Raw genomic sequence first — 56,983 nt, 5'->3', positions numbered from 1 at the left:
TCTCCGCGAGGCCATCGAGCTGAGCGAGCGGACCAGGCAGCGTGACTCCGTCAGCCCCGCGGCGGACGGACAGCACCGGGACACTCCTCACGACAACCAGGGATGACAGACCGCCATGCGCGCACCAGCACCCTCCAGGCAGCTCTCCCGCACGGCCGGCGGTGATCAGTGATCGCACTGTCCCTCACCGAGATCGCCGGCCTCGTCGGCGGGCAGCCGCACGACATACCGGACCCTGATCTGAAGGTCACCGGCCCGGTCGTGATCGACTCCCGCGAGGTGCGGTCCGGCAGCCTGTTCGCCGCACTCGCCGGAGAGCGCGTGGACGGCCATGACTTCGCGCCCGGCGCGATCGAGGCGGGCGCGGTGGCGGTCCTGGCCACCCGCCCGGTCTCCACGCCGGACACCCCGGTCCCCACGATCGTCGTACCCGATGTCATCGCCGCCCTGGGGGCGCTGGCGCGTGCCGTCGTAGGGCGGCTGGGCACCTCCGTGGTGGCGCTCACCGGCTCCGCGGGCAAGACCAGCACCAAGGACCTCATCGCGCAGATCCTCCAGCGCCACGGTCCGACCGTGTGGACGCCGGGCTCGCTCAACAACGAGATCGGGCTGCCGCTGACCGCGCTGACCGCCGATGAGACCACCCAGCACCTGGTGCTGGAGATGGGCGCCCGCGGCAAGGGCCACATCCGGTACCTGACGGACCTCACCCCGCCCCGGATCGGCCTCGTCCTCAACGTCGGCAGCGCCCACATCGGGGAGTTCGGCGGCCGGGAGGCCATCGCCGAGGCCAAGGGCGAGCTGGTGGAGGCGCTGCCGTCCGCCGAGGACGGCGGGATCGCGGTGCTCAACGCCGACGATCCCCTGGTGCGCGCCATGGCGTCACGCACCTCGGCCCGCACCGTGCTGTTCGGGGAGAGCGAGGGCGCCGACGTACGCGCGGCAAATGTCCGGCTCGCCGACGGCGGGCGGCCCGCCTTCACGCTTCTCACCCCTACCGGGTGCAGCGAAGTGACCATGCGCCTGTACGGTGAGCACCACGTGTCGAACGCGCTCGCCGCGGCCGCCGTCGCCCATGAGTTGGGCATGTCCGTGGACGAGATCGCCGTGGCGCTCTCCGAGGCGGATCAGCTCTCCCGCTGGCGGATGGAGGTCACCGAGCGCTCGGACGGCGTGACGGTCGTCAACGACGCCTACAACGCGAACCCCGAGTCCATGAGAGCCGCGCTGCGGGCGCTGGTCGCCATGGGCGCCGCTACACCGGGGCGTCGTACGTGGGCGGTGCTGGGCCGGATGGCCGAGCTGGGCGAGGAGTCGCTCGCCGAGCACGACGCGGTCGGGCGGCTGGCCGTCCGGCTCAACGTCAGCAAGCTCGTGGCGGTCGGCGGCCAGGAGGCCGCCTGGCTGGACATGGGCGCCAAGAACGAGGGTTCGTGGGGTGAGGAGTCGGTGCACGTGTCCGACGTGCGGGCAGCGGTCGATCTGCTGCGCAGCGAGCTGCGACCGGGGGACGTCGTGTTGGTGAAGGCGTCCAGGTCGGTCGGCCTGGAGAAGCTCGCGCAGGCGCTGCTCGAGGGTGAGGTCACCGGCCGATGAGCATGGGGCAGACGCTCTTGGCCGGAGCCGTCGCTGTAGGCCAGGGAGAAGAGCACGTACCCGCCATGAGGCAGATCCTCTACGCCGGAGCCATCGGGCTCTTCCTGACGCTGATCGGCACACCGCTGCTGATCAAGCTGCTGGCCCGCAAGGGCTACGGCCAGTACATCCGGGACGACGGCCCGCGGACGCACGGCTCCAAGCGCGGCACCCCCACCATGGGTGGTATCGCCTTCATCCTGGCCACGCTGATCGCTTACGCCGTGACCAAGGTGATCACCGGCAGCCAGCCCACCTTCTCGGGTGTGCTGGTGCTCTTCCTGTTCGCGGGCATGGGCCTGGTCGGCTTCCTGGACGACTACATCAAGATCGTCAAGCAGCGGAGCCTGGGTCTGCGGGCCAAGGCGAAGATGGCCGGACAGCTGATCGTCGGCATCGCCTTCGCGATCCTCTCGCTGAACTTCGCGGACGCGCGCGGCCAGACCCCGGCCTCCGACCGGCTCTCCTTCGTCCAGGACTTCGGCTGGTCCTTCGGCCCGGTGATCTTCGCGATCTGGGCGCTGTTCATGATCCTCGCGATGTCGAACGGTGTGAACCTCACCGACGGTCTGGACGGTCTGGCCACCGGTGCCTCGGTGATGGTCTTCGGCGCCTACACCTTCATCGGCGTCTGGCAGTACCAGGAGTCCTGCGCCAACTCCGAGACGCTGATCAACGCCTCGTCCTGTTTCGAGGTCCGTGATCCGCTCGACCTCGCGGTCGTGGCCTCGGCCCTGATGGGTGCCTGTTTCGGCTTCCTGTGGTGGAACACCTCACCCGCGAAGATCTTCATGGGGGACACCGGTTCGCTCGCCCTCGGCGGCGCGCTGGCGGGTCTGGCCATCTGCTCCCGCACGGAGCTGCTGATGGCCATCCTGGGCGGTCTGTTCGTCCTGATCACCCTGTCCGTGGTCATCCAGGTGGGCTCCTTCCGGCTCACCGGGCGCCGGGTCTTCCGGATGGCACCGCTCCAGCACCACTTCGAACTCAAGGGGTGGAGCGAAGTCCTCGTGGTGGTCCGGTTCTGGATCATCCAGGGCATGTGCGTGATCGTCGGACTCGGCCTCTTCTACGCGGGCTGGCGGGCCCAGTGACATCCCCCGCCACCGGACCCGATGTGACCGACCTCGCCGGGCGGCGGGTCACCGTCGCCGGGCTCGGCGTCTCCGGGGTCCCCGCGGCGCGTGCGCTGCGGGGCCTCGGGGCCACCGTCACCGTCGTCAACGGCAGCGACGGCGAACCCCAGCGCGCCCAGGCGGCCGAGCTGGAGCCGCTGGGCATCACCGTCCGGCTCGGCGACGGGGACACGCTGCCCGAGGGCACCGAGCTGATCGTCACCACCCCCGGCTGGAAGCCCACCAGCCCGCTCTTCCTGGCCGCCGAGAAGGCGGGCGTCCCGGTGTGGGGCGATGTGGAGCTGGCCTGGCGGCTGCGTGGCCCGGACTCCGCGCCCTGGCTGGCGGTCACCGGCACCAACGGCAAGACGACCACCGTGCGGATGCTCGCGTGCATCCTGGAGGCCGCCGGACTGCGCACCGCGGCCGTCGGCAACATCGGCGTCTCGCTGCTGGACATCGTGCTGGGCGACGAGCCGTACGACGTCCTGGCCGTCGAGCTGTCCAGCTACCAGCTGCACTGGGCGCCCTCGCTGCGCGCCCACTCCGGCGCGGTGCTCAACCTCGCCCCCGACCACCTCGACTGGCACGGCTCCATGGCGGCCTACGCGGCCGACAAGGGCCGGATCTACGAGGGCAACCAGGTGGCGTGCGTCTACAACACCGCCGATCCGGCCACCGAGGACCTGGTGCGCGCGGCCGATGTCGAGGAGGGCTGCCGGGCGATCGGCTTCACCCTCGGCACCCCCGGCCCCTCCCAGCTCGGCGTCGTCGAGAACATCCTGGTGGACCGCGCTTTCGTGGCCAACCGCCAGAAGCAGGCGCAGGAGCTGGCCGAGGTCTCCGATGTGAACCCCCCGGCGCCCCACAACATCGCCAACGCGCTCGCCGCGGCGGCCCTGGCCCGCGCCTACGGGGTGCCGCCCACGGCCGTACGGGACGGCTTGCGCGCCTTCCGCCCGGATCCGCACCGGGTGGAGCACGTGGCGGACGTCGGCGGGGTCGCCTACGTCGACGACTCCAAGGCCACCAACACCCACGCCGCCGAGGCGTCGTTGGGCGCCTACGAGCACATCGTGTGGATCGCGGGCGGCCTGGCCAAGGGCGCCACCTTCGACGAGCTCGTGACGACGGCGGCCGGGCGGCTGCGCGGGGTGGTGCTGATCGGCGCCGACCGCGCGCTGATCCGCGAAGCGCTCGCGCGACACGCAGCGGATGTCCCGGTCGTGGACCTCGAGCGGACCGACACTGGGGCGATGGCGGCGGCCGTGCGCGAAGCGGCCCGGCTCGCCCGGCCGGGCGATACCGTCCTGATGGCACCCGCCTGCGCCTCGATGGACATGTTCGTCAACTACAACAAGCGGGGCGAAGCCTTCGCCGCGGCGGTCCGCGACCTGGCCTCCGGCCCGGCCCCGGACGACCGGTAGCCCGCCGGTCCCCGCGCACGGGCCGCTCGCGCGGGGAATCCGGAGGGGATACGAGATGACGCCTGACCAGCCCGCTGCCCCGCGGTCCCGGCCGAGTGCCCCCGGCACGGGCCGCCCCGTGCCCCGCGCGGGCGCGGCGCCGCGCGTGCGGGCGGCCGTGCGCGCCGGAGGGCGGGCGGCGGTTCTCGCGCGCCCGCGCGGCGGCGGTGCGAAGCCGCCCCGCCGCCCCGGCCGCTCCTCGGTACTGGAGTCGCTGGGCCGTGCGCAGGCGCGCGCCCGGCGGGCCTGGGACCGGCCGCTCACCGCGTACTACCTGGTCCTCGGCGGTGCGCTGCTGATCACGGTGCTGGGTCTGGTGATGGTCTACTCGGCCTCGCAGATCAAGGCGCTGCAGTCCGGTCTGGCCCCGTCGTACTTCTTCCGCAAACAGCTCTTCGCGGCGGCGCTGGGCGGTTCGCTGATGCTGCTCGCGGTGCGGATGCCCATCAAGCTGCACCGCGCCTTCGCCTATCCGCTGCTGGCGGTCTCGGTCTTCCTGATGTGCCTGGTCCAGGTGCCCGGGATGGGCATCTCGGTCAACGGCAACCGCAACTGGATCTCCTTCGGCGGCCCGTTCCTCCTCCAGCCCAGCGAGTTCGGCAAACTGGCGCTGGTGCTGTGGGGGGCGGACCTGCTGGCCCGGAAACAGGACAAGCGGTTGCTGGCCCAGTGGAAGCATCTGCTGGTGCCGCTGGTGCCCGCCACGGCGATGCTGCTCGGCCTGATCATGCTGGGCGGTGACATGGGCACCGCGATCATCCTCACCGCGATCCTGTTCGGTCTGCTCTGGCTGGCCGGCGCCCCCACCCGGATGTTCGTGGGGGTGCTGGCGTTCGCCGGGGCGATCGGCGTGCTGCTCATCAAGACCAGCGCCAACCGGATGTCCCGGCTCGCCTGCATCGGTGCCACCGAGCCCGGAGACCATGATCAGTGCTGGCAGGCGGTGCACGGGATCTACGCTCTCGCCAACGGCGGCTGGTTCGGCTCCGGACTCGGTGCATCCATGGAGAAATGGGGCGAACTACCTGAACCGCATACCGACTTCATCTTCGCGATTACCGGGGAGGAACTCGGCCTGGCGGGGACGCTGTCGGTCCTCGTCCTCTTCGCGGCTCTAGGCTATGCGGGTATCCGCGTGGCCGGACGCACGGAGGACCCCTTCGTGAGGTACGCCGCGGGAGGTGTGACCACCTGGATCACGGCCCAGGCCGTGATCAACATCGGTGCGGTGCTCGGTCTGCTGCCGATCGCCGGTGTTCCGCTCCCGCTGTTCTCCTACGGAGGGTCCGCCCTGCTGCCGACCATGTTCGCCGTCGGCCTGTTGATCGCCTTCGCACGGGCAGAGCCCGCCGCGCGGGCGGCACTGGCCATGCGGCAGCCTGCTTTGCGGAAGAAGCTGGCTCGGGTGAGACGGAAGACGATGAGACGGCCCGTCAAGAAGCGGCCGTCCGGAGAGCGGTGAATTTCGGTGCATGTCGTACTCGCCGGTGGGGGGACCGCCGGCCACATCGAGCCCGCGCTCGCCCTCGCGGACGCCCTGCGCAGGCAGGACCCGACCGTGGGGATCACGGCGCTCGGCACGGAGCGGGGTCTCGAGACCCGGCTCGTGCCCGAGCGCGGCTATGAACTCGGGCTGATCCCGGCCGTGCCGCTGCCGCGCAAGCCCACCCCCGAGCTGATCACCGTCCCCGGACGGCTGCGCGGCACCATCAAGGCCGCCGAGCAGATCCTGGAGCGCACCAAGGCCGACTGCGTGGTCGGCTTCGGCGGCTATGTGGCGCTGCCCGGCTATCTGGCCGCCAAGCGCCTCGGGGTGCCGATCGTGGTCCACGAGGCCAACGCCCGGCCCGGCCTCGCCAACAAGATCGGCTCCCGCTACGCCAAGTACGTCGCGGTCTCCACCCCGGACAGCAAGCTCCGCAACGCCCACTACGTGGGCATCCCGCTGCGCCGCTCGATCGCCACCCTGGACCGGGCCGCCGTCCGGCCCGAGGCGCGCGCGGCCTTCGGTCTCGACCCCAACCTGCCGACCCTGCTGGTCTCCGGCGGTTCGCAGGGTGCCCGCCGGCTCAACGAGGTGGTCCAGGCGGTCGCCCCGTTCCTCCAGCGCGCCGGGATCCAGGTGCTGCACGCGGTCGGCCCGAAGAATGAAATGCCGCATGTGGACAACATGCCGGGAATGCCGCCTTACATCCCGGTACCGTACGTGGACCGGATGGACCTCGCGTACGCCGCGGCCGACATGATGCTCTGCCGCGCGGGCGCGATGACCGTCGCCGAGCTGTCCGCCGTCGGGCTCCCGGCCGCCTATGTGCCCCTGCCCATCGGCAACGGCGAACAGCGGCTCAACGCCCAGCCGGTGGTCAAGGCGGGCGGCGGACTGCTGGTCGACGACGCCGAGCTGACGCCCGAGTGGGTGCAGAGCCATGTGCTCCCGGTGCTCGGCGACCCGCACCGGCTGTACGACATGTCACGGCGCGCCGCCGAATTCGGCCGCCGGGACGCCGACGAGCTGCTGGTCGGCATGGTGTACGAGGCAATCGCGGCACGCCGCCAGGCGTGAGAAGGCAGGGAGCGTGGCCGGACCGACGACCGCCGAGAGCGGTTCCCGACGGACGTCGCCGTCCGGCCCGCCCCCGCGCCCGGACTCCGCGCGCCGCAGGCTGCGGATGCCCCGCCGCCGCACCCTGCTGGTGCTGGCGGCGGCCCTGACCGTCCTGGGCGCCGCGGCCGTCTGGCTGCTCTACGGTTCGAGCTGGCTGCGTGCCGAGCGGGTGACGGTCACCGGCACCCGGGCGCTGTCCGGCGCCGAGGTCCGCACGGCCGCGGACGTACCCGTGGACACCCCGCTGGTGACCGTGGACACGGCCGCGATCGCACGGCGCCTGCGGGACCGGCTGCCGCGGATAGCAGAAGTGAACGTATCCCGGTCATGGCCGCACACCATCCGTCTGGAGGTGACGGAACGGAAGGCCGAGGCCATTGTCGAAGAGGGCGGGAAGTTCCGCGAAGTGGACGCCCGCGGCGTACGGTTCGCCAGCTCGGCCAAGCGTCCGAAGGGTGTTCCGCTGCTGGAAATGGAGCCGGACCGGTCGCCGAGTTCGCGCCATTTCGGGGCCACCAGGCTGCGCCGGGAGGCGGTCGGGGTGGTCACCCAACTCCCCGCCGCGGTCCGCCGGGACACCCGTTCCCTCCGGGTCCGCTCGTACGATTCGATCACGGTGGTCCTCACCCGCGGGCGTACGGTCGCCTGGGGCAGCGGGGAGCGCGGGACGGCCAAGGCACGGGCCCTCGCCGCGCTCATGAAAGCCCGGCCGGACGCCGGACACTTCGACGTCAGCGCGCCGAGCGCTCCCGCGGTGTCTCGCAGTTGACCTGATCGACCCTGGCCAGCACCCTGGTTGGCTAGCCCACTGGGTGATCACATAGGGTGAAAAGAAAAGCGGGAGGTTCGGCGTGTTCATTGAACGCGCGCCACTTGTCGACTTAGTGTCCTGTTCCGAAGAGTCCGGGAAACAGAGGTACTGGTAACCCTAAACTTCAGCGTTAGGGTTGGGGTCGGCAATCGGAACCGTCCCATTCGGCATCAGTCGGCGCACCGCGGCAACGGCGGGGTGACGACACGTAACTCGAGGCGAGAGGCCTTCGACGTGGCAGCACCGCAGAACTACCTCGCAGTCATCAAGGTCGTCGGCATCGGCGGCGGTGGCGTGAATGCCATCAACCGGATGATCGAGGTCGGGCTCAAGGGCGTCGAGTTCATCGCGATCAACACCGATGCGCAGGCCCTCCTGATGAGTGACGCGGACGTCAAGCTGGACGTCGGCCGCGAGCTCACCCGTGGCCTCGGCGCGGGCGCCAACCCCGAAGTCGGCCGGAAGGCCGCCGAGGACCACCGCGAGGAGATCGAGGAGGTCCTCAAGGGGGCCGACATGGTCTTCGTGACGGCGGGCGAGGGCGGTGGCACCGGTACCGGTGGCGCCCCGGTCGTCGCCAACATCGCCCGTTCGCTGGGCGCCCTGACGATCGGTGTGGTGACCCGTCCGTTCACCTTCGAGGGCCGCCGCCGCGCCAACCAGGCCGAGGACGGTATCGCCGGGCTGCGCGACGAGGTCGACACCCTGATCGTGATCCCGAACGACCGCCTGCTGTCCATTTCGGACCGTCAGGTGAGCGTGCTCGACGCGTTCAAGTCGGCGGACCAGGTGCTGCTGTCGGGCGTCCAGGGCATCACCGACCTGATCACCACCCCGGGCCTGATCAACCTCGACTTCGCCGATGTGAAGTCCGTGATGTCCGAGGCGGGCTCGGCGCTCATGGGCATCGGCTCGGCCCGCGGCGACGACCGCGCGGTGGCCGCCGCCGAGATGGCGATCTCCTCGCCGCTGCTGGAGGCGTCCATCGACGGCGCCCGGGGGGTGCTGCTCTCCATCTCCGGCGGCTCCGACCTGGGTCTGTTCGAGATCAACGAGGCCGCCCAGCTGGTGAGCGAGGCCGCCCACCCCGAGGCGAACATCATCTTCGGTGCCGTGATCGACGACGCCCTGGGCGACGAGGTCCGGGTCACCGTGATCGCGGCCGGTTTCGACGGAGGTCAGCCGCCCGCGAAGAACCGCGACAAGGTGCTCGGCTCGTACAACGGCAGTGGCAACCGCGAGGAGGGCGTCGGCGGCAACTCCTCCTCCAGTCGCCCGCCCGCCCAGGAGCCCGGCCGCCCGTCCTTCGGTGGACTCGGCAGTGTCACCCCGCGCGAGGAGGAGCCCGCCCCGGCGGACCCCGCCCCTGTGGCCGAGGTCCCGGCACCGCCGGTCGCCACCCCCCAGGTCCCGCCGGCCCGGCCCTACCCGGAAAGCCAGGCCGAGGAGCTGGACGTCCCGGACTTCCTCAAGTGAGCCCGGCCAGATGTCTCCACGGTGACCCTGAAACGACCCGGCAGTGATAGCGCAACAGCACGACGCGAGCGGCGCGCACTTCGCCTTCACCGATCGGTGGGGCGGGGTGAGCGCCGCTCCGTATGACGAGCTCAACCTCGGCGGTGCGGTCGGCGACGCCTCCCAGGCGGTACGGACCAATCGTGAGCTGGCCGCCAAGGCGCTGGGCCTGGACCCCGCCGCGGTGGTCTGGATGAACCAGGTGCACGGCCGGGACGTGGCGGTGGTCGACGGCCCGTGGACCGGTGACGAGGAGATCCCCGCGGTGGACGCCGTGGTGACGACGCGTCGGGGGCTCGCCCTCGCGGTCCTCACCGCCGACTGCACCCCGGTCCTGCTCGCCGACCCGGTGGCGGGGGTGGCCGGAGCCGCCCACGCCGGGCGGCCGGGGCTGGTCGCCGGAGTGGTCCCGGCGGTGGTCGGGGCGATGGTGGAGCGGGGCGCCGACCCCGCCCGGATCACCGCCCGCACCGGCCCCGCGGTCTGCGGACGCTGCTACGAGGTGCCCGCGGCGATGCGCGCCGAGGTGGCGGAGACGGTCCCCGAGGCATGGGCCGAGACCAGCTGGGGAACCCCGGCGGTCGACGTGGCCGCGGGGGTACGGGCCCAACTCGCCCGCGAAGGTGTCCAGATGGATGGACAATCTCACATCTGCACGCTGGAATCGGCGGACCACTTCTCCTACCGGCGCGAGCACACCACCGGGCGGCTCGCGAGCTACGTGTGGTTGGACGGCTGAGCTGTGACGGATCGCAAGACGGAACTGGCCTCGAACCTGGCCCAGGTGGAGGAACGTATCGCCGCCGCCTGCGCCGCCGCCGGTCGCAAGCGCGAAGAGGTGACCCTGATCGTGGTCACCAAGACGTACCCGGCGAGCGATGTCCGTTTGCTGGCGGAACTGGGCGTACGGCACGTCGCCGAGAACCGCGACCAGGAGGCGGGCCCCAAAGCTGCCGAATGCGCAGATCTCCCCTTGATCTGGCACTTTGTCGGGCAATTGCAGACCAATAAGGTACGTTCCGTCTCCAGTTATGCCGATGTGGTGCAATCTGTCGATCGCAAGCGATTGGTCGACGCCCTCTCCGGTGCGGCGGTACGCACCGCCCGGGAGATGGGTGTCCTGATCCAGGTCGCCCTCGACGCGGACTCCGGTGAGCGGGGATCGCGCGGAGGGATCGGCCCGGACGGAGTGGAGGCGCTGGCCGAGTCCGTGATCGCGGCCGAGGGTCTGCGGCTGGACGGTCTGATGACCGTCGCGCCGCTGGCCGGTCCCTACGAAGGGCGGCCGCGGGCGGCCTTCGACCGGCTGGCGGAAATCTCATCCCGCCTGCGCGCGGCCCATCCGGCTGCGAACATGGTCTCCGCGGGAATGAGCTCGGACCTGGAGGAAGCAGTGGCGGCGGGGGCGACACATGTGCGCGTCGGCACTGCGGTACTCGGAGTCCGTCCCCCGCTCCGGTAACGTCGCGAAGAAGTCGGACCACAGCAGAAAATATGGTCATTCCCGTCAAAAGGCGGGCAGGCCGCGTGGATCCATGGCATCCGGTGGCGGAGCCGATCCACCACAGAGCGGAGGACGCAGAGAATGGCCGGCGCTATGCGCAAGATGGCGGTCTACCTCGGCCTCGTGGAGGACGATGGGTACGACGGCCGGGGGTTCGACCCCGATGACGATTTCGAGCCCGAGCCGGAGCCCGAGCGGGACCGTCGGCGGCACCAGGTGGTGGAGACCGAACCTCGCCCGGAAAGGGGCGAATCTGTGCGAGTCGTCCATCCCCCCGCACAGCGTGAACCTGCCCCCCTCGCGGTGGAAACCGGACGACCCGCGCGAATCGCCCCCGTGGCGTCCATCACACCTGAACGTCAGAACTTGGAGAAGAACGCACCGGTGATCATGCCCAAGGTTGTGTCCGAGCGGGAGCCCTACCGCATCACCACACTGCACCCGCGGACCTACAACGAGGCCCGTACTATCGGGGAACACTTCCGTGAGGGCACGCCGGTGATCATGAATCTGACGGAGATGGACGACACGGACGCAAAGCGACTTGTCGACTTTGCCGCCGGACTCGTGTTCGGTCTCCATGGGAGCATTGAGCGGGTGACGCAGAAGGTGTTCCTGTTGTCTCCTGCTAACGTCGATGTCACGGCGGAGGACAAGGCCCGTATCGCAGAGGGCGGGTTCTTCAACCAGAGCTGAGACGCAACACGGCAACATCGAGTCATCTGCGGCCGCGAGGCCGAGTACGTAACAGGGGAGAGGGACGCGCGGGATGGGCATCGCACTACAGGTGGTCTACATCGCGCTGTACTGCTTCCTGATCGTGCTGATCTTCCGGCTGGTGATGGACTACGTCTTCCAGTTCGCACGCTCGTGGCAACCCGGTCGGGCGATGGTGGTCATCCTCGAGGCCACCTACACTGTCACCGATCCGCCACTCAAGCTCTTGCGGCGGTTCATTCCACCGCTGCGTCTCGGGGGTGTGGCGCTCGACCTGTCCTTCTTCGTGCTGATGATCATCGTCTGGATCCTGATCACCGTCGTGCGCAATTTTGCGAGCAGCGTGTGAACGATACGGTCTTGCCGATTGCCGACGACTACGTTGAGGTGAAGTAGAGATGCCGTTGACCCCCGAGGACGTGCGGAACAAGCAGTTCACGACCGTCCGCCTCCGAGAAGGCTATGACGAGGACGAGGTCGATGCCTTCCTCGACGAGGTCGAAGCCGAACTGACCCGGCTGTTGCGGGAGAACGAGGACCTGCGCGCCAAGCTGGCGGCAGCGACCCGCGCCGCGGCGCAGAGCCAGCAGCAACAAGGCATGCGCAAGCCCCCAGAACAGCAGGAGAGGCCCGGGGCTCCCGTCCCCGCCGCCATATCCGGACCGCAGCCGGTGCCGCCCGGCCAGCAGCAGATGGGTGGCCCGCCCCAACTTCCGGGTGGTGCCCCGCAGCTGCCGGCCGGTCCGATGGGCCAGAACGGCCCCGGACCGATGCAGCAGGGCGGACCCGGCCCGATGGGCCAGAACGGTCCGATGGGCCAGAACGGCCCCATGGGTCAGAACGGTCCGATGGGCCAGAACGGTCCCATGGGCCCCGGCGGCCCGATGGGTGGCCCGATGGGCGGTCCCGGTGGTCCCGGCGGCCCGCAGCTTCCGCAGCCGGGCCAGGGTCCGGGCGGCGACAGCGCCGCGCGGGTGCTCTCGCTCGCGCAGCAGACCGCCGACCAGGCGATCGCGGAGGCCCGTTCCGAGGCCAACAAGATCGTCGGCGAGGCCCGTAGCCGCGCCGAGGGCCTGGAGCGGGACGCCCGCGCCAAGGCCGACGCCCTGGAGCGGGACGCGCAGGAGAAGCACCGCGTCGCGATGGGCTCCCTGGAGTCCGCTCGCGCCACGCTGGAGCGCAAGGTCGAGGACCTGCGCGGCTTCGAGCGCGAGTACCGCACCCGGCTGAAGTCGTACCTGGAGAGCCAGCTGCGCCAGCTGGAGAACCAGGCCGACGACTCGCTGGCCCCGCCGCGCACCCCGGCGACCGCTTCGCTGCCGCCGTCCCCCTCGATGAGCGGTTCCATGGCCTCGGCCGGTGCCGGCACGATGGGCGGCCACACCATGGGCGGCAACCAGCCCATGGGCGGTGGCCACGGGCAGAACGGCGGCGCTCCGTCCTACGGCGGCCAGCAGCAGATGTCGCCCGCGATGACCCAGCCGATGGCACCGGTGCGGCCGCAGAGTCCGCAGCCGATGCAGCAGGCGCCCAGCCCGATGCGGGGCTTCCTGATCGACGAGGACGACAACTGACGCGTTCCACCTGACGCGGTTTCGCCACCGCGCGGAGCGTTCGGCAATCACAGGGCCGGGCCCCGGGAGAGATCTCCCGGGGCCCGGCCCCGTTCTGTGCCCGGGTCCGGCCCTGAGCCCCATCCGTACGCCGTGCCGGGCCCCGGACGGGTTTCCGATACGCCGATGGCCCGGCCGGAAACGGCCGGGCCATCGGGGTGGGACCGGGGGTCCCTACGCCTTGCGGAGGCGGAACGTCAGCCCGAGCGGCTCGTCGGTGAAGGGCTCGCCGTAGCCGGAGTCGCCCTCACCCGGGGCGAAGTCGGTGGCGAGGACCTCGTCCGCGATCAGACCGGCGTGATCGGTGAGCGCCTGCCGGAGCTCCTCGTCCGCCGAGTCCCAGCGCAGCGCGATCCGGTCGGCCACGTCCAGACCGCTGTTCTTGCGGGCCTCCTGGATCAGCCGGATGGCATCACGGGCGAGTCCGGCGCGGCGCAGCTCCGGAGTGATCTCCAGGTCCAGAGCCACCGTGGCACCCGCGTCGGAGGCCACCGACCAGCCCTCGCGGGGCGTTTCGGTGATGATCACCTCGTCGGGGGAGAGGGCGACCGTCTCACCGTCCACCACCACTGAGGCCGTGCCCCCGCGCAGGGCCACCGAGAGCGCCGCGGCGTCGGTCTCGGCGATGGCCTTGGCGACCGGCTGGGTGCCCTTGCCGAAGCGCTTGCCCAGGGCGCGGAAATTGGCCTTCGCCGTGGTGTCCACCAGCGAACCGCCCACCTCGCTGAGCGAGGCGAGGGAGGAGACGTTCAGCTCCTCCTCGATCTGCGCTCGCAGTTCGGTGGAGAGCAGCTCGAATCCGGACGCCGCGACCAGGGCGCGGGACAGTGGCTGCCGGGTCTTCACCCCGGACTCGGCCCGGGTCGCCCGGCCCAGTTCGACCAGCCGCCGGACCAGTGTCATCCGGGCCGACAGCTCGGGGTCGATCATGGCCTGGTCGGCCTCCGGCCAGCTCGCCAGGTGCACCGACTCGGGGGCCTCCGGGTCCACCGGGACCACCAGGTCCTGCCAGACCCGCTCGGTGATGAAGGGCACCAGCGGGGCCATCAGCCGGGTGACCGTCTCGATGACCTCGTGGAGGGTGCGCAGCGCGGCGGCGTCGCCCTGCCAGAAGCGGCGGCGCGAGCGGCGCACGTACCAGTTGGACAGGTCGTCCACGAACGACGACAGCAGCTTTCCGGCGCGCTGGGTGTCGTACGCCTCCATGGCCTGGGTGACCTGCTCGGTCAGGGTGCCCAGTTCGCCCAGCAGCCAGCGGTCCAGCAGCGGGCGGTCGGCCGGGGCCGGGTCGTCCGCGCCGGGCGCCCAGCCGGAGGTGCGGGCGTACAGCGCCTGGAAGGCGACCGTGTTCCAGTAGGTCAGCAGCGTCTTGCGGACGACCTCCTGGATCGTCCCGTGGCCCACCCGCCGGGCGGCCCAGGGCGAGCCGCCCGCGGCCATGAACCAGCGGACCGCATCGGCGCCGTGCTGGTCCATGAGCGGGATCGGCTGGAGGATGTTGCCCAGGTGCTTGGACATCTTCCGGCCGTCCTCGGCCAGGATGTGACCGAGGCAGACGACGTTCTCATACGAGGACTTATCGAAGACCAGGGTGCCGACCGCCATCAGCGTGTAGAACCAGCCACGGGTCTGGTCGATGGCCTCGGAGATGAACTGCGCCGGATAGCGCTTCTCGAACAGCTCCTTGTTGCGGTACGGGTAGCCCCACTGCGCGAAGGGCATCGACCCCGAGTCGTACCAGGCGTCGATCACCTCGGGGACGCGCTGGGCGGTGAGAGAACAGCCCTCGGTGGTGCAGGTGAAGGTGATCTCGTCGATGAACGGACGGTGCGGGTCGAGCCCGGACTGGTCGGTGCCGGTCAGCTCGGAGAGCTCGGCCAGCGAGCCCACGCAGGTGAGGTGGTCCTCGGCGCAGCGCCAGATGGGCAGCGGGGTGCCCCAGTAGCGGTTGCGCGAGAGCGCCCAGTCGATGTTGTTATTCAGCCAGTCACCGAAACGACCGTGCTTGACCGAGTCGGGATACCAGTTGGTCTTCTCGTTCTCCCGCAGCAGCGCGTCCTTGACCGCGGTGGTGCGGATGTACCAGGACGGCTGGGCGTAGTAGAGCAGTGCGGTGTGACAGCGCCAGCAGTGCGGGTAGCTGTGCTCGTACGGCAGGTGCCGGAAGAGCAGTCCGCGCTCCTTGAGGTCGGCCGTCAGCGCCTCGTCGGCCTTCTTGAAGAACTGGCCGCCGACCAGCTCCAGGCCCTCCTCGAAGGTGCCGTCCGGACGGACCGGATTGACCACCGGCAGCCCGTAGGCCCGGCAGGTCTTGAGGTCGTCCTCACCGAAGGCGGGGGCCTGGTGGACCAGACCGGTGCCGTCCTCGGTGGTCACGTAGTCGGCGTTGACCACGAAGTGCGCGTCCTCGAGTTCCACCAGGGAGAACGGGCGCTGATAGGTCCAGCGCTCCATCTCGGCGCCGGTGAAGGACTGCCCGGTGGGCGTCCAGCCCTCGCCGAGCGCCTTCTCCAGCAGCGGTTCGGCGACCACCAGCGTCTCCTGGCCGTCGGTCGCGGCGATGTAGCGCACCTCGGGGTGGACGGCCACGGCGGTGTTGGAGACCAGGGTCCACGGGGTGGTCGTCCACACCAGCAGCGAGGCCGCACCGGCCAGCGGACCGGAGGTGAGCGGGAAGCGGACGTAGACCGAGGGGTCGACGATGGTCTCGTAGCCCTGGGCCAGCTCGTGGTCGGACAGACCGGTGCCGCAGCGCGGGCACCAGGGGGCGACGCGGTGGTCCTGGACCAGCAGCCCCTTGCCGAAGATCTCCTTCAGCGACCACCACACCGACTCGACGTACTCGGGGTTCATCGTCCAGTAGGCGCCCTCGAGGTCGGTCCAGTAGCCCATCCTCGTGGTGAGCTCGGCGAAGGCGTCGGTGTGCCGGGTCACCGACTCACGGCACTTGGCGTTGAACTCGGCGATGCCGAACGCCTCGATGTCCTTCTTGCCGTTGAACCCCAGCTCCTTCTCGACCGCCAGCTCCACCGGCAGGCCGTGGCAGTCCCAGCCCGCCTTGCGGTCGACGTGGTAGCCGCGCATGGTGCGGAAGCGCGGGAAGACGTCCTTGAAGACACGGGCCTCGATGTGGTGGGCGCCCGGCATGCCGTTGGCGGTGGGCGGGCCCTCGTAGAAGACCCACTCCGGCCGTCCCTCGGACTGCTCGAGGGTGCGGGCGAAGATCTTGTTCTCCCGCCAGAAGTCGAGCACGGCGTGCTCGAGGGCGGGCAGGTCGACCTGGGCGGGCACCTGGCGGTACAGCGTCATCGGGAATCTTCCTCCGGCGGACACACGCTCGTCGTTCCGTCCGGAGGGACGAGAGCCTTCGCGCTCCCGCGGTACCACCCTCCTTGGCCGGGCGCACCGCTCTCCCGGCCCCCTCATTGGGGTCGCGATGCCGGTTCTACTGGCCCTGGGAGGGGGTTCTTCCGGCGGCTCCGGGGTGATCCTTCACATCGCGCTCGCCCCCGGGCTCTCACCGTCCCCGGGTCGCTCATGGCCGCTCACGACGCTACTCGTCCCCATCCGCGCCTTTCGCTGCGCCCAGTGTACGGGGCGGGACCGACCGCGGCCGACCGTTTATCCCGGTACCCCACCCGAGGGCTCCCTCCGCCCCGCTGCGCCGAGTGAGGTACCGGGCACCCGGGGATGACCCGAATGCCGATACGCCGGGTGCCGGAGTCCGGGGGAGCGGCGGGGCCACTCCGGTACCGGTCCACGGCCGGATTCGCCGGGCGCGGAGTGGGGCACAACGGTGGAGACCGGGTTGCCGTACGGGCAAGCCGGGCGAATCGGGCGGCGTGCCCCGTTGCCGCGCGCTCGGAGTCGATTTATCGTTCCGGAACGATTCGCGAACAAGATCACAATATGTGAAGGGGTCGCGGCATGGTGGCGAGGAAGACCGCCGCGCAGGAGCAGGAGGGCGAGGCGAAGGCGACCGGGGCCGCGCCCGCCAAGAAGAGCGCACCGGGCAAGAAGGCCGCGAAGAAGACCGCGGCGGCGGCGAAGTCCACGACCGCGGCGACCGCGAAGGCCGCGAAGAAGAGCGCACCGAAGAAGACCACAGCCAAGAAGGCCGCACCGGCCGAGAAGGCGGTGCCCGCCAAGAAGACGGGAGCCAGGAAAGTGGTTGCGAAGAAGACCCCCGGTGGTGCGCCGAGCGCGAAGAAGGCCACGGCGACCGCGCCCCCCGTGCCCAAGGCACGCGCCGCGGGCGCTCCGGTCGACCCCAGTGAGCTCGCGGTACGTCCCGGTGAGGAGCCCTGGTCGGCGGCGGAGGTGGCCGAGGCGCGCACCGAGCTGCTGACCGAGGCCGGACGGCTGCGCACCGAGATCCTCGCCTCGGAGGAGGCGATCACCGGGCTGATGCGCGACTCCGGTGACGGTGCCGGTGACGACCAGGCCGACACCGGCACCAAGAACATCACCCGTGAGCACGAGATGGCCCTCACCGGGAACGCCCGCGAGATGCTGCTCCAGACCGAGCGCGCGCTGGAGCGGCTGGACGCCGGGACCTATGGCCTCTGCGAGGTCTGCGGCAACGCCATCGGAAAGGCCCGGATGCAGGCGTTTCCGCGGGCCACCCTGTGCGTGGAGTGCAAACAGCGCCAGGAGCGCCGCTGACCTCCCGTACGCGGGTGCCGTACCCTCGTCCTCAGCCAGGGGGAGACTGGCCCGGACGAGGTTGAGGGACTCAGGTGACAGAGGCGGAGCAGGCCATCGGTACGCCAGACGCGGGGAAGGCCGAGGAGGGCGCCGGGACCAGCGCCGACCCGACCGGTACCCCGGACCGGGGAAAGCGGCGGATCGGGGTGCTCCTCGCCGTCGCCGCCTTCGCGTATCTGCTCGATCTGGCGAGCAAGCTGGTGGTGGTCGCCAAACTGGAGCACCATGCGCCGGTCGAGGTGCTCGGCACCCTGCTCCAGCTCGAGGTGATCCGGAACCGGGGCGCGGCCTTCGGCTTCGGCGAGGCGATGACCATCGTCTTCACGGTGATCGCGGCCGCGGTGATCCTGGTGATCGCGCGGCTGGCCCGCAAGCTCTACAGCCTGCCGTGGGCGATCGCGCTGGGCATGCTGCTCGGCGGGGCCTTCGGCAATCTCACCGACCGGATCTTCCGGGCGCCCGGGCACCTCCAGGGCGCGGTGGTGGACTTCATCGCCCCGGCCCACTTCGCGGTCTTCAACCTCGCCGACTCGGCCATCGTGTGCGGCGGCTTCCTGATCGTGATCCTCTCCTTCCGCGGTCTGGACCCCGACGGCACGGTCCACAAGGACTGAACCGGGCCGTCGCGCCCGGTTCCGTGGCCGCCGTGTGCGACCGGGCAGTGTGCGACTGCCGTACGAACCGGTCCGTCCGGTCCGTCATACTCGACGGGTGAGTACGATTCCCGAGATCCGCACCCTGCCCGTACCCGATGGCCTGGAGGGCGAGCGCGTCGATGCCGCGATCGCCCGGATGTTCGGCTTCTCGCGGACCAAGGCGGCCGAACTGGCCGCTGCCGGGAAGGTGCAGGTCGACGGCAGCGTGGCGGGCAAGTCCGACCGGGTCTCCGGCGGTGCCTGGCTCGAGGTCGAGATGCCGCAGGCCGCGCCGCCGGTGCAGATCGTCGCCGAGCCCGTCGAGGGCATGGAGATCGTCCACGACGACGACGACATCGTGGTGATCGTCAAGCCGGTCGGTGTCGCCGCCCACCCCAGCCCCGGCTGGTCCGGTCCCACCGTGATCGGCGGACTGGCCGCCGCCGGGTTCCGGATCTCCACCTCCGGCGCCGCCGAGCGGCAGGGCATCGTCCACCGGCTGGACGTGGGCACCTCCGGGCTGATGGTCGTGGCCAAGTCCGAGCGCGCGTACACCCTGCTCAAGCAGCAGTTCCGGGAGCGCACCGTGGACAAGCGCTACCACGCGCTGGTGCAGGGCCACCCGGACCCGCTGAGCGGCACCATCGACGCGCCCATCGGCCGCCACCCCCAGCATGACTACAAGTGGGCGGTGACCAGCGAGGGCAAGCCCAGCGTCACCCACTACGACCTGATCGAGGCATTCCGCGCCGCCAGTCTGCTGGACATCAAGCTCGAGACCGGCCGCACCCATCAGATCCGGGTGCATATGTCCGCCCACCGCCACCCCTGCGTCGGCGACCTCACCTATGGCGCGGACCCCACGCTCGCCAAGCGGCTGAAGCTCACCCGGCAGTGGCTGCACGCGGTCCGGCTGGGCTTCGAGCACCCCGCCGACGGCGGCTGGGCCGAGTTCGAGAGCGCCTACCCCGACGACCTCCAGCGGTCGCTGGACATCGTGCGGGCGGAGAGCGCGTGACCGCCCACGTCATCCGCGTCATCACCGACGGCGACCTCACCGACTGCTTCGCGGTCCGCCGCGAGGTCTTCGTCGGTGAGCAGCGGATCCCCGAAGCCGAGGAGATGGACGCGTACGACGCGGAGGCCGTGCACCTCCTGGCCACCGGCGCCGCCGGGCGTCCGGTCGGCACCGTCCGCTTCCTGCACGGCGCGGCCGCCGACAAGAAGTACGGCCGGGCCGGGGTGGAGGGTGCCACCACCGCCGCCCTCGGCCGGCTGGCCGTGACGGCGGCGGCGCGTGGCACCGGGCTCGGCGCCGCGCTGGTGCGGGCCGTCGAGGCCGAAGCCCTCCGCCGCGGGCTCACCGCGGTCTACCTGGAGGCCCAGACCCAAGCGCTCGGCTTCTACGAGCGGCTGGGCTACACGGCGTCCGGTCCGGAGTTCGACGAGGGAAGCGGCATCCCGCACCGCGCGATGCGGCGGGAGCTGTAGGGGCGGTTACCTCAGCCGCGGCCGCGGCCCGAGCCGTCCTTGCTCAGCCGGTCGTCGAAGCGGGTGAAGTGGTCCTCCCGCTCGGAGCGGCGCCGGGGCTGCGGTGCGGGCGCCGTGGTCGGCGCCGGAGCGGTGGCGATCTTCGGCAGGGCGTAGGGATGGGCGTCCCGCAGGAACGCGATCATCTGCTCGCGCACCTCGCAGCGGACCGTCCAGGCGTCGTCCGGATCCCGGGCGGTGACCAGCGCCCGCACCACGATGGTGCTCGGGGTGGTGTCCGTGACCAGCAGGTTCCAGTCCCGGCCGTCCCAGGCGGTGGAGCTCTGCACGATCTCCCGCAGCCGGTCGCGCATCTCCTCGACGGGTGCGCCGTGGTCCAGGTGGAACAGGACGGTGGCGGTCTTCTGGGTCCCGCCGCGCGACCAGTTCTCGAACGGCTTCGAGGTGAAGTACGACACCGGCATGGTGATCCGGCGCTCGTCCCAGGTCCGTACGGACAGGAACGTCAGCGTGATCTCCTCGACCGTGCCCCACTCGCCGTCGACCACCACCGTGTCGCCGATGCGCACCATGTCGCCGAAGGCGATCTGCAGCCCGGCGAACAGGTTGCCCAGGGTCGACTGGGCGGCGATACCGGCGACTATGCCGACGAGTCCGGCGGACGCCAGCATCGAGGTGCCCACCGCGCGCATCGCCGGGAAGGTCAGCAGCATCGCGGAGATCGCCACCACCCCGACGACCGCGGTGACCACCCGCTGGATCAGCGTCACCTGGGTGCGCACCCGGCGCACCCGGGCCGGGTCGTGGGCGCTGGCGGCGTAGCGCGAGTAGGTGGACTCCACCACCGCCGACGCGACCCGCACCACCAGCCAGGCGGTGGCCGCGATCAGCACCAGCGCCAGGAGCTGTCCGATGGCCGCGGTGTGCTCCTCGACGACCTCCGCCTGGGTCTCGTCGTACGAACCGCTCAGCAGCGCCGTGCACACGGTCACCTGCAGGGGCAGCCGGCAGCGGCGCAGCAGACCCCACAGCGGGGTCTCCGGGTGCCGGGCATCGGCCCTGCGCAGCAGCCAGTCGACGGCCCAGCCGACGCAGAGGGTGATGGCCAGCGAGCCGCCGATGACGACGAGCGGACGGAGTACGTCCTCCATGGACACTTACCTCATTCCTTCGGGAGTCCCGAGTCTCCCGTCTTCCCGGATCCACCTCCTCCGGAACGTAACTGGCACGATGGGACGAGCGCGAACCACGAAAGAAGGAGAAGTGAAGCGGTGGCGGAAGCGTCGACGGTCGTTCTGTTCCACTCCGTGTACGGGCTGCGCCCCGCGGTGCACACGGCGGCCGACCGGCTGCGCTCGGCCGGTCATGAGGTGATCGTGCCCGACCTGTACCAGGGGCGGACGGTGAGCAGCGTCGAGGAGGGCCGGGACCTCAAGGACGAGATCGGCCAGGAGGAACTGCTGAAGCGGGCCATCACCGCCGCTGCCCCGCACTCCGACCGCGGACTGGTCTACGCGGGCTTCTCGCTCGGCGCCTCGATCGCGCAGAACCTGGCCCTGGGCGATGAGAAGGCGCGCGGGCTGCTCCTGCTGCACGGCACCTCGGACCTGGCCGATGACGCGGCCGTCGATGAACTGCCGGTACAGCTGCACGTCGCCGACCCCGACCCGTTCGAGCCGCACGACTGGCTCAACGCGTGGTACCTGCGGATGCGGCGGGCCGGGGCCGATGTGGAGGTCTACCGGTACGCCGGGGCCGGTCACCTGTACACCGACCCCGAGCTCCCGGACTACGACGAGGAGGCGGCCGTGGCCACCTGGCGGGTGGCCCTCGGCTTCCTCGACCAGCTCTGACCGGGCGGACCCCGGCGCCGGAGGGGCGGGTTCAGCCCACCGGCTTGTCGACGCGCTCGACCTTCTGGGTGCCGGAGAGGGTGCGGTAGGACCGGTCCCAGGCGGAGGTGGCGTTGCGGTCGGCCTTGTCGGAGACCGTGTAGTAGTCCATCTGGGCCCGCTCGGCGGTGATGTCGAGCACCCCGTAGCCGTGCGAGTCCATGTCCACCCACTTCACATGGCGGTTGGCGGCCTTGATGGCGGCTGCCGCCACCAGGGACAGCGTGTGCGCCGGGATGTGGAGGATGTCGTCGATGTTGTCCGAGGTCACCGAGGTGACCACGAACTCGGTGGCGGCGGACCGGGACACCGGATAGGTGGCCGCCTTCACCGGTACGTCGGTGGCCCACGCCATGTGGATGTCGCCGGTCAGGAAGACGGTGTTGTCGATCGCGTTGTCGGTCAGATGGGCCAGCAGCTCGCGCCGGTCGTCCGTGTAGCCGTCCCACTGGTCGGTGTTGACGGCCAGCCCGCCCTTGGGCAGTCCGAGCAGTTCGGCGAGCGGGCCCAGCAGATCGGCCGGGATGGCGCCGAAGGCCACCGGGGAGATCATCACCGAGTTGCCCACCAGCCGCCAGGTGGTGTCGGAACCGGACAGCCCGGACTTCAGCCAGTCCAGCTGGGCGCGTCCGGTCAGGGTGCGGTTCGGGTCGTCCGCGTCACCGCTGCCGGTGGAGACCTGCTGGTTGCGGTAGGAGCGCAGGTCCAGCAGATGGAGGTCGGCCAGGGTGCCGTAGCGCAGCCGCCGGTAGGTGGTGCCCCCGGTGGAGGGGCGCACCGGCATCCACTCGAAGTACGCCTGCTTGGCGGCGGACATCCGGGACGCCCAGGCGCCCTCGCTGCCCGGGGTGTGGTTCTCCGCCCCGCCCGACCAGGCGTTGTCGGCGAACTCGTGGTCGTCCCAGATGGCGATCATCGGCAGTGCCGCGTGCATCGCCTGGACATCGGTGTCGGTCTTGTAGGTGGCGTGCCGGATCCGGTAGTCGGCGAGGGTGACGATCTCGTGGGCGGGCTTGTGCGGCCGGACGACGTACTTCGCCTCCGGGTACTCGCCGCTCTTGTACTCGTAGATGTAGTCGCCGAGGTGGAGGATGGCGTCCAGGTCGGTGCGGCCCGCCAGATGACGGTACGGCGCGAAGTAGCCCGACTCCCAGTTGGCGCAGGAGACCACACCGAAGCGGACGCCGTCGGTGGACGCGTGCTGGGCGGGGGTGGTGCGGGTGCGGCCCACCGGGGAGGTGGCACCGCCGTCGGCGCTGAACCGGTAGAAGTAGTCGGTGGCGGGCTTGAGTCCGCGGACATCGGCCTTGACGGTGTGATCGGTGGCGGCGGAGGCGCGCACGGTGCCGTGGGCGACGACGGAGCGGAAGTTGCGGTCGGAGGCCACCTCCCAGCGGACGTCGATGGCCGGGCCGCGCCCCGAGCCGGGCACCGCCTCGGGTGTGGGGGTGATCCGGGTCCACAGCAGGACTCCGTCGGGCAGCGGGTCACCCGAGGCGATGCCGTGCACGAAGGCCGGGCCGTTCGCGGCGTGGGCCGGGAGGCCGGCGGCGAGGGGCAGCAGGGCCGCGGTCGCCGCTACGGCCGTGACGGCGCTGCGGCGCGATATGTGGTGGTTGTCATGGGGGGTCACGGCGGACGAGATTACTGGGAAGTAATCCCAGGGGACAGGCCCCGGGAGGAAGTTCGCCTACACGTATCCCTAGATACCGCGCGAAGACACCACGGGGCCGGTGCGCAAGCCGATTCCGGCGCGCACCGGCCCCGCGAAGGCCCCGTGGGCCGCCGCTACTTCTTCAGGTACTTCTGGACGAGCGGCGTGAACTGGTCCGGGGTCATCGGCGGGTTGCCGTTGGCTTCCAGGTTGTGCCCGTTCATCTGGAAGGCCGGGGTACCGGACAGGTTGTCCCGCTTCGCCGCCGTGTCATAGGTCTTGGACATCTTGACCGCCCAGTGGTCGTAGGTGCCCTTCTTGACGGCCTGCTCGAACTCCTTGTTGCCCTTGAGAGCCTTGACCTGCTGGGCGACATCGAGCAGCTTCTTGTCCTCGGCGAAGGCGTCGTCGGTCTCCTCGGGGTGGTTCTTCGCCGAGAAGAGGGCGGACTTGTACTCCAGGAAGGCGTCCGGGCTGACGTTCAGCGCCGCGCCCAGCGCGCTCAGGGCGTTCTTGGAGCCGCTGCCGCGGATCTGCTGGGCGTCGTCGAGGAAGGCGGCCATCGTGAACTGGGCCTTGTAGGTGCCGTCCTTGATGCCCTTCTCGACGGTCTTGCCGGTGAACTGCTCGAACTGGGAACAGACCGGGCACCGCATGTCCTCGTAGACATGCAGGGTGTTCTTGGCGCTCTTCTTGCCGATGATGACGGTGGTGCCGTCGGGGCCGGAGGAGTTGGCGGGAGTGACCAGCTTGGTCTTCTCGGCCGCGACCTTCCACTTCTTGCTGGGGTTCTCGTCGTCACCGCCCAGGTTGGTGACGGCGTAACCTATGCCGCCGGCTATCGCCAGGACCGCCAGGACCGCGCCGCCGACGAACAGCTGGCGGCGTGCCCGGTCCCGCTTCGCCTGGCGCTCGCGCTCGGCGCGCAGCCGCTCGCGCGCGGCCTGCTTGTTCTGGTGGCTATTGCGGTTGCTCATATGTGATCGATCTCCGTCGTGAAAGCGTCAGTACTGCGTACGGGTGTAGGGATCGCTGTGCTCAGGGCCGTACGAGCCGTAGGCGCTCGATGAACGGTGTCAGCGGTACGTGCCCGGAGCGGTGCTCAGACCAGGGCCGAGCGGGGCGGTCCACGGCGCACGACGGAGTGCACCAGCAGGGGGAGCGCGGGTGCCGGACGGACCGGGCGCACCGTGCGTGCGGCGGGCCGGCGGGGGCGCAGGGCCGCCCCGGCCGCCGCGGCGGCCAGCAGCAGCGGCCGGAAGGCGAACCCGGCCAGCGCGCCCAGCAGCCGCCCGACGGCGGCCTCACCGCGGCGCAGCCAGGCCGAGGCGACCAGCCCCACCGCGATATGGGCGGCCAGCAGCAGCCAGGGCGTGGCGGAGCTGACCGTGTCCGTCAGCGCGGTACCGCCGCTCGCGTGGGTGACCCGGGCCAGCGGGGTGCCGACGTCTCCGCCGCCGCAGAGCACCGTGACGCCCATGGAGCGCAGGGAGCCCGCCACCGGGCCGCCGGACGGCCCGTAACAGGCGTCCTGGCCGGTGGTGAAGACGGTGTCGGCGGCCAGCTCCAGCGGGACCAGCAGGGCCGCGATGCCCCAGAAGCCGCGCTCGCGCCCGGCGAGGGCGTAGGCGACGGCGAAGACGGCGACCGACAGCACGGCGATCGTGGTCAGCGGCAGCGGGGTCTGTGACAGCAGCACATGGGACGCCGACGACAGCGTGACGCACAGCGCTGTGAAGAGCGCCGCGCGCACGGTCCTCAGCTGCGGTCCGGTGCCGTCCATGACCTCAAATTTTGCCACGGTCGGTCGTAGGAGTGACATCAAGAGCCGGGCCGGGCTCCCGGTCAGTCCCTGAGCTGGTCGTTCACCGCCCTGGTGAACTCCGCCGCGGTCGTCGGGGCGTTTCCGCCGCTCCCGGTGAGCGCGGTGCCGTCGAGCTTCAGGGCGGGGGCGCCGTTCACCCCGGAGCGGTCGAAGACCGCGGACACCTCCTTGGCCCAGCGGTCGTAGGTGCCCTTGCGGACGGCGGTGCGGAAGGCGGCGCTGTCGTCGAGGGCGGGCACGTCCTCGGCCACGTCCAGCAGGAAGCTGTCCTGGGCGAAGGAGTCCGTGGACTCCTCGGGGTGGTGCTCCGCGGACAGCAGCGCGGCCTTGTAGTCCCAGAAGGCGTCGGTGCTCACGTTCAGTGCGGCGCCGAGCGCGCTGAGTGCGTTCCGGGAGCCGCTGCCCTTCAGGTTCCGGTCCAGGAAGGTGGCGAAGTGGAACGACGCCCGGTACTTGCCGTCCTCGACGTCCTCGCGGACGGTGGGTCCGACCTTCTGTTCGAACTGGGCGCACGGCGGGCAGCGCAGGTCCTCGTAGAGGTCGAGGGTGTGCTTCGCGCCCTCCTCGCCGATGAGCACGGTGGTGCCGCGCGGACCGGAGGTGTGCGCGGGGGCGACCAGGGTGCCGGACCCGGAGCCGCCTCCCGAGCCGCCGGTGCCGCTGCCGCTGCCGGAGTCCTCACCCCCCGAGCCGGAGCCGGAGCCGCTGCCGGAGCCGCCCGCGACGTCGCCCGACGGCGCGGCGCCGCCCGGGACGGGCAGGGAGGGCTGCGCCTGGTCCTGGTTGCCCTGGGGGCCGTCGTGCTGCTCGTCGTCGGTGATCACCAGCACGGCGGCCAGTACCGCGGCGGCGGCCGACACCCCGATGATCGCGGTCAGCGCGGCCCGGCGCTGCCGGTCGCGCGGTGGCGGCGGAGTGCCCCAGCCGCCGCCACCGCCACCCGGTGGCGGCGCGGCAGGGCCGGGCGGAAAGCCCGGGGGCTGGGCGGGCGGTGGCCCGGGAGGCGGCGGGGGCGATCCCGGCGGAGTCGTCCCGGGCTGCGGGAACGACTGGTGCCGGCCGTTGTGCTGCGGGTTCGGCTCGCCCCCCGGCGGCTGCTGTCCGTGCTGTCCAGGCCACATGGCCGTAACGATAGAGGGCGGACCCGGGGGAGTGGGGCCGCGGGTGGGGCCAACGTCCGTCCGCGGCCCGGGAACACGGCCGCCGCCGGAGCCCGGTCGCCCGGGTCCGGCGGCGGCCGGCCGCCGCGTCCGCGGCCCGTCGTCAGAGCCCGGGGATACGGCCGTTGCGGAAGAGGTCCACGAAGATCTGGTGGTCGGCCCGCGCCCGCGCCCCGTAGGAGTGCGCGAAGTCCACCAGCAGCTCCGCGAAGCCGTCCTCGTCGGCGGCGATCACCGCGTCGATGGCGCGCTCGGTGGAGAACGGAACCAGCGAGTGGCCGCTCTGGTCGTCGGCGGCCGCGTGCATGGTCGCCGTGGCCCGTCCCAGATCGGCGACGACCGCCGCGATCTCGGTCGGGTCGTCGATGTCCGACCAGTCGAGGTCCACCGCGTACGGCGAGATCTCGGCGACCAGCTGCCCGGCGCCGTCCAGCTCGGTCCAGCCCAGCCACGGGTCGGCGTGGGCCTGGAGGGCGCGCTGGGAGATGACCGTGCGATGGCCCTCGTGCTGGAAGTACGAGCGCACCTGCTCATCGGTGATGTGCCGGGAGACCGCCGGGGTCTGCCCCTGCTTCATGTAGATCACCACATCGTTCTCCAGGGCGTCGCTGTTGCCCTCGAGGAGGATGTTGTACGAGGGGAGCCCGGCGCTGCCGATGCCGATACCCCGGCGGCCCACCACGTCCTTGACGCGGTAGGAGTCGGGGCGGGTGAGGCTGGCCTCCGGCAGTGTCTCCAGATAGCCGTCGAAGGCGGCCAGGACCTTGTAACGGGTGGCGGCGTCCAGCTCGATGGAGCCGCCGCCCCCGGCGAACCGGCGCTCGAAGTCGCGGATCTCGGTCATCGAGTCCAGCAGTCCGAAGCGGGTGAGCGACCGGGCGTCGCGCAGCGCGTCCAGCAGCGGGCCCTCGGCGGTCTCCAGGGTGAACGGCGGCACCTCGTCGTCCTTGGCGCCGGTGGCCAGGGCGTGGATGCGCTCGCGGTACGCGGCGGCGTAGGTGCGCACCAGGTCGGAGATCATCTCGTCGCTGAGCGCCTTGGTGTAGCCGATCAGCGCGACCGAGGCGGCGAAGCGCTTGAGGTCCCAGGTGAAGGGGCCGACGTATGCCTCGTCGAAGTCGTTCACATTGAAGATCAGCCGCCCGTTGGCGTCCATGTAGGTGCCGAAGTTCTCGGCGTGGAGATCGCCGTGGATCCAGACCCGGCTGGTGCGCTCGTCCAGATAGGGGCCGCCCGCGCGCTCCCGCTCCGCGTCCGCGTAGAACAGACACGCCGTACCGCGGTAGAAGGCGAACGCCGAGGCGGCCATCTTGCGGAATTTGACGCGGAAGGCGGCCGGGTCGGCGGCGAGCAGCTCGCCGAAGGCGGTGTCGAAGACGGCGAGGATGTGTTCGCCGCGCTGTTCCGCCAGGCTCTGCTGGGTCGACATGCGGAACGCCTCCTGGGGCATGAGAGATCTGGCCGGGGTGGATGGAACCGAACAGGAACCGACAGGGTAGTTTCCGTCCCGCCCCGGCGTGCGCGTCATCGCCCGGCGGAGGGGACGGCCCGTCCGGACCAACGCCTGAGGCTACTCGCGAGTGCCCGTCCGCTGTCAGTGCGGAGGGGTAACCTTCGGAGCTGGCCCCGCCCTGCCGCCGTCGACCGCTCCCGGAGGTCTGCCACCGTGACCAAGCCGCCCTTCACGCACCTGCACGTCCACACCCAGTACTCGCTGCTGGACGGTGCCGCGCGGCTCAAGGACATGTTCAACGCGTGCAACGAGATGGGCATGACCCATATCGCCATGACCGACCACGGCAACCTGCACGGGGCGTACGACTTCTACCAGCAGGCGACGGGCGCCGGGGTCACTCCGATCATCGGTATCGAGGCGTATGTGGCGCCGGAGTCCCGCCGCTACAAGCGGAGGGTGCAGTGGGGCCAGCCGCACCAGAAGCGCGATGACGTCTCCGGTTCCGGTGGTTACACCCACAAGACCATCTGGGCGGCGAACAAGACCGGTCTGCACAATCTCTTCCGGCTCTCCTCCGACGCCTATATGGAGGGCTATTTCGTCAAATGGCCCCGGATGGACAAGGAGACCATCGCCCAGTGGTCGGAGGGTCTGATCGCCTCCACCGGCTGCCCCTCGGGCGAGCTCCAGACCCGGCTGCGGCTCGGGCAGTTCGACGAGGCCGTGAAGGCCGCCTCCGAGTACCAGGACATCTTCGGCAAGGACCGCTACTTCCTGGAGCTGATGGACCACGGCATCGAGATCGAGCGCCGGGTCCGGGACGGGCTGCTGGAGGTCGGCAAGAAGCTGGGCATCCCCCCGCTGGTCACCAATGACTCGCACTACACCTACTCCCGCGAGTCCGTGGCCCATGACGCGCTGCTGTGCGTCCAGACCGGCAAGAACCTCTCCGACCCCGACCGCTTCCGCTTCGACGGCACCGGCTACTACCTGAAGTCCACCGACGAGATGTACGCCATCGACTCCTCGGACGCCTGGCAGGAGGGCTGCCGGAACACGCTGCTGGTGGCCGAGCAGATCGACAACACCGGCTGGTTCGAGAAGCGCGACCTGATGCCGCGGTTCGACGTCCCCGAGGGGTTCACCGAGGTCACCTGGTTCCAGGAGGAGGTCCGCAAGGGGATGGCCCGCCGCTTCCCCGGCGGCATCCCCGAGGACCGCCAGAAGCTCGTCGAGTACGAGATGGACGTCATCATCCAGATGGGGTTCCCGGGGTACTTCCTCGTGGTCGCCGACTTCATCATGTGGGCGAAGAACAACGGCATCGCGGTCGGCCCCGGCCGTGGCTCCGCGGCCGGATCGATCGTCTCGTACGCGATGGGCATCACCGACCTCGACCCCATCGAGCACGGGCTGATCTTCGAGCGGTTCCTTAACCCGGAGCGCGTCTCCATGCCCGATGTCGACATCGACTTCGACGAGCGCAGGCGCGGTGAGGTCATCCGGTACGTCACCGAGAAGTACGGCGCCGACAAGGTCGCCCAGATCGGCACCTACGGCACCATCAAGGCCAAGAACGCGATCAAGGACTCGGCCCGGGTGCTCGGCTATCCGTACGCGATGGGCGACCGCATCACCAAGGCCATGCCCGCCGATGTGCTCGGCAAGGGCATCCCGCTGTCCGGTATCACCGACGAGAAGCACCCCCGCTACAGCGAGGCGGGCGAAGTGCGCGGGATGTACGAGAACGAGCCGGATGTGAAGAAGGTCATCGACACCGCGCGCGGTATCGAGGGCCTGGTGCGCCAGATGGGCGTGCACGCCGCGGGCGTGATCATGTCGAGCGAGACGGTCACCGACCACGTCCCGGTCTTCTCGCCGAAGAACGACGGCCAGGTCGTCACCCAGTGGGACTACCCCACCTGTGAGTCGCTCGGCCTGCTGAAGATGGACTTCCTCGGCCTGCGGAACCTCACCATCATGGATGACGCCGTGAAGATGGTGCGGGCCAACAAGGGCGTCGACCTCACGATGCTCGATCTGACCCTGGACGACCCCAAGACCTTCGAACTGCTCTGCCGAGGTGACACCCTCGGCGTCTTCCAGTTCGACGGCGGCCCCATGCGCTCCCTGCTGCGCATGATGAAGCCCGACAACTTCGAGGACATTTCCGCCGTCTCGGCCCTGTACCGGCCGGGTCCGATGGGCATGAACTCGCATATCAACTACGCGCTGCGGAAGAACGGCCAGCAGGAGATCACCCCGATCCACCCCGAGCTGGAGGAGCCGCTCAAGGAGGTCCTCGGGATCACCTACGGCCTCATCGTCTACCAGGAGCAGGTGCAGAAGGCCGCCCAGGTGCTCGCGGGCTATTCGCTGGGCCAGGCCGACCTGCTGCGCCGGGCGATGGGCAAGAAGAAGCCCGAGGTGCTGGAGAAGGAGTTCGTCAACTTCCAGAAGGGCGCCCGCGACAAGGGGTACTCGGACGAGGCGATCCAGGCGGTCTGGGACGTGCTGGTCCCGTTCGCCGGATACGCGTTCAACAAGGCGCACTCCTCCGCTTACGGCCTGGTCACCTACTGGACCGCCTACCTCAAGGCCAACTACCCGGCCGAGTACATGGCGGCCCTGCTCACCTCGGTGCGCGACGACAAGGACAAGTCGGCGGTCTACCTCAACGAGTGCCGCCGCATGGGCATCAAGGTCCTCACACCGAATGTGAACGAGTCGGAGGCCAACTTCACCGCGCAGGGCGATGATGTGATCCTCTTCGGCCTCACCGCCGTGCGGAACGTCGGTCAGAACGTGGTGGAAGCGATCATCCGCAGCCGCAAGTCCAAGGGGAAGTACAGCTCCTTCCCCGACTACCTGGACAAGGTCGAGGCGGTCGTCTGCAACAAGCGCACCACCGAATCGCTGATCAAGGCGGGCGCCTTCGACGAGATGGGCCACACCCGCAAGGGACTCACCGCCCACTACGAGACGATGATCGACAACGTGGTGGCGGTGAAGCGCAAGGAGGCCGAGGGACAGTTCGACCTCTTCGGCGGGATGGGCGACGACAGCGGTGGCGACGGTCCGGGCTTCGGTCTGGACATCGAGTTCTCCGATGTCGAATGGGAGAAGACCTATCTGCTCGCCCAGGAGCGGGAGATGCTCGGCCTCTATGTCTCCGACCATCCGCTCTTCGGTATCGAGCACGTCCTCAACGAGAAGGCGGACGCCGCCATCGCCCAGCTCACCGGCGGTGAGCACAGCGACGGCGCGATCGTCACCATCGGCGGCATCATCTCCGGCCTCCAGCGCAAGATGACCAAACAGGGCAACGCCTGGGCCATCGCCACCGTCGAGGACCTGGCCGGTTCCATCGAGTGCATGTTCTTCCCGGCCACCTACCAGCTGGTCTCCACCCAGCTGGTCGAGGACGCGGTGGTCTTCGTCAAGGGCCGTCTCGACAAGCGCGAGGACGTGCCCCGGCTGGTCGCGATGGAGCTGATGGTCCCCGATCTGTCCGAGGCGTCGGCCAACGCCCCGGTGACGATCACCATTCCCACGGTCAAGGTCACCCCGCCGCTGGTGGAGAAGCTGGGCGAGGTGCTCAGCCACCACCGCGGTGCCACCGAGGTGCGGATCAAGCTCCAAGGGGCCCGCAAGACCACGGTGCTGAGGCTCGACCGGCACCGGGTCACCGCGGACCCGGCCCTGTTCGGCGATCTCAAGGTGCTGCTGGGGGCATCCTGTCTGGCCGGATGAGTCCGGCCCGGTAGCCGTATGAGGGGCGCGCCCGTCCGGGCGCGCCCCTCAACCGCTTTCAGGCGGTGGTCAGTTGTGGCCGAAACTCTTCTGCCGGTCCTTGCGGCCCGCCGCCGGGGCGCCCTCCGGTCGCATCGCCTGCCCCTCCTGCGAGGACGTCTGCGTCTGCTCGGCGGGGCGGTCCACGGCGCCGTCCTGGCGCGCCTGCGGCTGCTTGCGATCGCGGTTCTTGTTCTTGCCCATGGTGGTGTGCCTCCAGTTGGAATCAGCCCCCCGGTGAAGGGCCCTCCGGAGAGGAAGCCCTCCGGGAAGAACAGTGACATGTCTCAGGGACCTGTGCATTTCGGGCAATTACCGTGAGTGAGAAGGGGGGTCTTCGCGGGTAGGCCGTATCCGCCACGCCGGTGATCCAGTTCGGACTGATAACCCCCGCACGGTCGGGCAGACTCGAAAGAAAGCGCAACTGAATTTCCGGGGCACGGCTGTGTACGGGGGCGACCGAGGACTGGACTGTCTGAAAGAGGGTGGAACGTGGACCGCTGCGTCGTCCTGGTGGACGCCGGCTATCTGCTGGGCGCCGCCGCGAGCCTGCTGGCCGGGGAACCCGCCCGGTCCCGTATCTCCGTCGACCACGCGACCCTCATCCAGGGGCTGCGGGAGCGCGCCGAGGCCGAGACCGAGCGCCCTCTGCTGCGTATCTACTGGTTCGACGGCGCCCCCGACCGCGTACCCCAGCCCGAGCACCGCCGACTGCGGGTGATGCCCCGGGTGACCGTCCGGCTCGGCGCTCTGACCCGCAGCGACGGGCGCTGGGCGCAGAAGGGCGTGGACGCCGCCATGCACGCCGAACTCACCGAACTCGCCCGCAACCGCGCCTGCTCCGACATCGTGCTGGTCACCGGGGACGGCGATCTGCTGCCCGGGCTGATGTCGGCCAAGGAGCACGGGGTCGCCGTCCATCTGTGGGCCGTCCAGGCCGCGGACGGCGACTACAACCAGTCCGAGGACCTGGTCGCCGAGGCCGATGAGCGGCGGGTGCTGGACCGCGCCTGGATCACCGGGGCGGTCCGCGCCAAGGAGCCCCCCGGCACCTGCGCCCCCACCTCGGCGCCGCGTCCGGAGATCGCCGCCATCCTGTCCGCCCCGCTGCCCGAGACGGCGGCCGCCGCCGCGGCGGCGGCCGGATCCGGCACCGACGCCCCCTCCAGGCGCAACGGCACCGCCCGCCCCGGCGCGGGTGTGGTCACCCGTGGCGCGACGGACGGTGGCGGGAGCGCGGCGGCCGCCGCCGGGTCCGGTACGGCCGCCGACGGGACGACGGGCACGGCCAAGGGCGTGCCCACTCCCAAGGACCTCGCGGGGCTCGGCCGGGCCCACGCCGGTTCCGCGGCCCAGCACCCCGTCCCCAGCGCCACCTTGCGCTGGTCCTCCGACCGGGGCTATATCGACCGGGGCCCGGGCACCGGGGTGGGCGAGCCGCCGGAGACCGCCAACCTCCCGATGCTGGCCCAGCTCACCAGTGCCGAGCAGCGCTGGGCCGACCGCGAGGAGGACATCACCACCGTCTCCGGCGACCCCTTCGAGGTCGGCCAGGTCTTCGCCCGCCGCTGGATCGAGCGGCTCTCCGAACCCGGCCACCTCCCACAGCTGTCCACCGAGTATCCGCGCATCCCGCACCGCATCGACGGCGAACTGCTGCGGTACGCCGCCCGCTTCGGTCTGCTCGCCCACAAGGACGACCAGATCGACGAGCACGACCGCTATGCGATCCGCGCCGGGTTCTGGCGCGAGATCGACGTCCGGACGGCCGCCGAGCACGCACCGGCGCCCGATTAGGCGGTGCGGGGAACCGGCCCGCGCCGGGACGTTCCGCCCCCTTCCGGAGACCGTCGTACACGCCTGCCGCCGCGTTCACCCGACTGCTGTAATCGGCTTCACCGGCCCGGCCCGGCGCGGTGGCCGGGCGGGCACCCGACGGAGGACGGTCATGGCGGCGACTCTCACCTCACTGGTCGACGTGGCCACCGGCAGCAACCGCGGCAAGGCCGGGGACGCCCTCACCCTCACCGGGTCCGGTCTCGGCGGCACCACCCGGGTGAACATCGGCCGCAGGGCGGTCACCCCCACCAGCGTGGCCCCCGGTACGGTCACCGCCGTCGTCCCGGCCCTGTGCGCGGGGCAGCACGCGGTCAGCGTGACCGCGGGGAACAACGCCACCAGTAACGCGTTGCCGTTCTTCCTCGTCCCCCAGCCGGTGGTCACCGGTCTCAGCAGTGTCGCGGGACCGGCCGGAGCGACCACCGTGACCCTGTTCGGCGAGGGCTTCCTGACCGCGACGGGGGTCACCTTCGGCTCGGTGGGCGCCGCCACCGGCACCTTCCCGCCCCCGACGGACACCGCCATGACGGTCACCGCTCCCGCCCATACGGACCCCATCACCGGCTGCACCGACACCGTGGACGTCACCGTCGCCTCCCTGGGCGGCACCAGCGCGCCGTCGGACGACGGCCAGTACACGTACTACGCCGTCCCCGACGCGGTCTCCGCCACCCCGGCGCTCCAGGTGCTGGGGCGGAACGTGACCATCACCGGCACCTGTCTGGCCGGCACCACCTCGGTGGTCTTCACCAATGGGATCACCTCGACCCCGACCCTCTTCAGCAATGTCTCCGCGACCCAGATCCTGGCCGTGGTCCCCCTCTCACTGGGCACGTACCAGGTCCTCGTCACCACCCCCGGCGGGACGGACACCTCCTCACCGCCCTCCGTCACCCTCATCCTCTGAGCGTGCGGCGCGCGGCGGCGCCCGGGGACACCGGCGGGGCCGGCCCGGACCGTCCGGTGAGGGGACCCGAGGGCGGGAGCGGGTGTTTGGGCGCGTACCCTCATAGCTCGTGAGGACGGGCGCGAAACAGGCGACGAGTGGCGATGTGGTGTGCACCGTGCGCGGCCTGGTCAAGACCTATCCCGCCGCGCGCGCACGCCGCGGCACCCCCGCCACTCCGGCGGTGCGTGCCAGCGACGGCATCGACCTGGACGTGGCGCGCGGTGAGGTCTTCGGGCTGCTGGGACCCAACGGCGCCGGGAAGTCCACCCTGGTCCGCCAGCTCACCGGACTGCTGCGGCCCGACGAGGGCACCGTCCGGGTGCTCGGCCACGATCTGGTCCGCCACCCCGAGCGCGCCGCCCGGCTGCTGGGCTATCTGGGCCAGGACTCCACCGCGCTGGACGAGCTCACCGTCGCCCTGGCCACCGAGACCACGGCGCGGCTGCGCGGCCTCGACGCCCGCGCGGCCCGCGCCGAGCGGGACGCGGTGATCGAGGAACTGGGCCTCGGCGAGCTGTCCGGACGCGCCCTGAAGAAGCTCTCCGGCGGGCAGCGGCGGCTGGCGTGTGTGGCCGCCGCCCTGGTGGGGGAGCGTCCGCTGCTGGTGCTGGACGAGCCCACCACCGGGATGGACCCGGTCGCCCGGCGGGCGGTGTGGGCCGCCGTGGACCGTCGGCGCGCCGAGCGCGGTGTGACGGTGCTGCTCGTCACCCACAACGTCATCGAGGCCGAGACCGTGCTCGACCGGGTCGCGGTGATGGACCGCGGCCGGGTGATCGCCTGTGACACCCCCGCCGGGCTGAAGGCGATGGTCGCCGACGAGGTGCGGGTGGAGCTGGTCTGGCGCGCCGAGCCGCCGCTGGACGTCCCCGGGATCGCCGCGCTGCGGGAGTCCGCCCACGCGGTCTCCGGGCGCCGCTGGACCCTGCGGCTCGCCCCGGACGCGGCGCGCACCGCCATCGCCACCGTGACCGGCGGCCCCGCCTTCGCGGCGCTGGACGATTTCACTCTCGCCACCCCCAGCCTGGAGGATGTGTACCTCGCGCTGGGCGGCCGTGCGGAGGGGACGCAGGGGCTGGTGAAGGCGTGAACGCAACCGTGACCGTGTCCGTAGTGAAGTCCGTGAGGCGACCGAAGCCGTCATCGGTGAAGAGGAGCAGCACAACGTGAGTGTCGTGCCCGCGCAGGCCATGCCGTCCGGCATCACCGGGGGAAGCGCCCCGGCGAAGGCCGCCGCGCCGGCCGGTGAGGCCGGTGGCGCCGATGTGCCCGCCCCGCTGGCGGCCGGCGCGCGGCTGTTCCCCGCCCTCGTCGCGGTCTACCGGGCCCAGCTCAGCCGGGCCCGGGTGGCCCGGATCCCGCTGCTGTTCGTGGCGACCTTCCAGTCCGTCGGGATCATGGTCCTGATGCGCGGGGTGGTGGACGGCGGCGCGGAGGCCCGCTCGGTGGTCGCCGGGTCCAGTGTGCTGGTCGTGGCGTTCGTGGCGCTCAACCTGCTGGCCCAGTACTTCGGGCAGCTCCGGGCGAGCGGCGGGCTCGATCACTACGCCACCCTTCCGGTGCCGCCCTCCGCGGTGGTGCTCGGCGCGGCCGCCGCGTACGCCTCGTTCACCGTGCCGGGGACGGCCGTCACCGCCGTGGTGGGCAGTGTGCTCTTCCAGCTCCCGATGGCGCACCTGTGGATCCTCGCCGCGGTGATCCCGCTCTCCGGCGCGGCACTCGCCGGACTCGGCGCGGCCCTGGGACTGCTCGCCCCGCGTCAGGAACTGGCCACCCTCTGCGGGCAGTTGGGCATGTCGGCGGCGCTGCTGCTGGGAGTGCTGCCCGCCGAGCGGATGCCGGAAGTGGTGTCGTACGCGCGGGATCTGCTGCCGTCGACGTACGGTGTGGAGGCCCTGGCGCGGTCCTTCGACGCCCAGCCCGACTGGCTGGCCATCGGTGCCGACCTCGGGGTGTGTGCCGGGGTGGCCGTGGTGTCGCTCGCCGCCGCGACCTGGGCCTACCGTCGGGCGGCCGTGCGGTGACGCGCCGCAGCGGACCTCCCGCCGACCGAAGTACGCCGTCCGCCTGGCACGATGACGGGGTGACCGCACCGTTGACGCCACAAGATCAGCCTTCGCCGCACGACGAGTCCGCCGAGGCGCATCACTCAGGACAACCGCACCACCCCGAACACCCTGATCCCTCCGCCTACACCGAGCACGGCGACCCGTCCGAGCCGGGGCCCGAGCTGCGGGCGGAGATGGTGCAGGCGTCGCTGGTCGCCATCGCGGTGGCGGTGTCAGGGGTGCTGCTGGGCCTGCTGTGGCTGTGGCTGGCACCGCGGGTGCCGCTGGTCTGGGCCGGGGACAACGCTGTCTACCTGAAGAACTCCGAGGCGGAGGACGCCATCGGCGCGGACGGGATGTTCGTGCTGCTCGCCCTGGGCTTCGGCGCCCTCTCGGCGCTCGTGGTCTTCCTGCTCTTCCGGCACGGCGGGATCGCGCTGGTCATCGGACTGGCCGTGGGCGGGGTGCTCGCCTCGGTGATCGCCTGGCGGCTGGGGGTGTGGCTGGGCCCCAGCGCGGACATCGCCGCGCACGCCAAGGAGGCCGGCAAGGGGGTCGCCTTCGACGGACCGCTGAAGCTGCGCGCCAAGGGCGCCCTGCTGTCCTGGTCGGTCGCGGCGATGGTGGTGCACCTGACGCTGACCGGGCTGTTCGGCCCGCGCGACCCCGAGCCGCTGCCGGCCGCGGGCCTCCACCGCGCCTGATCCGGCCTCTCCCGCGCCCGTCCGGACGCCCGGTCCTATCCGTCGTGACGCGCGATCGGGGCCACCACGGCCTCGGTGAGCGCCGCCAGATCGGTGGGGGACAGCTCGACCTCCAGACCGCGGCGGCCCGCCGAGACGCATACCGTCGGATGTCCGGCCGCCGAGGCGTCCAGGGCCGTGGGCAGCCGCTTGCGCTGGCCGAGCGGGGAGATCCCGCCGCGGACATAGCCCGTGGTGCGCTCCGCCGCCGCCGGATCCGCCATCACCGCGCGTTTGCCGCCGACCGCCGTCGCCAGGGCCTTGAGGTCCAGTGACGCGGAGACCGGCACGATCGCCACGGTCAGCCGGTCGTCCACACTGGCGATGAGGGTCTTGAAGACCCGGCCCGGCTCCACCCCGAGCGCCTGCGCGGCCTCCTCGCCGTAGGACGGGGCCGCCGGGTCATGGGTGTAGGAGTGCAGGGTGAACGGGGTGCCCGCCGCGGTGAGCGCGGTGGTCGCCGGGGTTCCGGCGGAGTTCTTCCTGGATTTCTTGGCCATGTCTCCCGTGGTCTCCCGCAATCTCGCGCGCGTTCAGTTGGGGCTGGTCGGGCGGCGGGTCAGATCGACCGCCGGAAGCGACGGGAGCTTACCGATGACCGCGCTCTCGGCGCGAAGGAGTTTCAGCTCCTCGGCCAGCCTGCTGGCGGTGTCCGGCGCCTGGAGCAGCCGCTGTTTGGCCGGGGTGTCGAGGACGGCCGCGGCCGCGACCAGGTACGAGAGCACGGACGGCTCGCCCGGCAGGTCCTGTTCGGCGGCCAGGGTGCGTTCCCGCGCCCCCGCGAGCCGCTTCTGATAGGTGCGGAACGCGCGCACCACCCCGGAGGCCAGCGCCCCGGCGCCGTCGCCCTGTTCCTCCTCCAGCTCGTTGACCTCGGCGGTCAGATACGGGCCCGAGGAGTCCACCGAGAGCAGTTCGAACCGGGTGGTACCGGTGGCCAGCACCTCGAAGGTGCCGTCCTCCTGCTCCCGGATGGTGGCCGCGTCCGCGACACAGCCGACCGGGTAGAACGACTTCACCGGGTCGGGGCCGAAGCCCGAGGCGGGCCCGCGGTCGGGCAGCGTCACGGTCTCCGGGAGCCCGAGCGCGCTGGGCGCGACCTCGTGGCCGTCCCGGATCGCGACCACGCCGAACCGGCGCGGCGCGTCCTCCGGAAGCGCCGACAGGTCGCGCATCAGGGAGCGGTACCGCTGTTCGAAGACGTTCAGGGGCATGACGAGCCCAGGGAACAGCACCGTGTTCAGCGGGAAGAGCGGAAGGCGCGCGGAGGTCACGGGGCGTAAGCCTAATGGCCCCGCGCGTTCCACTTCACTGGCGGCGCAGTAGCCGGGAGGCGCCGGCGGCGACCGTGGTCGCCAGCACCCACCCCAGCAGGATCATCACGATGGCCGCCCACTGCAGCGCACCGCCGGGATTCCAGTAGCCGTCCTGGCCCAGATTGACCACCGGGATCAGCAGGTCGAGCGTGTACAGCGAGGCGTTCCAGTGCGGGGATTCCCCGGCCTTCAGCGCCTCGGGGCGGTTATGCGCGAAGAACACCGAACCCACCGCCCACAGCACCGCCATCCACACCGCCGCCCGGCCGGGGCGGTAGCCGTAGGCCACCGTCCAGTCCTGGAGGTAGCCCCACAGCTTCCCGGCCAGCGGCAGCGTCTCCCGGCGGCGGCGCTGCTTGGCGAGCAGCACCTCGCGCGCGTCCGCGTCCTCCCCGCTGGCCCGCATCGAGTTGGCCAGCATCTCGTACGGCTCGGGCGCGTACTCCGGGGTCGCGGCGGCCACCCACTCCAGCCGCCGGGTGAGCGGGAAGTGGCCGCGCGGGATCAGGTTCTCGTAGGAGAAGCCCGCCATGGTCAGTCCGCCGGGGCCGGGCCAGCTCACCGATTTGTCGACGAGGTTGACCACCCGGGCGCCGGAGAGGATCACCCGGCCGCGCTGCGGACGCTCCCCGACGAACCGCAGCTCCGGGGTCTGCACCCGGCGCAGCGACAGCTCCTGGTCGTTCTCCAGGATGAAACGGGCCTGGTCGAAGTCGATGGCGTCACCGATCCGCCCGTCGTCCAGACGGATACCGCCCTCGCACTCGAAGCGCTGGATCCGGGTGCCGCGGGTCGGGGTGTCGGTGGTGCCGTAGGCCGGGGTGGAGCCGGGGCCGTAGGCGGATATCCCGCCGCCGGTCAGATAGAGGCTGCGCTCGACGGTCAGCTGCGGCGCGTTCAGCGCCCGCCGGCCGTAGGGATTGCGCAGCCGGGAGCCGCGCAGACTGAGCGACACGCCCACCTGCGCCCCGCGCAGGCTCAGCTCCCCGTACGACTCGATCATGTCGGCCTGGAAGTCCTGGGCGACGGTCAGCCCGTCGGCGCTGATCGACATGCCGCGGCGGTCCCGGCGCACGATGAGCTGGTTGAGGAGTAAGTCGGTGCCTATGTGGGCGTCGGTGAGCCGGATGCCGTGCTCCACGACACACCGGGGCAGATGCAGATCGCCCTCGGTGCGCAGCCGGGCCGCCTCCAGCCGGGGGAGCGCGCAGCCCACCAGGCGCAGGGTGGCGAAATGCGATTCGGGGAGCAGCACCTCCCGCTCGAAGCGGCAGTTCTTCAGCTCGACATACGGGTTGATCACACCGCCGGCCAGGTCCAGGGTGCCGGTGATGTGCACCCCGTTCAGCTTCAGCGCCGCGACCCGGCCCGGCTGGGCGGGCGGTCCGTCCAGCAGCAGCAGCGCCACCACCCGGGCCCGCACACTGCGCTCGGGGCCCCAGGCGTAGGGGCCGGAGGGATCGTTCCGCTGGGGGTGGGAGGTCCGCAGATCGTGGGTGCTGCCGTTGCGGAAGGCCTGCCACATGCCCCATTCGGCGGTGGTCAGATCGAGACCCGGGGGCGGATCGCCATCGTGCGGCTCGGTCACAGCCGTGTCCCCTCCTGTTCTCCGTATCCCCGTACGGACCACATTCCCGCTGAGTAACCGGTTGAACGCCAACGGTCAGGGTCAACTTAGGCCGTCCGTATCACTGACTGATACGGGGGGAGGGCGGCCGTATCGGGTCTGAGACAATTGATCGCGTGATCTCCCGTATCGATCTGCGCGGCGCCGCCCTCCCCGAGGGCGGCATCGACCGTGACCTGCTGCCCCGTGCCGAGCTCGATGTCGAGGCCGCCCTGGAGAAGGTGCGCCCGATCTGCGAGGACGTACGGCATCGCGGCACCGCGGCGCTGATCGACTACGCGGCGCGGTTCGACGGTGTGGCCCTCGACCGGGTGCGGGTGCCCGCCGAGGCCCTGGAGAGCGCCCTCGCCGGGCTGGACCCGGCCGTGCGGGCCGCCCTGGAGGAGTCCATCCGGCGCGCCCGGCTGGTCCACCGCGCCCAGCGGCGCACCGACCACACCACCCAGGTGGTGCCCGGCGGGACCGTCACCGAGCGCTGGGTGCCGGTCGAGCGGGTCGGGCTGTACGTCCCCGGCGGCCGCTCGGTCTACCCCTCCTCCGTGGTGATGAACGTGGTGCCCGCGCAGGAGGCCGGGGTCGGCTCGATGGCCGTCACCTCCCCGCCGCAGAGCGGGTTCGGCGGACTGCCGCACCCCACGATCCTGGCGGCCTGCGCCCTGCTCGGCGTGGACGAGGTCTACGCGGCCGGGGGCGCCCAGGCGGTGGCCATGTTCGCCTACGGCACCGAGGAGTGCCGTCCGGTCGCGATGGTGACCGGACCGGGGAACATCTGGGTCGCCGCCGCCAAGCGCCTGCTCAAGGGCCGGATCGGGATCGACGCCGAGGCCGGGCCCACCGAGATCGCCATCCTGGCCGACGCCACCGCCGACCCGGCGCACGTCGCCGCGGACCTCATCAGCCAGGCCGAGCACGACCCGCTGGCCGCCTCGGTGCTGGTCACCGACTCCGAGGAGCTGGCCACCGCGGTCGAGAAGGAGCTCGAGGTCCAGATCGCGGCCACCCGGCATGTCGAGGACCGCATCCGCCCGGCGCTCTCCGGCCGCCAGTCCGGCATCGTGCTGGTCGACGGGATCGAGCAGGGCCTGGCCGTGGTGGACGCGTACGCGGCCGAGCACCTGGAGATCCAGACCGAGGACGCGGCGGCGGTCGCCGCCCGGGTGCGGAACGCCGGGGCGGTCTTCGTCGGCGCGTACGCCCCCGTCTCCCTCGGCGACTACGCCGCGGGCTCCAACCACGTACTGCCCACCGGCGGCTGCGCCTGCCACTCCTCGGGGCTGTCCGTGCAGTCCTTCCTGCGCGGCATCCACGTGGTGGACTACACCCGCGAGGCGCTGGCCGAGGTCGCGGGCCATGTGGTGACGCTCGCCGAGGCGGAGGACCTGCCCGCCCACGGCGCCGCGGTGAAGGCAAGGTTCGACTGGAAGGTGCCACCGAGCAAGTGACCGGCATTGACGATCTCCCGATCCGGGAAGAGCTCCGTGGCAAGTCCCCGTACGGAGCTCCCCAGCTCGATGTGCCCGTACGGCTGAACACCAACGAGAACCCGTATCCGCTGCCGGAGCCCCTGGTGGCCCGGATCGCCGAGCGGGTCGCCGAGGCGGCCCGCGACCTCAACCGCTACCCGGACCGGGACGCGGTCGAGCTCCGCACCGAACTGGCCCGCTACCTGACCCGCACCGCCGGGCACGAGGTCGGTGTGGCCAACGTCTGGGCGGCCAACGGCTCCAACGAGGTGCTCCAGCAGCTCCTCCAGACCTTCGGCGGCCCCGGGCGGACCGCGATGGGCTTCGAGCCCTCGTACTCGATGCACGCGCTGATCTCCCGCTCCACCGGCACCGGCTGGATCTCCGGCCCGCGGAACGCGGACTTCACCATCGATGTGGACGCCGCCCGCGCGGCCATCGCCATGCACCGGCCGCACGTCGTGTTCATCACCTCCCCCAACAACCCCACCGGGACCGCCGTCGACGCGGACACGGTGCTGGCGCTGTACGAGGCGGCGCAGGCCGCCGGGCCCTCGGTCGTCGTGGTCGACGAGGCGTACGGGGAGTTCAGCCACCACCCCTCGCTGCTGTCGCTGATCGAGGGCCGTCCGCGGCTGATCCTCTCCCGGACCATGTCCAAGGCGTTCGGCGCCGCCGGGCTGCGGCTCGGCTACCTCGCCGCGCACCCGGCCGTGGTCGACGCCGTCCAGCTCGTCCGGCTGCCGTACCACCTGTCCGCGGTCACCCAGGCCACCGCGCTGGCCGCCCTGGAGCACACCGATACGCTGCTGGGGTACGTCGAGGCGCTCAAGGCCGAGCGCGACCGGCTGGTGAGCGAGCTGCGCAGCATCGGCTGCGAGGTGACCGACTCGGACGCCAACTTCGTGCAGTTCGGCCGTTTCGAGGACGCGCACGCGGCGTGGCGGGAACTGCTGGACCGGGGGGTTCTGGTCCGTGACAACGGCGTACCGGGATGGCTGCGGGTCACCGCGGGCACTCCCACCGAGAACGACGCGTTCCTCGACGCGGTACGCGAGCTGATGAAGGAGAAGAGCGCATGACCCGCGTGGGACGCGTGGAGCGCACCACCAAGGAGACCTCGGTCGTCGTCGAGATCGATCTCGACGGCACCGGACAGGTCGACGTATCGACCGGTGTCGGCTTCTACGACCATATGCTCGACCAGCTCGGCCGCCACGGCCTCTTCGACCTCACGGTCAAGACCGAGGGCGACCTGCACATCGACACCCACCACACCATCGAGGACACCGCCCTCGCGCTGGGTGCCGCGTTCAAGCAGGCGCTCGGCGACAAGGTGGGCATCTACCGGTTCGGCAACTGCACGGTGCCGCTCGACGAGTCCCTGGCCCAGGTGACCGTCGACCTCTCCGGCCGCCCGTACCTGGTGCACACCGAGCCGGAGAACATCGCGCCGATGATCGGCACCTACGACACCACGATGACGCGCCACATACTGGAGTCGTTCGTGGCGCAGGCGCAGATCGCCCTGCACGTCCATGTGCCGTACGGGCGCAACGCGCACCACATCGTGGAGTGCCAGTTCAAGGCCCTGGCACGGGCGCTGCGCTACGCGAGCGAGCGCGACCCGCGGGCTGCCGGGATTCTCCCCTCGACGAAGGGCGCGCTGTGAGCGACGTACGCGCGGCCGCCGGGCTGTCGGCCGTACTCGACCCGCACGGTCGCCGCGCGGGCGGAGAAGCGAACGGAGAGATGCGGTGAACGGGACGTCCACGGCGTTCATCGTCCTGGGACTCTTCCTGCTGGGCGGGGTGGTCTCCTTCGTGAAGCAGGGGCTGCCCAAGGGTGTGATCGTGCTGCTCAGCCTGGGCGCCTCGATGGCCCTGGTGGCGGGCGTCATGCGGCTGGAGGTCTGGAATTGAGCACGGCTCCGAAGGTCGTCGTCCTCGACTACGGCTTCGGCAACGTCCGCTCCGCCGAGCGCGCCCTCGCCCATGTCGGCGCCGATGTCGAGATCACCGGTGACTACGACAAGGCCATGACCGCCGACGGTCTGCTGGTCCCCGGTGTCGGCGCCTTCGCCGCCTGTATGAAGGGGCTGCGCGGGGCCCGCGGCGACTGGATCGTGGGCCGCCGCCTCTCCGGCGGCCGTCCCGTGATGGGTATCTGCGTCGGTATGCAGGTGCTGTTCGAACGCGGTATCGAGCACGGTGTCGAGGCCGAGGGCCTGGACGAGTGGCCCGGCACCGTCGAGCGGCTGCACGCGCCCGTCGTCCCCCACATGGGATGGAACACGGTCAAGGCTCCGGCCGACTCCCGGCTGTTCGACGGCGTCGGCGCGGACGAGCGCTTCTACTTCGTCCACTCCTACGCGGTCCGCACCTGGGAGCTGGAGGTGGCCAACCCGGCCATGCCCGCCCCCAAGGTCGCCTGGACCACCCACGGCGAGCCGTTCGTCGCCGCCGTGGAGAACGGCCCGCTGTGGGCCACCCAGTTCCACCCCGAGAAGTCCGGCGACGCCGGGGCGCGGCTGCTCCGCAACTGGCTCGACACGCTCTGACCGGCCCGCATCAGCCCAGCTACTCACCGTAAGGTTCCCGCATGCCAACGCACCGCCTCGAACTCCTCCCCGCCGTCGACGTCCGGGACGGCCAGGCCGTCCGTCTCGTGCACGGCGAGTCCGGCTCCGAGACGTCGTACGGCGACCCGCTGGAGGCCGCCCTCGCCTGGCAGGCGGCGGGTGCCGAGTGGCTGCACCTGGTGGACCTCGACGCGGCCTTCGGCACCGGTGACAACCGCGGGGTGATCGCCGAGGTCGCCGCGGCCATGGAGCTGAAGGTCGAGCTGTCCGGCGGTATCCGCGACGACGCCTCGCTGGCCGCCGCGCTCGCCACCGGCTGCACCCGCGTCAACCTGGGCACCGCGGCGCTGGAGACCCCCGAGTGGGTCGCCAAGGTCATCGCCGAGCACGGCGACCGCATCGCCGTCGGCCTCGACGTACGCGGCACCACCCTGCGCGGCCGCGGCTGGACCCGGGACGGCGGCGATCTGTACGAGACCCTGGCGCGGCTGGACTCCGAGGGCTGCGCCCGCTACGTCGTCACCGACATCGCCAAGGACGGCACCCTCCAGGGCCCCAACCTGGACCTGCTGCGCAATGTCTGCGCGGCGACGGACAAGCCGGTCGTCGCCTCCGGCGGCGTTTCCTCCCTCGACGACCTGCGCGCCCTTGCGACTCTGGTACCGGAAGGCGTCGAGGGTGCCATCGTCGGGAAGGCGCTCTACGCCAAGGCGTTCACCCTGGAAGAGGCGTTGGAGGCGGTATCCGCATGACCTCACCCGAGATCGCACGACGGGTTCAGACCGACAGTCCGTGGGAGGAGACCATCGGCTTCGCACGGGCTGTGCAAGCCGGTGACCTGGTGGTCGTCAGCGGGACGATGCCGCTGGCCGACCGCGGCGTCCTGGAGGGCGAGGGCGACCCGTACCAGCAGACGATGGCCGCCTTCCGCCACGCCCTGGACGCGCTGTCCCCGTTCGACCTGGGCGTCGAATCCGTCATCCGCACCCGGATGTTCATCACGCACGCCCGGGACGTGGACGAGGTGGGCCGTGCCCACAAGGAGCTGTTCGACGCCGTGCGCCCGGCCGCGACCCTCGTCGTGGTCTCCGGCTTCGTCGACTCGCGCGTCCTGGTCGAAGTCGAACTGGAAGCATTCCGAGGAGCCCGACAGCCATGACCCTCGCGGTCCGAGTCATCCCCTGCCTGGACGTCGACAACGGCCGGGTCGTCAAGGGGGTCAACTTCCAGAACCTGCGCGACGCGGGCGATCCGGTCGAAATGGCCAAGGTCTACGGCGAGGAGGGCGCGGACGAGCTGACGTTCCTCGACATCACCGCCTCCTCCGGCAACCGCGAGACCACCTATGACGTCGTCCGCCGCACCGCCGAGCAGGTCTTCATCCCGCTCACGGTCGGCGGCGGCGTCCGCACCACCGAGGACGTCGACAAGCTGCTGCGCGCCGGAGCGGACAAGATCGGCGTCAACACCGCCGCCATCGCCCGCCCCGAGCTGATCCGTGAGATCGCCGAACGGTTCGGCAGCCAGGTCCTGGTCCTCTCGGTCGACGCCCGCCGCTGTGTGCCCGGCGCCGATGGTGAACCACCCGCGGTCACCCCGTCCGGCTACGAGGTCACCACCCACGGCGGCCGCCGCGGCACCGGTATCGACGCCGTCGAATGGGCCCACCGCGCGGCCGAACTGGGCGCGGGTGAGATCCTGCTGAACTCCATGGACGCCGACGGCACCAAGGACGGCTACGACACCGCCATGATCGAGGCGGTCCGCAAGCACGTCGCCATCCCGGTCATCGCCAGCGGCGGCGCGGGCGAGCTGGCCCACTTCCCCCCGGCCGTCGCGGCGGGCGCGGACGCGGTGCTGGCCGCGTCGGTCTTCCACTTCGGCGATCTGCGGATCAGCGAGGTGAAGGACGCACTGCGCGGGGCGGGCCACCCGGTGCGATGAGGGATCAGCGGCGGGGCTTCCTCTTCCGCTTGCCGAACACCTTCTTGTAGCCCGCCAGTTCCTGGGCGAGCGCGACGGTCTGCGGATGCTCCTCGCCCAGGGTCCTGCGGAACCCCTCCAGGGTCCGCTGGGTCAGGGCTTTGGCCTCCTTGCGCCGTCCGAGCGCGTTCAGCGTCATGGCCAGGTTCGCGCCCGCGGTGAGGGTGTGGGGGTGGTCCTCGCCGAGGGTGACCCGGCACCGGTCGCGCGTCTCCTGGAGCAGGGCACGGGCCTGCACGTACTGGCCGAGGCGGCCCAGGCAGGTGGCCAGGGTGTGGGCGGGCTGGAGCGTCCTGGGGTGATCGATGCCCAGCGTGGTGCGGCTCCGGACGAGGGTCTCCTGGAGCAGGACCCGGGCCTGGGTCATCCGGCCGAGGTCGCTCAGCGTCGCCGCGAGGTTCGACGCGCTGGTGAGGGTGGAGGGGTGTTCCTCTCCCAGTGTCTTGCGCTGGCGGTCGAGCACCTCCTGCTGGAGCTCGAGCGCCTTGTGGTGCTGGCCGAGGGAGGCCAGGACCGCGGCGAGGTGCTGGGTGGTGAAGAGGGTCTTGCTGTGGTCATCGCCCAGGGTCGCGCGGCAGCGGCCGAGGGTGTCCTCGATCAGCGTACGGGCATCGGTGTGCCGGCCGAGGTCATTGAGTGTGCTGGCGAGGTTGGCGGCGCTGGTGAGGGTGTCCGGATGGCTGGGTCCCAGGGTTCCGCGCTGAAGCCGGAGGACCTCCTCCTTCAGGGCGCGGGCCTCGTGGTACCGGCCGAGGTAGCTCAAGGTGACGGCGAGGTTGTTGCCCGAGGTGAGCGTGTCACGGTGGGTCTCGCCGAGGGTGGCCCGGCAGCGCTCCAGGGTCTCTTCCTCGATCGACTGGGCCCTGCGGTACTGACCGAGGTTGGTCAGCGTCGTCGCGAGGGCGGTCTGGGCGGCCAGGGTCTCCTTGTGGTCCTCACCGAGTGCCGCCCGGCTCAGTTCGACCGCGCCCTCGATGAGAGTGAGGGCTTCCCGGTAGCTGCCGTGGCTGTTGAGGCTGTCGGTGAGCATGGTGGCGGCGGACAGGACGTCGGGATGGCTCTCGCCGATGGGCGCCGACCACCGCCGGTGCAACTCCCGGCTGGTGTCGAGGGCCGCCGTCGTCGTTCCCCGCACCAGCAGATAGCGGGTGGCGTCCAGGGAGAGCCGCCGCATGGCCTCGTCCTGGGTCCACGCCTCGCTCAGCGCCAGCACATGGGGCAGGATCCCGGCCCACTCCTGCCGGGTCTCGGGGTCCCGTCCCTCGTCGTCCGGCCGCACACCGGTGATGAGGTCCTTCGCGCGGGTATGGGCGTCGGTGGCGTTCTCGGGATCGGGATGGTCCCGCAGGATGGCCGCCGTCAGCCGGTGGATCGTCAACCCGCCCTGCTGGGGGCGGACCAGGCCCAGTCTGACCATCTCGGTGATCGCGTCGGCGACGGCCACCGGGTCGCCGGCCACGCGGTCCAGGGGCGGCGGCAGGGTGACGCCGGTCTTGGTGACCCAGGCGTCCAGCGGGATCGGCTCCGGGGCGAGGAAGGCGCAGACACGGAGGATCTCCGAGGCCACCGGGTCGGTGCGGGCGAGGTGTTCGGAGGACAGGCGCACCGCGGCGCCGAGGGTCTTGTGCTGGTACGTGATGGGTGCGCTGCGGTCGAGCAGCCGGCTGGTGGCCGTCAGGTCCTTCAGATAGGTGTCCACCGAGAACCCGGAGGTGGCGATGAGACCGCCCGCCTGGGCCAGCGCCAGCGGCAGATCGCCCAGGGATTCGGCCAGCCGGTCCGCCTCGCCCTCCGGTAACTGCGGTACGTACCCGGCCAGCAGGGCCCGGGACTCCTCCCGCGCGAAGAGGCCGAGGTCCACCGGGGCCGCGAGGCTGTGCCAGCCGGGGTCGCGCGAGGTGATCAGCACATGGCCGTCCCCGTCCGGCAGCAGGCTCCGGAAGGTCTCCGGATCCTCCGCGTTGTCGAGGACGAGCAGCCAGCGGCCGTTGGTGCGCAGATACTGACGGGCGCTCTGCGCGGCGTCCCCGACCGGCATCGTGGCGGGCAGGGTGCCGAGGGCGTGGGCGAGATCCGCGAGCTGGCTGTCCAGCGTGACCGTCGTCTGGGCGTCGAGCCACCACACCACGTCGTACTGGGAGGCGAAGCGGTAGCAGTACTCGGCCGCCGTCTGGGTCTTGCCGACACCGCCCATACCGTGCAGCGCCTGCACCCGGGTCCCGGAGGAGAGCCGGAACACGGTGCGGATCCGGTCGAGCACCTCGTCCCGCCCGGTGAACAGCGGCAGTCGCTGCGGGACGTTCCACGCGGCGGGCCGGTCCTCGGGCAGCCGGGGGGCGTTCGCCGGGCGGTCCTCGGCCCCGGCGGTGGCCACCGCCTCGGGGAACTCCGGCCGGACGGTCGGCGCCTGGGGTCCGCCGACCGCGTGCAACAGCTCCGCCAGCGCCTCCTCCTCGCCCTTCCCGTGCAGGATCCCCGCCTTGATGGGCCGGAGCAGCGCCGGGATCTGGCTCTTCTCCAGCGCGGCCACGTGCAGCGGGACGAAGCCGCGCGGCGGCCGCTCCCGGTCGTCGAAGGCGGCGGTCCACTCGTCCCAGGTGTAGCGGCGGCGCTCGAAGTACGAGGGCGACAGCAGCGCGAGGAAACGGTCGGCGCGGGTGAGCGCGTCGCTCATCCGCACCGTGGTGTTGTCCCCGGCCCGCCAGTGCTGATGGTCGAACTCCACGCTGAAGCCGTGCTGCTGGAGGTGCCAGGCCACCCACTCGGCCCAGGCCCGCTCCACCCCGGCGTAGCTGATGAAGAAGTCAACCTTCTCCGGAGCGTCCGACACCGTCTCCACCTGTCCCCCCGCACCCTGTCTTTCCGCACTCCAGTATGGCCAGCGGAAGGCCATTACACTCACGCCGGTGACAAGCGAAGCGGAACCGCAACCGTTGCTCACGCCCCGTCCGACGCTCCCTCAGGAACAGATAACCCACCTGGAGTTCATCCAGGCCGTGATCACCCGGCTCGGCAACAACTCCTTCCTCGTCAAGGGCTGGTGCCTGACCCTGGCCGCCGGACTGCTGGCGTTCGCCGCCGAGGGCTCACGGGTGTCGGTGGCGGTGACGGCCTTCGTGCCGCTGGTGGCGTTCTGGCTGCTGGACGGCTACTTCCTCTGGCAGGAAAGGCTGTTCCGCGCGCTCTACGACCGTGTTCGCACACCGGGCGGGGGAGGGGTGGAACCCTTCGCCATGGACCCGCGCCCCCACGCGGCGGGGGTGCGGTGGTGGAGCGCCATCCGCTCGGTCACCCTGGCGCTGTTCTACGGCGGGGTCGGCGTCGCCCATCTCGCCGTGCTGGTCGCGGTCCTGCTCGCCTGAGGCAGCCGGGGCGGCACGGTGTCAGGACGTCAGGGCGCCGCGCAGCCGGTCGGCCATCTCGTCCAGCGCGGCGGGCGCCACCGTCCGCTGGGACGGCCAGATCGGACCCATCCGGTCGCCTTCGTCGCGCGGGACGACATGGACGTGCAGATGCATCACGCTCTGCGTGGCCACCGCCCCCACGGAGGTGATGATGTTCATCCCCTCCGGCGCGTAGGCCGACCGCACACCCCGGACCACCCGCCGCACCGCGCGGGTCAGCTCCAGGCTCGTCGGCTCGTCCAGCTCCCAGGCGTCCCGCACATGGTGGCGCGGGACCACCAGGACATGGCCGTCCACGGCGGGGTGGAGCGGCAGGAAGCTGAGGGTGCGGGCGTCGGAGTGGACCAGGCGGGCGGGTTCGAGCCCCTCCGCGATCCGGCAGAAGACGCACTCGGGGGTCTCGGGGCTCGGGGACATGACGCGATCATCCCGCACCCCCCGGGCCCCGGTACGGGACGGGCCGGACTTGACGGGGTCTTCCCGGGGGCGCTTGGATCGCGGCAGTCGGCCCGGGGAGACCGCCCGGAGCCCAGAGGTGCGCCCAGCCGGTACGGGAACCGTCCCCAGCCCGGCCCCAGTCGCCAGGACGCCGCGGAGACCGCGTCCGAGGCGGGGCCGCTACCCGTGAACGCTGGAGCGTCCGCCATGTCCGTCCGCCGTCGCACCGCCCTCGTCGCCGCCCTGCTGGCCCTGACCGGCTGTACGTCGTCCGCCGGGCCGTCCGGATCCGCCGGGCCGTCCCGTTCCGGGGCGGGGGACCGCCCCTCGGTGTCGCTGCCTCCCGTCCACGCCGGATTCGACTACCAGTTGGGCGGTGCGTACCCCCCGTCGAAGGGCGTCCGGATCGTCAGCCGCGACCGCACGGCCGATCCGGCGGACGGCCTGTACAACATCTGCTACGTCAACGCCTTCCAGGCCCAGCCGGACGAGGGCGGTCAGTGGCCCGCCGGGCTGCTGCTGCGCGATGACGACGGGGACGTGGTGATGGACAAGGACTGGGACGAACCGCTCCTGGACATCGGCACCCCCGCCAAGCGCAAGCGGATCGCGGCCCGGGTCAACCGGTGGACCGACGGCTGCGCGGACAAGGGCTACGACGCAGTGGAGCCGGACAACTACGACAGTTACACCCGTTCCGGCGGCAGGCTGTCGGCGGCCGACGCCACCGCCTTCATCACCCTGCTCGCCGCGCACGCGCACGCCCGGGGCCTGGCCATCGGCCAGAAGAACACCGTCGAACTCGCCGGCCGCCGCGAGGAGACGGGGCTGGATTTCGCCGTGGTCGAGGAGTGCGGCGCGTACGACGAGTGCGACGGCTACGTGAAGGCGTTCGGCCGCCATGTGGTCGTCGTCGAGTACACCGCCAAGGGGCTTGCCAAGGGGTGTGCCGCCTGGGGCGACCGGCTGAGCATCGTACGCCGGGACATCGGCGTCACCCCCCGTGGCGACGGCGACTACCTGCGCGGGACCTGCCGGGACTGACGCTCCGGAACCCGGCTGAGGGTGTACATCACCTGCGCCGCGCCGAACTCGGTGAATGTCTCGGTCCGTCGCATCCCCAGCGCCTCGAGGAGCCGCCGGGAGGGGGCGTTGGCCTCCTGGGTGACGGCGACGACCTCGGGCCGGCCGCCGGGTCCGGGCGACAGCGCCCCGAACGCCCACGAGAGCGCGGCCGACACCGCCTCGCGGGCGTAACCGTGTCCCCAGTGCTCGGGCAGCAGCTGATACGACACCTCGGTACGGCCGCCGTGGCGCGACTCCGGCTCCAGCGTCACCGCGCCGACCACCGACCCGTCGGCCCGCGACACCACGCAGAACACCCCGAAGACGCCCACACAGCCCCGTTCCCGGGCGCGGACCGTCTCCGGGGGCACCGGGCCGCCGAGGTGGCGGCGCACCTCGGGGTCGGTCCACAGCCGGGACACGGCGGGGACGTCGGCGGGCTCGATCGGGCGCAGCAGCAGCCGCTCGGTGGTCAGGGAGACCGGCCAGGGGCAGGGGCGTTCGGAGGACGACATCATCAGGGCTTCTCCCACACCAGCGAACAGCGCCACAGGACATGGCGCCGGAAGCGGCAGCCGGGCAGCGGACGGCGGCCCTCCCGGCGGACCTGGCCCCAGCTCATCACGGGCGTCCGGCGGGGCAGGCCGTCGGGGTCATGGACCCCGGCGCCGCTGATGATGCTGTCCGGCGGGGTGCGTTTGGCGGCCGGGCCGACGACAGCCGGCCGTCCGGCCGGATGGTAGTGGACGTTGTGGTTCCGGTAGCTCCGGAGCACCGGGCTCAGATGCCCAGCGGGGCGGACCGGGCCGTCTCCACGGCCGCCTTGTCACCGTCGAGCTCGACCCGGGCCGCGCCCTGACGCCCGTACAGGAACAGCGCCAGCTCACCCGGTTCACCGGTGACCGTGGCCACCGGGGTGCCGCGGTGTGCCACCGCCGTACGGCCGTCGGGGCGGCGCAGCACCAGGCCCACGGGGGACTTGCGGCCGAACATCCGGGCGGCGCGCTCGAGCCGGGACCACAGGGCGTCGGCGAAGACCGGGTCCACCTCGCGCGGCTCCCACTCCGGCCGGGCCCTGCGGACGTCCTCGGCGTGCACATAGAACTCGAGACTGTTGGCCGCCTCGTCCACCTGCTTGAGCGCGAACGGCGACATCCGCGGCGGACCGGAGCGGAAGAGCTGGAGCAGCTCCCCGTACGGCTTGGCCGCGAACTCGGCCTGCACCCGGGCCAGCCGCGCGGCCAGCGGCTTGATCACCAGACCGCCGGCCGCGTCCGCACGGCGCTCCCGGACCACGAGGTGGGCCGCCAGATCATGGGTGGTCCAGCCCTCGCACAGGGTCGGGGCGTCGGGGCCCGCGCTCTCCAAGAGGTCGGCGAGGAGCAGACGTTCGCGCTGGGCGTGAGTGGACATAACGCCCACCCTACGGCCGCGGTCCGGGCCCCGCCACGCCAACGGCCGGACGGCGCGCCGGGCCCGCGGGCGCCGTGCCTACCGGGGGAGCGGCTTGCGCAGCTTGGTGCCGTCCAGGCCCGAGCTGAGCGTCAGCGCGCAGGAGACCGTGTCCTCGCCCTGGACGGAATAGGTGGCCAGCGCCGGGTAGAGCGCGTAGTAGTAGTAATTCCGCCCGTCGTTGGGGATCTTCTTCAGCCGGGCCCTGGCATCCACCGCGCACAGCGCGAGGGCCTTCTTCTGGATCGCCCTCTCGGAGGAGAACTTGCCGGTCAGCGTCTCGTTGGCGATCACCTCGCCGTCGTGCGCGCCCGAGCAGCGCCGCTTCTCGATCTTGGTGACGCTGCTGTCCATCGCGGGGTGGTCGAAGCAGGTGCCCGGTTTGAGCGCCACGTACGGCACCCGCGCACCGGGGTCGCCGGACGCCGAGGCCGACGGCGAGGTCCCGGAGTCCGGATCGCCCTCGGGCACATCGTCGAACGGCGCGCCCTGGCCGGGGTCCTCCGTGCCCGAGGGGACGGAGGGCGAGGCGGACGGGGACGGCGCGGTGCTGTGGGAGGCGGAGGCGTGCGGGGTCTCGTCGGCCGCTGCCCGCTCGCCGTCGTCGTCGTCACCCCCGGAGCCGAGGGCGATCGCGCCGGCGACCACCGCCACGGCCACCACCGACGCCACGACGATCGCCGCGACCTTGGCGCCCGAGCCGCGCGGCGGAGCGGGCGGCAGGGAGCCGGGCGGGAGCGAACCGGGCGGGAAACCGCCGGGCAGCGGACCGCCGGACGGCGCCGAGGGCGGGCCGAACGCGCCGAACCCGCCGCCCTGCGGCAGCGCGGGCGGACCGGACGGTCCGGACGGCGGCGGTGGCGGGCCGAAGCCCTGCGGCTGCTGCTGAGGCGGTGCCTGCTGTGGTGGCGCCGGCCGCTGCGGATCCTGCGGCGGCGGACCGAACCCCCCGCCGTTTCCCGGCCGGTTGGCGTCGTTCGGCGGCGGAAACGTCATGTCCGAAGCATGCCCCATCCCACCGACATCCCGGCCATCGGCCCCGGCGATACCGGCCATACGGTGCGCCGCCCGACCGCCGCCCGACCGCCGCCCGACCGCCGCCCGACCGCCGCCCGACCGCCGGGGCGGCCGTCGCCGCCGTTCCGGCCCCCGCCCCGGGTGATCACCACATGAGACCGTTCGCGGGACCACCCGCCCGGCCGTGCAGAATGGTCACATGACCGGCTCCGACCGCCCCTCCGCCCTCGACCCGGCCCTCGCCGCCCGCCTCAAGCGCGGCGCCGACGGGCTCGTCCCCGCCATCGCCCAGCAGTACGACACCGGCGAGGTGCTGATGCTCGGCTGGATGGACGACGAGGCGCTGCACCGCACCCTCACCACCGGCCGCTGCACCTACTGGAGCCGCAGCCGCCAGGAGTACTGGGTCAAGGGCGACACCTCCGGCCACGTCCAGCTGGTCAAGTCCGTCGCGCTCGACTGCGACGCCGACACCGTCCTGGTCAAGGTCGACCAGGTCGGGGCCGCCTGCCACACCGGCGACCGCACCTGCTTCGACGCCGACGTCCTCCCGCTCGGCCGGTAACCGGGCCCCGGCCCCCGCCCCCACTAGGCTCCTCAGCCATGACCCAGGACGCTGCCACGATGGATCTCGAGACCTTCCGCAAGCTGGCGGCCGACCGCCGCGTCATCCCCGTCAGCCGAAGGCTGCTGGCGGACGGTGACACCCCCGTGGGCCTCTACCGCAAACTGGCCGCCGAGCGCCCCGGCACCTTCCTCCTCGAGTCCGCCGAGAACGGCCGCTCCTGGTCCCGGTACTCCTTCATCGGCGTCCGCAGCGCCGCCACCCTCACCGAACGCGACGGGCGCACCCACTGGCTGGGCACCCCGCCCGTCGGCGTCCCCACCGAGGGCGATCCGCTCCAGGCGCTGCGCGCCACGGTCGAGGCCCTGCACACCCCGCGTGACCTCGGTGGACTGGTCCACCTCCCGCCGTTCACCGGCGGCATGGTCGGCTACCTCGGCTACGACGTGGTCCGCCGTCTGGAGAAGGTCGGCGAGCACGGCCGCGACGATCTGCGGCTGCCCGAGCTGACCATGCTGCTCACCTCGGACCTCGCGGTGCTCGACCACTGGGACGGCACCGTGCTGCTGATCGCCAACGCGATCAACCACAACGACCTCGACACCGGGGTGGACGAGGCGTACGCGGACGCCGTGGCGCGGCTCGACGCGATGGCCGCCGACCTGGTCCGCCCGATGGCCACCGACCCCACCGCGCTGCCCGCCTCCGAACTCCCGGAGTACACCGCGCTGTGGGGCGGCGAGGACTACCGGGTGGCGGTCGACGACATCAAGGAGCGCATCCGCGCGGGCGAGGCGTTCCAGGTCGTCCCCTCGCAGCGGTTCGAGACGCCCTGTACGGCCTCGGCCCTCGACGTCTACCGGGTGCTGCGCGCCACCAACCCCAGCCCCTACATGTACCTGTTCCGGTTCGAGGGCTTCGATGTGGTGGGCTCCAGTCCGGAGGCCCTGGTCAAGGTGGAGGACGGCCGGGCGATGGTGCACCCCATCGCCGGGACCCGCCCCCGCGGCGCCACCCCGCAGGAGGACGCGGCGCTCGGTGAGGAACTGCTCGCCGACCCCAAGGAGCGGGCCGAGCACCTGATGCTGGTCGACCTCGGCCGCAACGACCTGGGCCGGGTGTGCCGGCCGGGCAGCGTCGAGGTCGTCGACTTCATGTCGATCGAGCGCTACAGCCATGTGATGCACATCGTCTCCACCGTCACCGGCGCCCTCGCCGACGGCCGCACCGCCTTCGACGTGCTCACCGCGTGCTTCCCCGCGGGCACCCTCTCCGGCGCCCCCAAACCGCGCGCCCTCCAGATCATCGAGGAGCTGGAGCCCAGCCGCCGCGGGCTGTACGGCGGCTGTGTCGGCTACCTCGACTTCGCGGGCGACTCCGACACCGCCATCGCCATCCGGACCGCCCTGCTGCGTGACGGCACGGCATACGTCCAGGCGGGCGCGGGTGTGGTGGCCGACTCCGATCCGGCGGCCGAGGACGCGGAGTGCCGCAACAAGGCGGCGGCGGTGCTGCGGGCGGTGCACTCGGCCAACCGGCTCGGCCGCTGACCCCGGCGGCACCCCGCCGGAGCCCCACCCGACCCCGGGCGTGACCCGCGCGACCCGGGGAGTCCCCCCGGCCGTCGCCGGGCGTATCGGTGCGGAACGGGTCATCCCGCATACCCGGGACCCGGCTGCCGCGGCGCGTGGGGGATAGTGGTACGCGTGAGCGCAGCAGCCGTACCCCAGCCCCGGGCCGAGAACGAGCCCTCCGCCTCCGTCCCGCGCGGCCGCCGGACCAGCCTCGCCGTCGCCCTGCTCGCCGGGGCGCTCGGTGCCGCACTCGTCCTGCTGGCCACCAGCCGTACCTGGGCCGAGGGCACCGCCATGGTCGCCCAGGGCACCCTGCCCCAGCGCGCCAACGGTGATGACATCACCGGACTGCCGGGCGCGCTCGCGGTCGTCGGTCTGGCCGCGCTGGTCGCCGTCTTCGCCGTGCGCCGGGCCGGCCGGGTCGTCGTCTCCGGACTGCTCGCCCTCACCGGCGCGGGCATCGTCGTCGCCTCGGCGCTCGGCGCGTCCGACAAGGCGGCGCTGGAGGAGAAGGCGTCCAAGGCCACCGGCCTCACCGACAGCGCCATCCACGATGTGGCGTACACCCCCTGGCCCTGGGTGGCCCTGGTCGGCGGGGTGCTGCTGCTGCTCGCGGGGGTGCTCGCGCTCGGCTACGGCCGCCACTGGCCCGCGATGGCGGGGCGGTACGAGCGCTCCGGCACCGAAGGGCGCGCCCGGAGCCGCCGCGGCGCCCGCACGGCGCCCGATCCGGACCGTCCCGAGGAGCTGTGGAAGGCGCTGGACCGGGGCGAGGACCCCACCGCCCGACAGGGGGCGTGAGCGGGGCGCGTCCAGCGGCACCCCCGCTCAAGGCAACTTCGCGCGTCGGGGACAATGGCCTGGGAGCGTTCGCCCCCGGGCGCCCGGACCAGGCGCAGTACAGCTACGAGGAGTATTCATGGCGGGTCACAACCACGGACACACCCCGGCCGCCTGGACCGGTGTCACCATCGCCTTCATCGGCTTCTGCGTCTCCGGTGCCTTCACCGTGCTGGCCAATCCGGTCGGCTTCTGGGCGGGCATGGTCATCGTCGTCCTCGGTGGTGTGGTCGGTGCCGCGATGCGCGCGGCCGGGCTCGGCATGCCGAAGGCCGCCCTGGCCCCGGCCCGTCCGGCCCCGCGGCCCCGCCCCGAGGCGCAGACCCAGCAGTAGGACATGACGCCGGGCGCGGGGGGGGGGGGGGGGGGGGGGGGGGGGGGGTGGGGGGGGTGGGGTGGGGGGGGGGGGGGGAAGGGGTCCGTCTTGGCGGGGGTGCAAGGGTTGTGGGGGGTCTGGCCGCGGGCGGAGGCGAATGCTTAGAGGAA

Annotated in this window: 55 protein-coding genes (1 of these 55 cut by a window edge); 38 read left to right on the top strand and 17 right to left on the bottom strand. The window is 71.5% G+C overall.

What is annotated here, in order from left to right; genetic code table 11:
• The 13 genes from AC07FT_RS00275 to AC07FT_RS00215 all read left to right on the top strand — a co-directional run.
• Positions 1-106: the final stretch of a UDP-N-acetylmuramoyl-L-alanyl-D-glutamate--2,6-diaminopimelate ligase gene (locus AC07FT_RS00275; protein WP_471195777.1), read on the top strand. The gene continues 1,655 nt to the left of window position 1, outside the view; 106 of the gene's 1,761 nt are visible here — the last part of the coding sequence; its start codon lies off the left edge, out of view; its stop codon occupies positions 104-106.
• 62 nt (positions 107-168) lie between these two features.
• Positions 169-1,596, top strand: a complete 1,428-nt coding sequence (locus AC07FT_RS00270; RefSeq protein ID WP_471195780.1) for a UDP-N-acetylmuramoyl-tripeptide--D-alanyl-D-alanine ligase — start codon at positions 169-171, stop codon at positions 1,594-1,596.
• Positions 1,597-1,661: 65 nt separating this feature from the next.
• A complete protein-coding gene (mraY, locus tag AC07FT_RS00265; protein ID WP_254743394.1) occupies positions 1,662-2,729 on the top strand; it encodes a phospho-N-acetylmuramoyl-pentapeptide-transferase in 1,068 nt (355 codons plus the stop codon).
• Positions 2,726-4,177 carry a UDP-N-acetylmuramoyl-L-alanine--D-glutamate ligase gene (gene murD, locus AC07FT_RS00260; protein ID WP_471195783.1) on the top strand — a complete coding sequence of 484 codons (1,452 nt, stop codon included), beginning with the start codon at positions 2,726-2,728 and terminating at the stop codon, positions 4,175-4,177. Before mraY ends, murD begins: the two co-directional genes overlap by 4 nt.
• 55 nt (positions 4,178-4,232) lie before the next feature.
• Positions 4,233-5,678: a putative lipid II flippase FtsW gene (ftsW, locus tag AC07FT_RS00255; protein ID WP_471195786.1), complete on the top strand. Its 1,446-nt coding sequence runs from the start codon at positions 4,233-4,235 to the stop codon at positions 5,676-5,678.
• A gap of 6 nt (positions 5,679-5,684) precedes the next feature.
• Positions 5,685-6,779: an undecaprenyldiphospho-muramoylpentapeptide beta-N-acetylglucosaminyltransferase gene (gene murG, locus AC07FT_RS00250; protein ID WP_471195789.1), complete on the top strand. Its 1,095-nt coding sequence runs from the start codon at positions 5,685-5,687 to the stop codon at positions 6,777-6,779.
• A 13-nt stretch (positions 6,780-6,792) separates the two neighbouring features.
• Positions 6,793-7,590 carry a cell division protein FtsQ/DivIB gene (locus AC07FT_RS00245; RefSeq protein ID WP_479172762.1) on the top strand — a complete coding sequence of 266 codons (798 nt, stop codon included), beginning with the start codon at positions 6,793-6,795 and terminating at the stop codon, positions 7,588-7,590.
• 276 nt (positions 7,591-7,866) lie between these two features.
• Positions 7,867-9,108, top strand: coding sequence for a cell division protein FtsZ (gene ftsZ / locus AC07FT_RS00240; RefSeq protein WP_479172760.1), 1,242 nt, complete (start codon positions 7,867-7,869; stop codon positions 9,106-9,108).
• A gap of 43 nt (positions 9,109-9,151) precedes the next feature.
• Entirely contained in the window at positions 9,152-9,886 is a 735-nt protein-coding gene (gene pgeF / locus AC07FT_RS00235) for a peptidoglycan editing factor PgeF (RefSeq protein ID WP_479172758.1), read from the top strand.
• Positions 9,887-9,889: 3 nt separating this feature from the next.
• Positions 9,890-10,609: a YggS family pyridoxal phosphate-dependent enzyme gene (locus AC07FT_RS00230; protein WP_471195800.1), complete on the top strand. Its 720-nt coding sequence runs from the start codon at positions 9,890-9,892 to the stop codon at positions 10,607-10,609.
• Between the two features lie 123 nt (positions 10,610-10,732).
• Positions 10,733-11,347, top strand: a complete 615-nt coding sequence (locus tag AC07FT_RS00225) for a cell division protein SepF (protein ID WP_201874106.1) — start codon at positions 10,733-10,735, stop codon at positions 11,345-11,347.
• A gap of 73 nt (positions 11,348-11,420) precedes the next feature.
• Entirely contained in the window at positions 11,421-11,717 is a 297-nt protein-coding gene (locus AC07FT_RS00220) for a YggT family protein (protein ID WP_431773035.1), read from the top strand.
• A 49-nt stretch (positions 11,718-11,766) separates the two neighbouring features.
• Positions 11,767-12,942, top strand: coding sequence for a DivIVA domain-containing protein (locus tag AC07FT_RS00215; RefSeq protein ID WP_471195806.1), 1,176 nt, complete (start codon positions 11,767-11,769; stop codon positions 12,940-12,942).
• Between the two features lie 213 nt (positions 12,943-13,155).
• Here AC07FT_RS00215 and ileS read toward each other — a convergent pair whose 3' ends face one another.
• Positions 13,156-16,290: an isoleucine--tRNA ligase gene (ileS, locus tag AC07FT_RS00210; RefSeq protein ID WP_479172755.1), complete on the bottom strand. Its 3,135-nt coding sequence runs from the start codon at positions 16,288-16,290 to the stop codon at positions 13,156-13,158.
• Between the two features lie 618 nt (positions 16,291-16,908).
• On the opposite strand from ileS, the gene AC07FT_RS00205 reads away from it, so the two are divergent.
• The 4 genes from AC07FT_RS00205 (at position 16,909) to AC07FT_RS00190 (ending at position 19,814) form a co-directional block, all read left to right on the top strand.
• Positions 16,909-17,646 carry a TraR/DksA family transcriptional regulator gene (locus AC07FT_RS00205; RefSeq protein ID WP_471195812.1) on the top strand — a complete coding sequence of 246 codons (738 nt, stop codon included), beginning with the start codon at positions 16,909-16,911 and terminating at the stop codon, positions 17,644-17,646.
• Positions 17,647-17,720: 74 nt separating this feature from the next.
• The gene (locus AC07FT_RS00200) at positions 17,721-18,302 is read left to right on the top strand and encodes a signal peptidase II (RefSeq protein WP_471195814.1); all 582 of its coding nucleotides are present in this window, start codon (positions 17,721-17,723) and stop codon (positions 18,300-18,302) included.
• 97 nt (positions 18,303-18,399) lie between these two features.
• A complete protein-coding gene (locus tag AC07FT_RS00195; RefSeq protein WP_479172752.1) occupies positions 18,400-19,341 on the top strand; it encodes an RluA family pseudouridine synthase in 942 nt (313 codons plus the stop codon).
• Entirely contained in the window at positions 19,338-19,814 is a 477-nt protein-coding gene (locus tag AC07FT_RS00190) for a GNAT family N-acetyltransferase (RefSeq protein ID WP_479172751.1), read from the top strand. Before AC07FT_RS00195 ends, AC07FT_RS00190 begins: the two co-directional genes overlap by 4 nt.
• Before the next feature lie 11 nt (positions 19,815-19,825).
• Here AC07FT_RS00190 and AC07FT_RS00185 read toward each other — a convergent pair whose 3' ends face one another.
• Positions 19,826-20,965, bottom strand: coding sequence for a mechanosensitive ion channel family protein (locus AC07FT_RS00185; protein WP_479172750.1), 1,140 nt, complete (start codon positions 20,963-20,965; stop codon positions 19,826-19,828).
• A gap of 120 nt (positions 20,966-21,085) precedes the next feature.
• Here AC07FT_RS00185 and AC07FT_RS00180 point away from each other — a divergent pair, with 120 nt between their 5' ends.
• Complete coding sequence (locus AC07FT_RS00180) at positions 21,086-21,667, top strand: dienelactone hydrolase family protein (RefSeq protein WP_471195827.1); 582 nt, start codon at positions 21,086-21,088, stop codon at positions 21,665-21,667.
• Between the two features lie 31 nt (positions 21,668-21,698).
• Here the strand turns inward: AC07FT_RS00180 and AC07FT_RS00175 are convergent, their stop codons facing one another.
• From AC07FT_RS00175 to AC07FT_RS00155, 5 genes are all read right to left on the bottom strand, one after another.
• Positions 21,699-23,339: an alkaline phosphatase D family protein gene (locus AC07FT_RS00175; RefSeq protein ID WP_479172748.1), complete on the bottom strand. Its 1,641-nt coding sequence runs from the start codon at positions 23,337-23,339 to the stop codon at positions 21,699-21,701.
• A gap of 155 nt (positions 23,340-23,494) precedes the next feature.
• Positions 23,495-24,337, bottom strand: coding sequence for a thioredoxin domain-containing protein (locus AC07FT_RS00170; protein WP_471195834.1), 843 nt, complete (start codon positions 24,335-24,337; stop codon positions 23,495-23,497).
• A gap of 125 nt (positions 24,338-24,462) precedes the next feature.
• A complete protein-coding gene (locus AC07FT_RS00165; RefSeq protein ID WP_479172746.1) occupies positions 24,463-25,143 on the bottom strand; it encodes a hypothetical protein in 681 nt (226 codons plus the stop codon).
• A 62-nt stretch (positions 25,144-25,205) separates the two neighbouring features.
• On the bottom strand, positions 25,206-26,306 hold the full coding sequence (locus AC07FT_RS00160) for a thioredoxin domain-containing protein (protein ID WP_479172744.1): 1,101 nt from the start codon (positions 26,304-26,306) through the stop codon (positions 25,206-25,208).
• Positions 26,307-26,448: 142 nt separating this feature from the next.
• Positions 26,449-27,774, bottom strand: a complete 1,326-nt coding sequence (locus AC07FT_RS00155; RefSeq protein ID WP_471195842.1) for a DUF2252 domain-containing protein — start codon at positions 27,772-27,774, stop codon at positions 26,449-26,451.
• 237 nt (positions 27,775-28,011) lie between these two features.
• Here AC07FT_RS00155 and dnaE point away from each other — a divergent pair, with 237 nt between their 5' ends.
• Positions 28,012-31,554, top strand: a complete 3,543-nt coding sequence (gene dnaE / locus AC07FT_RS00150) for a DNA polymerase III subunit alpha (protein ID WP_479172742.1) — start codon at positions 28,012-28,014, stop codon at positions 31,552-31,554.
• Between the two features lie 69 nt (positions 31,555-31,623).
• On the opposite strand, the gene AC07FT_RS00145 is transcribed toward dnaE, so the two are convergent.
• Positions 31,624-31,797, bottom strand: a complete 174-nt coding sequence (locus AC07FT_RS00145) for a hypothetical protein (protein ID WP_479172741.1) — start codon at positions 31,795-31,797, stop codon at positions 31,624-31,626.
• 288 nt (positions 31,798-32,085) lie between these two features.
• Here AC07FT_RS00145 and AC07FT_RS00140 point away from each other — a divergent pair, with 288 nt between their 5' ends.
• From AC07FT_RS00140 to AC07FT_RS00120, 5 genes are all read left to right on the top strand, one after another.
• Positions 32,086-33,390, top strand: coding sequence for an NYN domain-containing protein (locus tag AC07FT_RS00140; RefSeq protein WP_479172740.1), 1,305 nt, complete (start codon positions 32,086-32,088; stop codon positions 33,388-33,390).
• A gap of 151 nt (positions 33,391-33,541) precedes the next feature.
• Entirely contained in the window at positions 33,542-34,339 is a 798-nt protein-coding gene (locus AC07FT_RS00135) for an IPT/TIG domain-containing protein (RefSeq protein WP_479172738.1), read from the top strand.
• A 109-nt stretch (positions 34,340-34,448) separates the two neighbouring features.
• Positions 34,449-35,471 carry an ABC transporter ATP-binding protein gene (locus tag AC07FT_RS00130; RefSeq protein WP_479172736.1) on the top strand — a complete coding sequence of 341 codons (1,023 nt, stop codon included), beginning with the start codon at positions 34,449-34,451 and terminating at the stop codon, positions 35,469-35,471.
• Positions 35,472-35,547: 76 nt separating this feature from the next.
• Positions 35,548-36,405 (top strand): ABC transporter permease, encoded by an 858-nt coding sequence (locus AC07FT_RS00125; protein WP_479172735.1) that lies wholly within the window; start codon positions 35,548-35,550, stop codon positions 36,403-36,405.
• A gap of 59 nt (positions 36,406-36,464) precedes the next feature.
• Entirely contained in the window at positions 36,465-37,133 is a 669-nt protein-coding gene (locus AC07FT_RS00120) for an ABC transporter permease (protein WP_479172733.1), read from the top strand.
• 35 nt (positions 37,134-37,168) lie between these two features.
• Here the strand turns inward: AC07FT_RS00120 and ybaK are convergent, their stop codons facing one another.
• From ybaK to AC07FT_RS00105, 3 genes are read right to left on the bottom strand one after another with little or no spacing between them, the layout of a single operon-like run.
• Positions 37,169-37,672 (bottom strand): Cys-tRNA(Pro) deacylase, encoded by a 504-nt coding sequence (ybaK, locus tag AC07FT_RS00115; protein WP_254743032.1) that lies wholly within the window; start codon positions 37,670-37,672, stop codon positions 37,169-37,171.
• Positions 37,673-37,705: 33 nt separating this feature from the next.
• Positions 37,706-38,446 (bottom strand): LON peptidase substrate-binding domain-containing protein, encoded by a 741-nt coding sequence (locus AC07FT_RS00110; RefSeq protein ID WP_431773055.1) that lies wholly within the window; start codon positions 38,444-38,446, stop codon positions 37,706-37,708.
• Between the two features lie 34 nt (positions 38,447-38,480).
• Complete coding sequence (locus AC07FT_RS00105; protein ID WP_479172730.1) at positions 38,481-40,076, bottom strand: oxidoreductase; 1,596 nt, start codon at positions 40,074-40,076, stop codon at positions 38,481-38,483.
• Between the two features lie 155 nt (positions 40,077-40,231).
• On the opposite strand from AC07FT_RS00105, the gene hisD reads away from it, so the two are divergent.
• The 8 genes from hisD (at position 40,232) to hisF (ending at position 46,103) form a co-directional block, all read left to right on the top strand.
• On the top strand, positions 40,232-41,557 hold the full coding sequence (gene hisD / locus AC07FT_RS00100) for a histidinol dehydrogenase (protein WP_479172728.1): 1,326 nt from the start codon (positions 40,232-40,234) through the stop codon (positions 41,555-41,557).
• The gene (locus AC07FT_RS00095) at positions 41,554-42,660 is read left to right on the top strand and encodes a histidinol-phosphate transaminase (protein WP_479172727.1); all 1,107 of its coding nucleotides are present in this window, start codon (positions 41,554-41,556) and stop codon (positions 42,658-42,660) included. Before hisD ends, AC07FT_RS00095 begins: the two co-directional genes overlap by 4 nt.
• Positions 42,657-43,250 (top strand): imidazoleglycerol-phosphate dehydratase HisB, encoded by a 594-nt coding sequence (gene hisB / locus AC07FT_RS00090; protein WP_014059975.1) that lies wholly within the window; start codon positions 42,657-42,659, stop codon positions 43,248-43,250. The genes AC07FT_RS00095 and hisB overlap by 4 nt, the downstream gene beginning before the upstream one ends.
• Positions 43,251-43,335: 85 nt before the next feature.
• Positions 43,336-43,500, top strand: coding sequence for a hypothetical protein (locus tag AC07FT_RS00085; RefSeq protein WP_254743391.1), 165 nt, complete (start codon positions 43,336-43,338; stop codon positions 43,498-43,500).
• Positions 43,491-44,138: an imidazole glycerol phosphate synthase subunit HisH gene (hisH, locus tag AC07FT_RS00080; RefSeq protein WP_254743389.1), complete on the top strand. Its 648-nt coding sequence runs from the start codon at positions 43,491-43,493 to the stop codon at positions 44,136-44,138. Before AC07FT_RS00085 ends, hisH begins: the two co-directional genes overlap by 10 nt.
• Before the next feature lie 41 nt (positions 44,139-44,179).
• Positions 44,180-44,911: a bifunctional 1-(5-phosphoribosyl)-5-((5-phosphoribosylamino)methylideneamino)imidazole-4-carboxamide isomerase/phosphoribosylanthranilate isomerase PriA gene (priA, locus tag AC07FT_RS00075; protein ID WP_479172725.1), complete on the top strand. Its 732-nt coding sequence runs from the start codon at positions 44,180-44,182 to the stop codon at positions 44,909-44,911.
• On the top strand, positions 44,908-45,318 hold the full coding sequence (locus AC07FT_RS00070; protein ID WP_431773060.1) for a Rid family hydrolase: 411 nt from the start codon (positions 44,908-44,910) through the stop codon (positions 45,316-45,318). The genes priA and AC07FT_RS00070 overlap by 4 nt, the downstream gene beginning before the upstream one ends.
• Complete coding sequence (gene hisF, locus AC07FT_RS00065) at positions 45,315-46,103, top strand: imidazole glycerol phosphate synthase subunit HisF (RefSeq protein WP_479172723.1); 789 nt, start codon at positions 45,315-45,317, stop codon at positions 46,101-46,103. Before AC07FT_RS00070 ends, hisF begins: the two co-directional genes overlap by 4 nt.
• Before the next feature lie 4 nt (positions 46,104-46,107).
• Here hisF and fxsT read toward each other — a convergent pair whose 3' ends face one another.
• On the bottom strand, positions 46,108-48,972 hold the full coding sequence (fxsT, locus tag AC07FT_RS00060; protein WP_479172722.1) for an FxSxx-COOH system tetratricopeptide repeat protein: 2,865 nt from the start codon (positions 48,970-48,972) through the stop codon (positions 46,108-46,110).
• A 76-nt stretch (positions 48,973-49,048) separates the two neighbouring features.
• Here fxsT and AC07FT_RS00055 point away from each other — a divergent pair, with 76 nt between their 5' ends.
• Positions 49,049-49,504, top strand: a complete 456-nt coding sequence (locus AC07FT_RS00055; RefSeq protein ID WP_479172720.1) for a hypothetical protein — start codon at positions 49,049-49,051, stop codon at positions 49,502-49,504.
• A 21-nt stretch (positions 49,505-49,525) separates the two neighbouring features.
• Here the strand turns inward: AC07FT_RS00055 and AC07FT_RS00050 are convergent, their stop codons facing one another.
• The gene (locus tag AC07FT_RS00050) at positions 49,526-49,963 is read right to left on the bottom strand and encodes an HIT family protein (RefSeq protein ID WP_479172719.1); all 438 of its coding nucleotides are present in this window, start codon (positions 49,961-49,963) and stop codon (positions 49,526-49,528) included.
• A gap of 228 nt (positions 49,964-50,191) precedes the next feature.
• On the opposite strand from AC07FT_RS00050, the gene AC07FT_RS00045 reads away from it, so the two are divergent.
• Entirely contained in the window at positions 50,192-51,028 is an 837-nt protein-coding gene (locus tag AC07FT_RS00045) for an endo alpha-1,4 polygalactosaminidase (protein WP_479172717.1), read from the top strand.
• Here the strand turns inward: AC07FT_RS00045 and AC07FT_RS00040 are convergent.
• The 4 genes from AC07FT_RS00040 to AC07FT_RS00025 form a co-directional block, all read right to left on the bottom strand.
• Positions 51,001-51,567: a GNAT family N-acetyltransferase gene (locus tag AC07FT_RS00040; protein WP_479172715.1), complete on the bottom strand. Its 567-nt coding sequence runs from the start codon at positions 51,565-51,567 to the stop codon at positions 51,001-51,003. The two genes, AC07FT_RS00045 and AC07FT_RS00040, sit on opposite strands and share 28 nt — an antisense overlap.
• A complete protein-coding gene (locus AC07FT_RS00035; RefSeq protein ID WP_479172714.1) occupies positions 51,567-51,824 on the bottom strand; it encodes a hypothetical protein in 258 nt (85 codons plus the stop codon). Before AC07FT_RS00035 ends, AC07FT_RS00040 begins: the two co-directional genes overlap by 1 nt.
• A 5-nt stretch (positions 51,825-51,829) precedes the next feature.
• The gene (locus AC07FT_RS00030; RefSeq protein WP_479172712.1) at positions 51,830-52,462 is read right to left on the bottom strand and encodes a TIGR03085 family metal-binding protein; all 633 of its coding nucleotides are present in this window, start codon (positions 52,460-52,462) and stop codon (positions 51,830-51,832) included.
• Between the two features lie 78 nt (positions 52,463-52,540).
• Complete coding sequence (locus tag AC07FT_RS00025; RefSeq protein WP_479172710.1) at positions 52,541-53,497, bottom strand: hypothetical protein; 957 nt, start codon at positions 53,495-53,497, stop codon at positions 52,541-52,543.
• Between the two features lie 220 nt (positions 53,498-53,717).
• Between AC07FT_RS00025 and hisI the strand changes: the two genes are divergently transcribed.
• The 4 genes from hisI (at position 53,718) to AC07FT_RS00005 (ending at position 56,831) form a co-directional block, all read left to right on the top strand.
• A complete protein-coding gene (hisI, locus tag AC07FT_RS00020; protein ID WP_471195901.1) occupies positions 53,718-54,083 on the top strand; it encodes a phosphoribosyl-AMP cyclohydrolase in 366 nt (121 codons plus the stop codon).
• A 38-nt stretch (positions 54,084-54,121) separates the two neighbouring features.
• A complete protein-coding gene (locus AC07FT_RS00015) occupies positions 54,122-55,633 on the top strand; it encodes an anthranilate synthase component I (RefSeq protein ID WP_471195904.1) in 1,512 nt (503 codons plus the stop codon).
• A 156-nt stretch (positions 55,634-55,789) separates the two neighbouring features.
• Positions 55,790-56,458, top strand: coding sequence for a TIGR02234 family membrane protein (locus AC07FT_RS00010; RefSeq protein ID WP_471195907.1), 669 nt, complete (start codon positions 55,790-55,792; stop codon positions 56,456-56,458).
• Between the two features lie 118 nt (positions 56,459-56,576).
• On the top strand, positions 56,577-56,831 hold the full coding sequence (locus AC07FT_RS00005; RefSeq protein WP_431773070.1) for an HGxxPAAW family protein: 255 nt from the start codon (positions 56,577-56,579) through the stop codon (positions 56,829-56,831).
• Positions 56,832-56,983 lie beyond the last annotated feature (152 nt).

The sequence above is a fragment of the Streptomyces sp. NPDC045899 genome (assembly GCF_056431485.1).
The sequence above is the reverse complement of the archived record's forward strand: the minus strand, read 5'-3'. Positions and strand labels throughout refer to the sequence as shown.

What these genes read in the sequence shown, in the direction of transcription:
- mraY (WP_254743394.1), top strand. Translation starts at nt 1,662, where the DNA reads ATGAGGCAGATCCTCTACGCCGGAGCCATCGGGCTCTTCCTGACGCTG.
- ftsW (WP_471195786.1), top strand. Translation starts at nt 4,233, where the DNA reads ATGACGCCTGACCAGCCCGCTGCCCCGCGGTCCCGGCCGAGTGCCCCC.
- AC07FT_RS00225 (WP_201874106.1), top strand. Translation starts at nt 10,733, where the DNA reads ATGGCCGGCGCTATGCGCAAGATGGCGGTCTACCTCGGCCTCGTGGAG.
- AC07FT_RS00220 (WP_431773035.1), top strand. Translation starts at nt 11,421, where the DNA reads ATGGGCATCGCACTACAGGTGGTCTACATCGCGCTGTACTGCTTCCTG.
- AC07FT_RS00215 (WP_471195806.1), top strand. Translation starts at nt 11,767, where the DNA reads ATGCCGTTGACCCCCGAGGACGTGCGGAACAAGCAGTTCACGACCGTC.
- ileS (WP_479172755.1), bottom strand. Translation starts at nt 16,290, where the DNA reads ATGACGCTGTACCGCCAGGTGCCCGCCCAGGTCGACCTGCCCGCCCTC.
- AC07FT_RS00205 (WP_471195812.1), top strand. Translation starts at nt 16,909, where the DNA reads ATGGTGGCGAGGAAGACCGCCGCGCAGGAGCAGGAGGGCGAGGCGAAG.
- AC07FT_RS00185 (WP_479172750.1), bottom strand. Translation starts at nt 20,965, where the DNA reads ATGGAGGACGTACTCCGTCCGCTCGTCGTCATCGGCGGCTCGCTGGCC.
- AC07FT_RS00170 (WP_471195834.1), bottom strand. Translation starts at nt 24,337, where the DNA reads ATGAGCAACCGCAATAGCCACCAGAACAAGCAGGCCGCGCGCGAGCGG.
- AC07FT_RS00165 (WP_479172746.1), bottom strand. Translation starts at nt 25,143, where the DNA reads ATGGACGGCACCGGACCGCAGCTGAGGACCGTGCGCGCGGCGCTCTTC.
- AC07FT_RS00160 (WP_479172744.1), bottom strand. Translation starts at nt 26,306, where the DNA reads ATGTGGCCTGGACAGCACGGACAGCAGCCGCCGGGGGGCGAGCCGAAC.
- AC07FT_RS00155 (WP_471195842.1), bottom strand. Translation starts at nt 27,774, where the DNA reads ATGTCGACCCAGCAGAGCCTGGCGGAACAGCGCGGCGAACACATCCTC.
- AC07FT_RS00145 (WP_479172741.1), bottom strand. Translation starts at nt 31,797, where the DNA reads ATGGGCAAGAACAAGAACCGCGATCGCAAGCAGCCGCAGGCGCGCCAG.
- AC07FT_RS00135 (WP_479172738.1), top strand. Translation starts at nt 33,542, where the DNA reads ATGGCGGCGACTCTCACCTCACTGGTCGACGTGGCCACCGGCAGCAAC.
- ybaK (WP_254743032.1), bottom strand. Translation starts at nt 37,672, where the DNA reads ATGGCCAAGAAATCCAGGAAGAACTCCGCCGGAACCCCGGCGACCACC.
- hisB (WP_014059975.1), top strand. Translation starts at nt 42,657, where the DNA reads ATGACCCGCGTGGGACGCGTGGAGCGCACCACCAAGGAGACCTCGGTC.
- priA (WP_479172725.1), top strand. Translation starts at nt 44,180, where the DNA reads ATGCCAACGCACCGCCTCGAACTCCTCCCCGCCGTCGACGTCCGGGAC.
- AC07FT_RS00070 (WP_431773060.1), top strand. Translation starts at nt 44,908, where the DNA reads ATGACCTCACCCGAGATCGCACGACGGGTTCAGACCGACAGTCCGTGG.
- hisF (WP_479172723.1), top strand. Translation starts at nt 45,315, where the DNA reads ATGACCCTCGCGGTCCGAGTCATCCCCTGCCTGGACGTCGACAACGGC.
- AC07FT_RS00050 (WP_479172719.1), bottom strand. Translation starts at nt 49,963, where the DNA reads ATGTCCCCGAGCCCCGAGACCCCCGAGTGCGTCTTCTGCCGGATCGCG.
- AC07FT_RS00045 (WP_479172717.1), top strand. Translation starts at nt 50,192, where the DNA reads ATGTCCGTCCGCCGTCGCACCGCCCTCGTCGCCGCCCTGCTGGCCCTG.
- AC07FT_RS00040 (WP_479172715.1), bottom strand. Translation starts at nt 51,567, where the DNA reads ATGATGTCGTCCTCCGAACGCCCCTGCCCCTGGCCGGTCTCCCTGACC.
- AC07FT_RS00030 (WP_479172712.1), bottom strand. Translation starts at nt 52,462, where the DNA reads ATGTCCACTCACGCCCAGCGCGAACGTCTGCTCCTCGCCGACCTCTTG.
- AC07FT_RS00025 (WP_479172710.1), bottom strand. Translation starts at nt 53,497, where the DNA reads ATGACGTTTCCGCCGCCGAACGACGCCAACCGGCCGGGAAACGGCGGG.
- hisI (WP_471195901.1), top strand. Translation starts at nt 53,718, where the DNA reads ATGACCGGCTCCGACCGCCCCTCCGCCCTCGACCCGGCCCTCGCCGCC.
- AC07FT_RS00015 (WP_471195904.1), top strand. Translation starts at nt 54,122, where the DNA reads ATGACCCAGGACGCTGCCACGATGGATCTCGAGACCTTCCGCAAGCTG.
- AC07FT_RS00005 (WP_431773070.1), top strand. Translation starts at nt 56,577, where the DNA reads ATGGCGGGTCACAACCACGGACACACCCCGGCCGCCTGGACCGGTGTC.